Annotated in this window: 49 protein-coding genes and 1 other RNA gene (1 of these 50 running past the window's edge); 12 read left to right on the forward strand and 38 right to left on the reverse strand. The window is 53.8% G+C overall.

The window, feature by feature from the left end; genetic code table 11:
• Window positions 1-600: 600 nt before the first annotated feature.
• From ffs to TU84_RS07770, 5 genes are all read right to left on the reverse strand, one after another.
• Window positions 601-697: signal recognition particle sRNA small type (gene ffs, locus TU84_RS25455), an RNA gene on the reverse strand.
• A 239-nt stretch (window positions 698-936) separates the two neighbouring features.
• Window positions 937-3,294, reverse strand: a complete 2,358-nt coding sequence (gene ligA / locus TU84_RS07755) for an NAD-dependent DNA ligase LigA (RefSeq protein WP_048368480.1) — start codon at window positions 3,292-3,294, stop codon at window positions 937-939.
• Between the two features lie 96 nt (window positions 3,295-3,390).
• Complete coding sequence (gene zipA, locus TU84_RS07760; protein ID WP_048368481.1) at window positions 3,391-4,266, reverse strand: cell division protein ZipA; 876 nt, start codon at window positions 4,264-4,266, stop codon at window positions 3,391-3,393.
• A 258-nt stretch (window positions 4,267-4,524) separates the two neighbouring features.
• The gene (smc, locus tag TU84_RS07765) at window positions 4,525-8,013 is read right to left on the reverse strand and encodes a chromosome segregation protein SMC (protein ID WP_048368482.1); all 3,489 of its coding nucleotides are present in this window, start codon (window positions 8,011-8,013) and stop codon (window positions 4,525-4,527) included.
• A gap of 2 nt (window positions 8,014-8,015) precedes the next feature.
• Window positions 8,016-8,675 carry a GntR family transcriptional regulator gene (locus TU84_RS07770; RefSeq protein WP_048368483.1) on the reverse strand — a complete coding sequence of 220 codons (660 nt, stop codon included), beginning with the start codon at window positions 8,673-8,675 and terminating at the stop codon, window positions 8,016-8,018.
• 223 nt (window positions 8,676-8,898) lie between these two features.
• On the opposite strand from TU84_RS07770, the gene xdhA reads away from it, so the two are divergent.
• Genes xdhA through guaD form a run of 4 tightly spaced genes read left to right on the forward strand, consistent with a single transcriptional unit; the run spans window position 8,899 to window position 14,878 of the window.
• Window positions 8,899-10,353, forward strand: a complete 1,455-nt coding sequence (gene xdhA, locus TU84_RS07775; RefSeq protein WP_048368484.1) for a xanthine dehydrogenase small subunit — start codon at window positions 8,899-8,901, stop codon at window positions 10,351-10,353.
• A complete protein-coding gene (gene xdhB / locus TU84_RS07780) occupies window positions 10,346-12,721 on the forward strand; it encodes a xanthine dehydrogenase molybdopterin binding subunit (protein ID WP_048368485.1) in 2,376 nt (791 codons plus the stop codon). The genes xdhA and xdhB overlap by 8 nt, the downstream gene beginning before the upstream one ends.
• Window positions 12,714-13,571: a xanthine dehydrogenase accessory protein XdhC gene (gene xdhC, locus TU84_RS07785; protein ID WP_048368486.1), complete on the forward strand. Its 858-nt coding sequence runs from the start codon at window positions 12,714-12,716 to the stop codon at window positions 13,569-13,571. Before xdhB ends, xdhC begins: the two co-directional genes overlap by 8 nt.
• A gap of 8 nt (window positions 13,572-13,579) precedes the next feature.
• Complete coding sequence (guaD, locus tag TU84_RS07790; RefSeq protein WP_048368487.1) at window positions 13,580-14,878, forward strand: guanine deaminase; 1,299 nt, start codon at window positions 13,580-13,582, stop codon at window positions 14,876-14,878.
• Between the two features lie 123 nt (window positions 14,879-15,001).
• Here the strand turns inward: guaD and TU84_RS07795 are convergent, their stop codons facing one another.
• The gene (locus TU84_RS07795) at window positions 15,002-15,754 is read right to left on the reverse strand and encodes a GntR family transcriptional regulator (protein ID WP_048368488.1); all 753 of its coding nucleotides are present in this window, start codon (window positions 15,752-15,754) and stop codon (window positions 15,002-15,004) included.
• Window positions 15,755-16,012: 258 nt separating this feature from the next.
• On the opposite strand from TU84_RS07795, the gene TU84_RS07800 reads away from it, so the two are divergent.
• The gene (locus TU84_RS07800) at window positions 16,013-17,203 is read left to right on the forward strand and encodes a benzoate/H(+) symporter BenE family transporter (protein ID WP_048368489.1); all 1,191 of its coding nucleotides are present in this window, start codon (window positions 16,013-16,015) and stop codon (window positions 17,201-17,203) included.
• A gap of 65 nt (window positions 17,204-17,268) precedes the next feature.
• Here the strand turns inward: TU84_RS07800 and TU84_RS07805 are convergent, their stop codons facing one another.
• Complete coding sequence (locus TU84_RS07805) at window positions 17,269-18,030, reverse strand: SDR family oxidoreductase (protein WP_048368490.1); 762 nt, start codon at window positions 18,028-18,030, stop codon at window positions 17,269-17,271.
• A gap of 192 nt (window positions 18,031-18,222) precedes the next feature.
• Between TU84_RS07805 and TU84_RS07810 the strand changes: the two genes are divergently transcribed.
• Window positions 18,223-19,227, forward strand: a complete 1,005-nt coding sequence (locus tag TU84_RS07810; protein ID WP_048368491.1) for an NADP-dependent oxidoreductase — start codon at window positions 18,223-18,225, stop codon at window positions 19,225-19,227.
• Window positions 19,228-19,273: 46 nt separating this feature from the next.
• Here TU84_RS07810 and pyrF read toward each other — a convergent pair whose 3' ends face one another.
• Complete coding sequence (gene pyrF, locus TU84_RS07815; RefSeq protein ID WP_162207679.1) at window positions 19,274-19,972, reverse strand: orotidine-5'-phosphate decarboxylase; 699 nt, start codon at window positions 19,970-19,972, stop codon at window positions 19,274-19,276.
• Window positions 19,973-20,203: 231 nt separating this feature from the next.
• Here pyrF and TU84_RS25460 point away from each other — a divergent pair, with 231 nt between their 5' ends.
• Window positions 20,204-20,371 carry a DUF2897 family protein gene (locus TU84_RS25460; RefSeq protein WP_082148642.1) on the forward strand — a complete coding sequence of 56 codons (168 nt, stop codon included), beginning with the start codon at window positions 20,204-20,206 and terminating at the stop codon, window positions 20,369-20,371.
• Window positions 20,372-20,505: 134 nt separating this feature from the next.
• Entirely contained in the window at window positions 20,506-21,063 is a 558-nt protein-coding gene (locus TU84_RS07820) for a TetR/AcrR family transcriptional regulator (RefSeq protein WP_048368493.1), read from the forward strand.
• A gap of 60 nt (window positions 21,064-21,123) precedes the next feature.
• On the opposite strand, the gene TU84_RS07825 is transcribed toward TU84_RS07820, so the two are convergent.
• The 28 genes from TU84_RS07825 to mtnA form a co-directional block, all read right to left on the reverse strand.
• Window positions 21,124-21,453 carry a ComEA family DNA-binding protein gene (locus tag TU84_RS07825; RefSeq protein ID WP_048368494.1) on the reverse strand — a complete coding sequence of 110 codons (330 nt, stop codon included), beginning with the start codon at window positions 21,451-21,453 and terminating at the stop codon, window positions 21,124-21,126.
• A 112-nt stretch (window positions 21,454-21,565) separates the two neighbouring features.
• Complete coding sequence (locus tag TU84_RS07830) at window positions 21,566-23,560, reverse strand: polysaccharide biosynthesis protein (protein WP_048368790.1); 1,995 nt, start codon at window positions 23,558-23,560, stop codon at window positions 21,566-21,568.
• An 86-nt stretch (window positions 23,561-23,646) separates the two neighbouring features.
• A complete protein-coding gene (locus TU84_RS07835) occupies window positions 23,647-24,822 on the reverse strand; it encodes a DegT/DnrJ/EryC1/StrS family aminotransferase (RefSeq protein ID WP_048368495.1) in 1,176 nt (391 codons plus the stop codon).
• A gap of 49 nt (window positions 24,823-24,871) precedes the next feature.
• Window positions 24,872-25,888, reverse strand: a complete 1,017-nt coding sequence (locus tag TU84_RS07840; RefSeq protein WP_048368496.1) for a ketoacyl-ACP synthase III — start codon at window positions 25,886-25,888, stop codon at window positions 24,872-24,874.
• Between the two features lie 4 nt (window positions 25,889-25,892).
• Window positions 25,893-26,555 (reverse strand): NeuD/PglB/VioB family sugar acetyltransferase, encoded by a 663-nt coding sequence (locus tag TU84_RS25465; RefSeq protein ID WP_162207682.1) that lies wholly within the window; start codon window positions 26,553-26,555, stop codon window positions 25,893-25,895.
• The gene (locus TU84_RS07845) at window positions 26,555-27,292 is read right to left on the reverse strand and encodes an SDR family NAD(P)-dependent oxidoreductase (RefSeq protein ID WP_048368497.1); all 738 of its coding nucleotides are present in this window, start codon (window positions 27,290-27,292) and stop codon (window positions 26,555-26,557) included. The genes TU84_RS25465 and TU84_RS07845 overlap by 1 nt, the downstream gene beginning before the upstream one ends.
• A gap of 20 nt (window positions 27,293-27,312) precedes the next feature.
• A complete protein-coding gene (locus TU84_RS25470) occupies window positions 27,313-28,395 on the reverse strand; it encodes a ketoacyl-ACP synthase III (RefSeq protein ID WP_082148644.1) in 1,083 nt (360 codons plus the stop codon).
• Between the two features lie 51 nt (window positions 28,396-28,446).
• Window positions 28,447-29,484: an aromatic ring-hydroxylating oxygenase subunit alpha gene (locus TU84_RS25475; RefSeq protein WP_082148645.1), complete on the reverse strand. Its 1,038-nt coding sequence runs from the start codon at window positions 29,482-29,484 to the stop codon at window positions 28,447-28,449.
• Between the two features lie 157 nt (window positions 29,485-29,641).
• Complete coding sequence (locus tag TU84_RS07855; protein WP_048368499.1) at window positions 29,642-29,857, reverse strand: acyl carrier protein; 216 nt, start codon at window positions 29,855-29,857, stop codon at window positions 29,642-29,644.
• Between the two features lie 10 nt (window positions 29,858-29,867).
• Window positions 29,868-30,485, reverse strand: a complete 618-nt coding sequence (locus TU84_RS07860; RefSeq protein WP_048368500.1) for a sugar transferase — start codon at window positions 30,483-30,485, stop codon at window positions 29,868-29,870.
• A gap of 22 nt (window positions 30,486-30,507) precedes the next feature.
• Complete coding sequence (locus TU84_RS07865) at window positions 30,508-31,407, reverse strand: glycosyltransferase (protein WP_048368501.1); 900 nt, start codon at window positions 31,405-31,407, stop codon at window positions 30,508-30,510.
• Between the two features lie 45 nt (window positions 31,408-31,452).
• Entirely contained in the window at window positions 31,453-32,436 is a 984-nt protein-coding gene (locus TU84_RS26025) for a hypothetical protein (RefSeq protein WP_157403790.1), read from the reverse strand.
• A gap of 54 nt (window positions 32,437-32,490) precedes the next feature.
• Window positions 32,491-33,189: a hypothetical protein gene (locus TU84_RS07875; RefSeq protein WP_048368503.1), complete on the reverse strand. Its 699-nt coding sequence runs from the start codon at window positions 33,187-33,189 to the stop codon at window positions 32,491-32,493.
• Between the two features lie 50 nt (window positions 33,190-33,239).
• On the reverse strand, window positions 33,240-33,800 hold the full coding sequence (rfbC, locus tag TU84_RS07880; protein ID WP_048368504.1) for a dTDP-4-dehydrorhamnose 3,5-epimerase: 561 nt from the start codon (window positions 33,798-33,800) through the stop codon (window positions 33,240-33,242).
• The gene (rfbA, locus tag TU84_RS07885; RefSeq protein WP_048368505.1) at window positions 33,800-34,690 is read right to left on the reverse strand and encodes a glucose-1-phosphate thymidylyltransferase RfbA; all 891 of its coding nucleotides are present in this window, start codon (window positions 34,688-34,690) and stop codon (window positions 33,800-33,802) included. The genes rfbC and rfbA overlap by 1 nt, the downstream gene beginning before the upstream one ends.
• 160 nt (window positions 34,691-34,850) lie before the next feature.
• Entirely contained in the window at window positions 34,851-35,378 is a 528-nt protein-coding gene (gene rfaH, locus TU84_RS07890) for a transcription/translation regulatory transformer protein RfaH (RefSeq protein ID WP_082148651.1), read from the reverse strand.
• An 88-nt stretch (window positions 35,379-35,466) separates the two neighbouring features.
• On the reverse strand, window positions 35,467-36,945 hold the full coding sequence (locus TU84_RS07895; RefSeq protein WP_048368506.1) for an MBL fold metallo-hydrolase: 1,479 nt from the start codon (window positions 36,943-36,945) through the stop codon (window positions 35,467-35,469).
• A 30-nt stretch (window positions 36,946-36,975) separates the two neighbouring features.
• Window positions 36,976-38,268 (reverse strand): chain-length determining protein, encoded by a 1,293-nt coding sequence (locus TU84_RS07900; protein WP_174479319.1) that lies wholly within the window; start codon window positions 38,266-38,268, stop codon window positions 36,976-36,978.
• 254 nt (window positions 38,269-38,522) lie between these two features.
• Window positions 38,523-38,771, reverse strand: coding sequence for a lipopolysaccharide assembly protein LapA domain-containing protein (locus tag TU84_RS07905; RefSeq protein ID WP_048368507.1), 249 nt, complete (start codon window positions 38,769-38,771; stop codon window positions 38,523-38,525).
• Window positions 38,772-38,795: 24 nt separating this feature from the next.
• Window positions 38,796-39,092 (reverse strand): integration host factor subunit beta, encoded by a 297-nt coding sequence (gene ihfB, locus TU84_RS07910; protein ID WP_003447108.1) that lies wholly within the window; start codon window positions 39,090-39,092, stop codon window positions 38,796-38,798.
• A 364-nt stretch (window positions 39,093-39,456) separates the two neighbouring features.
• Window positions 39,457-41,151, reverse strand: coding sequence for a 30S ribosomal protein S1 (gene rpsA / locus TU84_RS07915; protein ID WP_019826775.1), 1,695 nt, complete (start codon window positions 41,149-41,151; stop codon window positions 39,457-39,459).
• A 123-nt stretch (window positions 41,152-41,274) separates the two neighbouring features.
• Window positions 41,275-41,961, reverse strand: a complete 687-nt coding sequence (cmk, locus tag TU84_RS07920; protein ID WP_162207680.1) for a (d)CMP kinase — start codon at window positions 41,959-41,961, stop codon at window positions 41,275-41,277.
• On the reverse strand, window positions 41,961-44,168 hold the full coding sequence (locus TU84_RS07925) for a bifunctional prephenate dehydrogenase/3-phosphoshikimate 1-carboxyvinyltransferase (RefSeq protein WP_048368793.1): 2,208 nt from the start codon (window positions 44,166-44,168) through the stop codon (window positions 41,961-41,963). Before TU84_RS07925 ends, cmk begins: the two co-directional genes overlap by 1 nt.
• 28 nt (window positions 44,169-44,196) lie before the next feature.
• Window positions 44,197-45,309, reverse strand: coding sequence for a histidinol-phosphate transaminase (gene hisC, locus TU84_RS07930; RefSeq protein ID WP_048368509.1), 1,113 nt, complete (start codon window positions 45,307-45,309; stop codon window positions 44,197-44,199).
• A 10-nt stretch (window positions 45,310-45,319) separates the two neighbouring features.
• A complete protein-coding gene (gene pheA / locus TU84_RS07935; RefSeq protein WP_048368510.1) occupies window positions 45,320-46,414 on the reverse strand; it encodes a prephenate dehydratase in 1,095 nt (364 codons plus the stop codon).
• Complete coding sequence (gene serC / locus TU84_RS07940) at window positions 46,414-47,499, reverse strand: 3-phosphoserine/phosphohydroxythreonine transaminase (RefSeq protein ID WP_048368794.1); 1,086 nt, start codon at window positions 47,497-47,499, stop codon at window positions 46,414-46,416. Before serC ends, pheA begins: the two co-directional genes overlap by 1 nt.
• A 185-nt stretch (window positions 47,500-47,684) precedes the next feature.
• Complete coding sequence (gene gyrA / locus TU84_RS07945) at window positions 47,685-50,336, reverse strand: DNA gyrase subunit A (RefSeq protein WP_048368511.1); 2,652 nt, start codon at window positions 50,334-50,336, stop codon at window positions 47,685-47,687.
• 307 nt (window positions 50,337-50,643) lie between these two features.
• Window positions 50,644-51,720 (reverse strand): S-methyl-5-thioribose-1-phosphate isomerase, encoded by a 1,077-nt coding sequence (gene mtnA, locus TU84_RS07950; RefSeq protein ID WP_048368512.1) that lies wholly within the window; start codon window positions 51,718-51,720, stop codon window positions 50,644-50,646.
• A 108-nt stretch (window positions 51,721-51,828) separates the two neighbouring features.
• Here mtnA and TU84_RS07955 point away from each other — a divergent pair, with 108 nt between their 5' ends.
• The 4 genes from TU84_RS07955 to TU84_RS07970 all read left to right on the forward strand — a co-directional run bounded on the left by TU84_RS07955 (window position 51,829) and on the right by TU84_RS07970 (window position 55,383).
• Entirely contained in the window at window positions 51,829-53,160 is a 1,332-nt protein-coding gene (locus TU84_RS07955; RefSeq protein WP_048368513.1) for a TRZ/ATZ family hydrolase, read from the forward strand.
• Between the two features lie 63 nt (window positions 53,161-53,223).
• Window positions 53,224-53,922, forward strand: a complete 699-nt coding sequence (ubiG, locus tag TU84_RS07960) for a bifunctional 2-polyprenyl-6-hydroxyphenol methylase/3-demethylubiquinol 3-O-methyltransferase UbiG (RefSeq protein ID WP_048368514.1) — start codon at window positions 53,224-53,226, stop codon at window positions 53,920-53,922.
• 3 nt (window positions 53,923-53,925) lie between these two features.
• Window positions 53,926-54,597: an N-acetylmuramic acid 6-phosphate phosphatase MupP gene (mupP, locus tag TU84_RS07965; protein ID WP_048368515.1), complete on the forward strand. Its 672-nt coding sequence runs from the start codon at window positions 53,926-53,928 to the stop codon at window positions 54,595-54,597.
• Between the two features lie 45 nt (window positions 54,598-54,642).
• Window positions 54,643-55,383 (forward strand): YciK family oxidoreductase, encoded by a 741-nt coding sequence (locus TU84_RS07970; protein WP_048368516.1) that lies wholly within the window; start codon window positions 54,643-54,645, stop codon window positions 55,381-55,383.
• 76 nt (window positions 55,384-55,459) lie between these two features.
• Here the strand turns inward: TU84_RS07970 and TU84_RS07975 are convergent, their stop codons facing one another.
• Together TU84_RS07975 and TU84_RS07980 are read right to left on the reverse strand one after the other, a co-directional pair.
• The gene (locus TU84_RS07975) at window positions 55,460-56,245 is read right to left on the reverse strand and encodes a TenA family transcriptional regulator (protein ID WP_048368517.1); all 786 of its coding nucleotides are present in this window, start codon (window positions 56,243-56,245) and stop codon (window positions 55,460-55,462) included.
• A 45-nt stretch (window positions 56,246-56,290) separates the two neighbouring features.
• Window positions 56,291-57,671, reverse strand: the 3' portion of a protein-coding gene (locus TU84_RS07980) for an EAL domain-containing protein (RefSeq protein WP_048368518.1). The gene runs 1,079 nt beyond the window's last position; 1,381 of the gene's 2,460 nt are visible here — the last part of the coding sequence; its start codon lies beyond the right edge, outside the window — the gene reads right to left on this strand; it ends in the stop codon at window positions 56,291-56,293.

Below are 57,671 nucleotides of genomic sequence, written 5' to 3' on the forward strand. Positions count from 1 at the left end.
TTCTTTTCGGTCACTTGTTTGACCGCCTGGATTTTGAATTCTTCGGGATATCGCTGGTTGCTCATGGCACCTCCTAATGGGCCTCATTTTAAGGCTTGGAGGTGTCTACGAAACTAGGGGCGATTCAGATCATCCATGTGGGGCTTAGCATAATGAAGGCAATATGATGGCATTTCAATAGCCCTCATTTACTGGAAGCGGATCGAGTTACGCGCCACTCCACAACCAGTGGATGGATAAGCTTGAACAGCTACCCTACAGCACAAGAGATCCGCTTTGACCCAAATTGATGGTGCACCGAGTGGTGGCGTGGTCGGATTTTAGATTAATGTAGCACGCCAGTAGCACGAGCATCAGGGACAGGCTTAACCCTATGACCGCCACGCGGGATTCTCAGCACACAGAGCCGCAAATTGATCGGAAAGTGCCAGTTGGTAAATCTGAAAATTGAGCTGGGGTGCTAAAACTGCGGCGCTTTTAATACACGCACGATAATATGCCGCTCATGATGCACCATCAGGTGTCATTAAACGCTGTAACACTTCAAGATTTTTGACTTGAAAATCCTTGTAGATTCAAGGACTTATAAAATGGAGGCAACCCCACCAGCCACACCCCGGCACACAATGTTCCCGCTGTGGCTGCTGCCTTCCGGCTCTGACCAGGTTCACGGGTAATCGTTGCGGAGGGACCGATAGGGTCACCATAACAACATCCGCCTAGCAGCGAACGGCGCCATTGTACCTATCTGACGAAAACTTACAACCGCTGCTTCAACAATAAAAAAATGAATGGGTTCAAGTACTTGGATTCGGGCATGTATTTGGCTCCGTAGTCGCTGCCGAAGGCTGCGATGAAGCTCGCGCAGGCTACGAGGCAACGGATTGCTTCGCAACCCTTCGCAGCCTGCGGCAGCGACTACAGGTTTTGCAGCCGTTACAGGCCGATACCCTGCTCTTTGAGGAACGCCACGAACGCTTCTTCATCCAGCACCTTAAGGCCCAGCTCGTTGGCTTTGGTCAATTTGGACCCTGCTCCCGGCCCGGCCACGACGCAGTGGGTTTTGCCGGACACGGAGCCCGAGACTTTGGCGCCGAGGCTTTCCAGCTTTTCTTTGGCGACGTCGCGGCTCATCAATTCCAGCGAGCCGGTCAGCACCCAGGTCTGCCCGGCCAGCGGCAAGCCTTCTACGGTTTTTTTCTCGCTCTGCCAGTGCATGCCGAAGTCGCGCAGTTGCGCTTCGACGTCCAGCGCCAGTCGCGCATTGTCCGGGTTGTCGAAGAACTCGCGCACAGCCTTGGCTTGCTTTTCAGGCAAAGCCTGACGCATGTCCAGCCAATCGGCGTTGATCACGCGCTCAAGGGTGTCAAACTTGTCGGCCAGCTTCTGCGCCCCGCCCGGCCCAACAGACGGAATGTGCAGTTTGTCAATCAACCCGCCCAAGGTGGCGCTGGCGGCAAATTCAGCGCCCAGCTCACCCTGATCCTGCAATTCCAGACCGCGCTCCAGCAATTGACCAATCACTTGGCGGTTGTGGTCATCGCTGAAGAAGCTGTGGATCTCGTGAGCCACTTCCAGGCCCACGTCCGGCAAGTACGTGAGCACTTGCGGCAACGCAGGCTGCACGCGCTCCAGAGAGCCCAATGAGCGCGCCAAAACCTTGGCTGTCTCCTCGCCTACATCAGGAATACCCAATGCGTAGATAAATCGCGCCAGTGTCGGACGCTTGCTGTCGGCAATGGCCGCCAACAAGTTGTTGCTCGACAGTTCGGCAAAGCCTTCCAGGTCGACGATTTGCTCAAACGACAGGGTGTACAGGTCGGCCGGCGAACTCACCAGACCTTCATCGACCAACTGCTCGACGCTTTTTTCACCCAGGCCTTCAATGTCCATTGCCCGTCGCGAGACAAAATGGATGATCGCCTGCTTCAATTGCGCACCACAGGCTAGTCGCCCGACGCAGCGGTACACCGCACCTTCGCTGACGGTTTCGCGGCCCTTGCTGCGCTTGATCAATTGCGTGCGTTCAACATGGGAGCCGCACACCGGGCAGTTTTGCGGGATGTGCACCGGGCGCGCGTTCTCAGGGCGCCGGTCGAGCACCACTTGCACCACCTGCGGGATCACATCTCCGGCACGGCGAATGATCACGGTGTCGTGAATCATCAGACCCAAGCGTGCCACTTCGTCCATGTTGTGCAACGTGGCATTAGACACGGTCACGCCCGCCACCTTGACTGGCTTCAGGCGCGCAACCGGAGTGACCGCCCCCGTTCGCCCGACCTGAAATTCAACATCCAGCAGTTCGGTCAGCTCTTCCATTGCCGGGAATTTATGGGCGATTGCCCAGCGCGGTTCACGGGCGCGAAAGCCCAGTTCGCGTTGCGAGGCCAGGCTGTTGACCTTGAACACCACGCCGTCGATTTCATACGCCAACGAGGCACGACGCTCACCAATATCACGGTAGTAGCCCAGGCACTCGGCAATGCCTTTGGCCAGTTTCAACTCGTGACTGATGGGCATGCCCCACTGCTGCAACTGCTTGAGATTGCCAATGTGCGTATCGGCAAACTCTTCAGAAACTTGCCCCAACCCATAGCAGCAAAACTCCAGCGGACGGCTGGCGGTGATTTTCGAATCCAACTGGCGCAGGCTGCCAGCCGCTGCGTTACGCGGGTTGGCAAAGGTCTTGCCACCCGCCGCCAGCTGGGCTTCATTGAGGCGGTCAAAACCCGCCTTGGACATAAACACCTCACCGCGCACTTCAAGCACCGCAGGCCAGCCGCTGCCCTGCAACTTGAGCGGGATGTTGCGCACGGTGCGCACGTTGATGCTGATGTCTTCACCGGTGGTGCCATCACCGCGGGTGGCACCGCGCACCAGAACACCGTCCTGATACAGCAGGCTGACCGCCAGACCGTCGAGCTTGGGCTCGCAGCTGTATTCAACTTCTGCACCGCCGCCAAACAGGTCGCCAGCCGGCAAATCGAGCCCCTCGCTGACACGCCGATCAAATTCGCGCATGTCGGTTTCATCAAACGCGTTGCCCAGGCTCAGCATGGGCACTTCGTGACGCACTTGAGTAAAGGCCGACAACGCCGCACTGCCTACGCGCTGGGTCGGCGAATCTGCCGTCACCAGTTCCGGGTGCTCCGCTTCCAGGGCTTTAAGCTCACGAAACAGCCGGTCGTACTCAGCGTCCGGGATGCTCGGCTCGTCGAGGACGTGGTAGCGGTAGTTATGCTGATCCAGTTCAGCGCGCAGCTCTAGAATGCGGGTGTTGGCGGCGGTCATGGGGATTTTCTCTCACAAAGCAAATGAGCAGCCGAGGCTGCTCATGTGTTAATTCATAGTGCACTCAGCGGGAGCGATCACACGGCCCCCACGGCTTTAGCGTTTTTGAGTCAGGGCACGACGCTCGAATTCGACGATGCGCTGGCGGTAATGCTCAATAGTCTGAGCCGTCAACACGCTGCGCTGGTCGTCTTTGAGTTCGCCGTTGAGCTCCTGGGACAACTTGCGCGCTGCTGCCACCATCACATCAAACGCCTGCTTGGGATGACGCGGGCCTGGCAAGCCGAGGAAGAAGCTCACTGCTGGTGTGCTGAACAGATCGATGTCGTCCAGATCGAACACGCCCGGTTTCACGGCGTTGGCCATGGAGAACAGGACTTCGCCGTTGCCAGCCATGCTTTCGTGACGGTGGAAAATATCCATTTCACCGAAACGCAAGCCGCTCTCAAGAATGTTTTGCAGCAGCGCCGGGCCTTTGAAACCTGCCGGATCACGGCTGATAACGCTGATGACCAGCACTTCTTCGGTTGCCGGTGCGGGCTCTTTGCTTTCTGCCGCAGCCACTGCTGGCGTCTGACGCCCGCGTGGTTTGGTTTCAACAGGAGCATCATCGTCACGCGCACTGAAGCTTGGACCGTCATCATCAAGATCGAGGTTGAGGTTCAAATCACCCTGGCTCGGCTCACTGGAGCGTTTACCGCGCTTGGAGGACCTCTCACGGGGCGGCATGCTCACCGATGGCAGGTCATGCTCATCGAGCTGCGGCTCTTTGTGATCCGGCGTATCCAGAACCCGTGACGGGCCTAACAGCTCGGCGCTGTTTTCCTCGTCGGGGACATTGGAAAAACTGCGGTCAAGACGAAACTTGAGCTTCCCTTTACCGCCACGCATACGACGCCAGCCGTCAAAAAGAATACCGGCGATGACCACTATGCCGATGACTATCAGCCACTCGCGCAGACCGATTTCCATGTAATCCCGTGCCCCTAAAAAATGATTCTATGAAGAAGAGCCTAAAGCCCTTTAAAACGTGGCGCCAACTCTATGTTCTGAATGACGTTTTTCCACGTACAAAAAAAATTAGACGCTAAATTAACACGACCAAAGATAACTTTACACCGTCTGTCACCTTGAGTTAGGCCCATGTAGCCGCTGACCTACGCATCTCATCGGTCAAATCCGTAGGGATTTTCTTACATGAAGAAAATTTTATCCCTACTTGCTTATAGCTCATGCATCGACCATTGCCATTGCTTCCTCAACATCAACCGCAACAAGACGTGAACAACCGGGCTCATGCATCGTCACCCCCATCAACTGATCGGCCATTTCCATGGCGATTTTGTTGTGGGTGATGTAGATGAACTGCACGGTCTGTGACATCTCTTTAACCAACCGTGCATAGCGCCCCACGTTCGCGTCATCAAGCGGTGCATCAACTTCGTCGAGCATGCAAAACGGCGCCGGATTGAGTTTAAAAATGGCAAAAACCAGTGCCAGAGCCGTCAATGCCTTCTCACCACCGGACAGCAAATGAATCGTGCTGTTCTTTTTGCCCGGCGGCCTCGCCATGATCGTTACCCCTGTATCGAGTAAATCTTCGCCCGTCAGTTCCAAATAAGCGCTGCCGCCACCAAAAACTTTTGGGAAAAGCGCCTGTAATCCACCATTTATCTGATCAAAGGTGTCTTTGAAGCGGCTCCGGGTTTCTTTATCAATCTTGCGAATCACGTTTTCCAGGGTGTCCAGTGCTTCGACCAAATCGGCATCCTGAGCATCCAGATAACGCTTGCGCTCGGACTGCTGCTGGTATTCATCAATGGCCGCGAGGTTAATCGCACCCAAACGCTGAATACGCGCAGCAATCCGCTCAAGTTCCTCTTCGGCCTGCTGCTCATTGAGTTCGTTACTCAATGTTGCCAGCACCCCGTGCAAGTCATAACCGTCCGCCAGCAACTGATCTTGTAACGCAGTACGTCGGACTGTTAGCGCCTGCCATTCCATACGTTGATGTTCAAGCTGGCCGCGAATCAGTTGGGACTGCTGCTCTGCCTGGTTGCGGCGCTTTTCAGCGTCGCGCAGTTCACGGTCCGCATCCTCAAGAGCCAATTGCGCAACTTTAAGTTCCTCGTCAACGCTCAGGCGTTTATCCAGCAACTCTTCAAGTTTAAGGCGCAGCTCTTCAAGGGGAGCTTCGCCCTCCTCCAGATTGAGGGTGAGCTGCTCACGCTTTTCAGCGAGCCGCTCAGATTGCAGCTCCAGCCGCTCCAGCGCCTGACGGGTCGAGTCGTGCTGTGCCCTGAGTGAGCCCAAACGCACCGCCAATTGGTGGGCGTGATCCTTGTGCTGACGGGCTTCTTGACGCACCCGGTCAAGGCGTTCGCGTAAGCTGTCGCGCTGGGCCAGCAGCAGTTCGCGCTGCTCGGTGTCAGTGGCCATGGCATCCAGCGCTTGCTGCAAGTTCAGGCGCGCCTCACCAACGTGTTCATGCTCCAGCGCACGCTGCTCGCTGAGCTCGGCCAGCTCTTCGTCAAGCCGCCGACGGCGCAAGGTCAACTGCTCGACCTTGGCTTTGCTGGCAGACAGCTTGGCTTTGATCTCGCCTTGTTGGCGGGCTTCGTCCTGCAAGCGGCGACGAACTTGCTCACGCGCGTCTTCTTGAGCGACTTGCTGCTCGCGCAAGCGTTGCAACTGCTCCTCAAGAGTCGCCAGGGTGGCTTCACGCTCATCGCGCTCAATCCCCAGACGCTGGATTTCCTGGCCGCGGGCCAGCACGCCGCTTTCGGCTTCACTGGCGCGACGCACACGCAAAAAGTTACGCCCGACCCAATAACCGTCACGGCTGATCAGGCTTTGACCGTCGGCCAGTTGCCCGCGCGCAGCCAGTGCCTGCTCAAGGGTTTCGACCGGTTTGACCTGCCCCAGCCAGGGCGCCAAATCAAAATCGGCTTCGACTTTGTCCAGCAAACTCCCAGCGATGCGGCTTGCAGTGGCGTCGGCGCTGAACAAGCGCAAATCGCCCTGGGCAAAGCCCGCCAGATTCACTTGGGAAAAATCATCCACCAACACAGCCTGGAGGTCGGCACCCAGCACCGTTTCGACCGCAAGCTCCCAACCGACTTCAACCCGCAGGCCTTCGGCCAGACGTGGACGCTCAGCCAGTTGCTGCTCACGCAGCCATTCGCCTGCACCGGCGCCAGGGTCCAACGCGGCTTGCTGCAGCGCTTCAAGGGAAGCCAGACGACCGTTAAGCCGCTGCAACTCGCCCTGGGCCTGCTGCTGGTTTTGCGTGGCTTGCTGCAAGTCGTGACGCACTTGCTCAAGACGCTCGATCACCTGTTCTTCGCTGACTTGCAGCTCTTCTTGGGTCAGCTCGCTGGTCGCCAGCAACTCACTCAGTTCAAGAATCGCTGCATCTTCCGGGTCTGCGGCGAGCAAGGCACGCTCTTCGGCCAAACGACGCTGGCGTTCAGCCACGCGCTCCATGCTGGTTTCCAACTGCTGAATACGCGCTTGCAGGACTTCGGATTGGCGTTGCGGCTCAGCCGAGCGCAGATTGAAGGCATCCCACTGCTCTTGCCAGGCATGCATGGTGACTTCGGACTCTTCGAGCGCAGCAGCCGATTCTTCAGCGGCAACGCTGGTCAGTTCCTGCTCGGGCACCAACATGTCGAGCTCTTCACCCAGCGTTGCCAGCATCGTGCGGTCATGCCCCAGGTGCGACTCGGTTTCAAGACGCGAGCGCTCGGCTTCGCGCAAGTCGTCTTGTAACTGACGCAAACGTTGCTGGCCGTGCTGGATGCTTTGTTCGACGCGGGCGATGTCGCCACCCACCGAATAGAAGCGCCCTTGCACCAAATTAAAGCGTTCTGACAGGTCGTGATGCCCGTCACGCAGGCGTTCGATGCTGGCATCGGCATTGCGCTGCTCAGCGACCAACGCTTCAAAACTGACTTCTTGATCGCCAATGATCGTTTCGCGCTGCCCCACCTGCTCGTTCAGAGCTTGCCAGCGCAACGCGGACAACTGCGCCTTAAGCTGACGCTCTTCGGCTTTGTATTCCTGGTACTTCTCGGCGGCTTGGGCCTGACGGTGCAGACGCTCAAGCTGGCGACCCAACTCTTCACGCAAGTCGGTCAGGCGCGCGAGGTTTTCGTGGGTGCGACGAATGCGGTTTTCGGTCTCGCGACGCCGCTCCTTGTACTTGGAGATGCCGGCCGCTTCTTCGATAAAGTTGCGCAGGTCTTCGGGCTTGGACTCGATCAGCTTGGAGATCATGCCCTGCTCGATGATCGAGTAGCTGCGCGGCCCCAGGCCGGTGCCGAGGAAAATATCGGTGATGTCACGACGACGGCACTTGGTGCCGTTGAGGTAGTAAGTGGTCTGGCTGTCGCGGGTCACCTTGCGGCGGATGGAGATCTCGGCGTAGGCCGCATATTCGCCCAGCAGCGTGCCGTCGGAGTTATCAAACACCAGTTCAATACTGGCCTGACTCACGGGTTTACGGCTGGTGGAGCCGTTGAAGATGACGTCGGTCATCGACTCGCCGCGCAGGTTTTTAGCCGAGCTTTCGCCCATTACCCAACGCACGGCGTCGATAATGTTCGACTTGCCGCAACCGTTGGGGCCGACCACCGCCGCCATATTGCTCGGAAAGTTAACCGTTGTCGGGTCAACGAAGGATTTGAAGCCCGCCAGTTTGATGCACTTGAGACGCACGTTCAGGCAACCGTCAAGGCGGACAACACCAGGTCACAGCTGCGCTGAGCATATCGGCTCAGTACGACACGAATTTGCGAAAAATCCCGCGCCAGAACCGCCTCAAGCAACTCCGCGAACAGCGCCAGAAACTCGCTCATCTCGGCCTTGCGCTGTTCCAGTGCCAGGTAATAGGCACGGCTCATGGCCGGGTGCAGGTTCTCGACGGTTTCTTGCAGATACGGGTTGTCGGCAAACGGGTAGGCAGCGCGCATTACGTTGAAGCTGTCTTCAACAAAGGCGCTGATGTCCTGGCGCTCGTAGCTGTCAACCAGACGCTGCTGGATTTGCAGGAAAGGCCCCAGGTCAGACGGCGCTGTCCAGCGCTGCGCAACGGCATTGCCGAGCAGGATGTACATCTCGCTCATCAACGTACACAGGCTCTGAACCTTATGTGCAGTGAGCTCGGTGACATGTGCCCCACGCCGTGGAAGGATCGCGATCAAGTGTCGACGCTCCAGGATTAACAACGCTTCGCGCACAGAGCCGCGGCTGACATTGAGCGCCAGCGTTACCTTCTGTTCTTGAATGCGTTCTCCAGGCTTGAGCTCGCCACGAATAATCCGCTCAGCGAGGTGGTGAGCTATTTGCTCGGCGAGGCTATCCGGCGCCTTGAACGTCATGTTGTACCTTCAAAATCTTCGATCAGTGCAGGCGGCGGAGTGTAACGCACTTGCGCGGTGCAAGCAGAGTGTCTCGGGCGCCGAATGTGGCACGAAATAAGCAAATAAAGCGTGTCGTGACCAATCACCGGGATGACTCACTGGCATTTCTTGACCCTGAAGTCAGCAATGACTAGATTCAATTCATCCCGCCCGATAAAAATAGTGCAGTGCGAGGCCGCCCGTGATCCAGTTTTTAGTTAATCAGACGCTACGCACTGAACACGCACTGGACCCCAACCTCACGGTACTCAATTACCTGCGTCAGCACCTGCACAAACCCGGCACCAAGGAAGGCTGTGCCAGCGGTGATTGCGGCGCCTGCACAGTGGTTGTCGGCGAACTGCACACTGACGAGCAAGGCACTGAAGGCCTGCGCTATCGCAGCCTGAATGCCTGCCTGACATTCGTTTCGGCCTTGCATGGCAAACAGTTGATCAGCGTTGAAGACCTCAAGCATCAGGGCCAGCTCCACAGCGTGCAGCAGGCGATGATCGACTGCCACGGCTCGCAATGCGGCTTTTGTACGCCCGGCTTTGTCATGTCGCTGTTTGCCCTGCAAAAGAACAGCCCTGACGCCAATCACCAGCAGGCCCACGAAGCACTGGCCGGCAACCTCTGCCGCTGCACCGGCTATCGACCGATTCTGGCCGCCGCGGCGCAAGCCTGCCACTCAGCGCCTGCGGACCAATTTGATGCGCAACACGGCGCGACCCTGGCCAAACTCAAGGCCATCCGCCCGGTAGGCGCCAGCGAACTGAATAACGGTGAGAACCGTTGCCTGCTGCCCTTTACCCTTGACGAACTGGCACGTGGCTATGCAGCGCATCCCCAGGCGCGCCTGCTGGCGGGCGGGACCGACTTGGCGCTGGAGGTCACGCAACTTCACCGCAGCCTGCCGGTAATGATTGCTCTGGGGCAGATTGCCGAGCTAAAGCGCATCGAACGCTTTGCAGATCGCCTCGAAGTCGGCGCCGCAGTGACCCTCGCAGACATCTACCAAACGCTTAACGCCGAATACCCGGACTTTGGCGAACTATTACAGCGTTTTGCCTCGCTGCAAATTCGCAACCAAGGCACTTTGGGCGGCAACATTGGCAACGCTTCGCCCATTGGTGATTCGCCCCCCCTGCTGATCGCCCTCGGCTCACAACTGGTCTTACGCAAAGGGGCTACACGTCGCACGCTGGCGCTGGAAGATTACTTTCTGGACTACCGGGTGACCGCCCAAGCTGAAGGCGAATTCATCGAGAAAATCGTCATCCCGCGCGCCAAAGCCAGCCATCTGTTTCGCGCCTATAAAATCTCCAAACGTCTGGATGACGACATCAGCGCCGTGTGCGCCGCGTTCAATCTGCACATCGAAAATGGCGTGGTGATGGATGCCCGTGTGGCCTTCGGCGGCATGGCGGCCACGCCCAAACGCGCCAGCGCCTGCGAGGCCGTCTTGCACAAAGCGCCCTGGAACAGCGCAACGGTGGAGCGAGCCTGCAACGCCTTGTCGCAGGATTTCAGCCCGCTCTCGGACTTTCGCGCCAGCAAAGAATATCGCTTGCTGTGCGCGCAAAACCTGTTGCGCAAATACTTTATCGAACAGCAAACCCCGGACCTCCAAACGCGGGTAACGGCTTATGTCTAACCCTCACGCGATCGAACTGTCTCAGGCTGAACTGAGCACCCTGTTTGCCCAGGATTTGAAAACCGGTGTGGGCCGCAGCGTCAAACACGACAGCGCAGATAAACATGTGTCGGGCGAGGCACAGTACATCGATGACCGGCTGGAATTCCCCAACCAGTTGCACGTGTACGCGCGTTTGTCTGACCGGGCCCACGCACGCATCATCCGCATCGATACCGCGCCCTGCTACGCCTTTGCCGGTGTGCGACGGGTGATCACCCACGAGGACATCCCCGGCCTTAAGGATATCGGCCCGCTGCTGCCGGGCGATCCGTTATTGGCCATCGATACCGTGGAGTTTGTAGGGCAGCCGGTACTGGCGGTGGCCGCCAGCGACCTGGACACCGCCCGCAAGGCCGCAATGGCGGCCGTAATCGAGTACGAAGACCTGGAGCCAGTGCTCGATGTAGTCGAGGCGCTACGCAAAAAAAACTTTGTGCTCGACAGCCACACTCACCGGCGCGGCGACGCCAGCAGCGCGCTGAGCCAGGCCACCCATCGGCTGCAAGGTCAACTGCACATCGGCGGGCAAGAGCACTTTTACCTTGAAACGCAGATCTCTTCAGTCATGCCCACTGAAGACGGCGGCATGATCGTGTACTGCTCAACCCAGCACCCGACCGAGATCCAGAAGCTGGTGTCCGAAGTGCTAGGCGTGCCGATGAATAAAGTCGCAGTCGACATGCGCCGCATGGGCGGCGGCTTTGGTGGCAAAGAGACCCAGGCCGCCAGCCCCGCATGCTTGTGTGCGGTGATTGCACACCTGACCGGGCAACCGACCAAGATGCGCCTGCCGCGCACCGAAGACATGCAGATGACCGGCAAGCGCCATCCGTTTTATATCGAGTACGACGTCGGTTTCGATGACAACGGGCAGTTGCAGGGCATCCAACTGGATCTGGCGGCTAACTGCGGCTACTCGCCCGACTTGTCGGGGTCCATTGTTGACCGCGCCATGTTTCACGCTGACAACGCGTATTACCTGGGCGATGCCACAATCCATGGGCACCGCTGCAAGATCAACACCGCCTCGAACACGGCGTACCGCGGCTTCGGCGGCCCGCAAGGCATGGTCGCCATTGAGGAGGTCATGGACCGGATTGCCCGGCATTTGCACCTGGACCCGCTGGCGGTGCGCAAGGTCAATTACTACGGCAAAACCGAGCGCAACGTGACTCACTATTACCAAACCGTGGAGCACAACTTGCTCCATGAAATGACCGCCGATCTCGAAGCCAGCAGCCAATACGCGCAGCGCCGTGCAGCGCTCAAAACTTTCAACGCCAGCAGCCCGATCTTGAAAAAGGGCCTGGCCCTCACCCCGGTCAAATTCGGCATTTCGTTCACTGCCAGCTTTCTCAACCAGGCCGGAGCGCTGATCCACATTTACACCGATGGCAGCATTCACTTGAACCACGGCGGCACAGAAATGGGCCAGGGCCTGAATATCAAGGTCGCGCAAGTGGTGGCCGAGGTGTTTCAGGTGGAGGTCGACCGCGTGCACATCACCGCCACGCATACCGAGAAAGTGCCCAACACCTCACCCACGGCAGCCTCCAGCGGTGCAGACCTGAATGGCAAGGCAGCGCAAAATGCGGCGCAAACCATCAAGCAACGCTTAATTGAGTTTGCCGCAGAAAAGTACCAGGTCAGCGCCCAGGACGTGGTGTTCCATAACGGATTGGTGCGCATCGGTGAACAGATTCTGAGTTTTGCAGCACTGATCCAGCAGGCCTACTTCGGCCAAGTCTCGCTCTCCAGTACCGGCTATTACAAAACCCCAAAGATCTTTTACGACCGCAGCCAGGCCCGTGGGCGACCGTTTTACTACTACGCTTTTGGGGTTGCCTGCGCAGAGGTGATCGTCGACACCCTGACCGGCGAATACAAAATGTTGCGCACCGACATCCTGCATGACGTGGGCGCCTCGCTGAACCCGGCTATTGATGTGGGCCAGGTTGAAGGTGGCTATGTGCAGGGCGTGGGCTGGCTGACCAGCGAAGAACTGGTGTGGAACGCCAAGGGCAAGCTGCTGACCAGCGGCCCGGCCAGCTACAAGATCCCGGCGGTTTCCGACATGCCGATGGATCTGCGGGTGAAATTGGTCGAAAACCGCAAAAACCCGGAAGACACGGTGTTCCATTCCAAAGCCGTGGGCGAGCCGCCGTTTATGCTCGGCATTGCCGCGTGGTGCGCGATAAAAGATGCGGTCGCGAGCCTCGCCGATTACCGCGTGCAGCCTGATATTGATACGCCTGCCACGCCGGAACGGGTGTTGTGGGGCTGTGAGCAGATGCGTCGACATATCGCGGGAGGTAAGCATGAATGACTGGATCCGCGCACTGGCCGATTTGCAGCAACAGGGCGAACCGAGCGTACTGGTCACGCTTATCGAAGAACAAGGCTCAACGCCCCGGAATGCGGGGGCAAAGATGCTGATCAGCGCCAGCCAGATCTACGACACCATCGGTGGTGGCCATCTTGAATTTAAAGCCATGCACATCGCCCGCGAGATGCTCGCTGCCCACTCACAAGGGCCGCAAGTGCAACGCTTCAGCCTCGGCGCCAGTCTTGGCCAATGCTGTGGCGGCGTGGCCGTCCTGCTGTTTGAACCCATGAGTCAGGTTCAAGCACACATAGCGGTGTTCGGCGCCGGGCATGTCGCCCGAGCACTGGTGCCCCTGCTGGCCAGCTTGCCCTGCCGGGTGCGCTGGATTGATTCGCGGGAGCAAGAATTCCCGGCATTGATACCGGCCGGAGTACGCAAAATAGTCTGCGAAGACCCGATTGATGAAATCAATACGCTGCCTGCGGGTTGCTACTGCATCGTCATGACGCATAATCACGCCCTGGATCTGGAACTCAGCGCCGCCCTGCTCAAACGCAACGACTTTGCCTACTTCGGCTTAATTGGCTCAAAAACCAAGCGCATGAAGTTTGAACATCGCCTGCGTGAGCGCGGCATCAGCGCCGCCCCTTTGCAGCGTATGCGCTGCCCGATGGGCTTAAATGAGGTGAAGGGCAAGTTACCGATTGAAATCGCGATCTCCATCGCCGGCGAAATTATCGCCACTTATAACGCCCACTTCGGCCAGCACACTGCCTGCGCCGAACCGATTGGCGCTGAACCCCTTACACAATTGCTGGCGTCTTCGCGACGCAGCCATGCCACGCACTGAGAGTTGTTATGACCTGTAAAGCCTATCGCGCCGCCATTCTGCACAGCATCGCCGACCCCGCCGAAGTCGGGATCGAGGCCTCCTACGAGTATTTTGAAGATGGCCTGCTGGTGGTCGAGGACGGCAAAATTACCGCGCTGGGCAATGCCGCAGACCTGCTCGCCTCACTGCCTGCCGACACTGACATTACCTTCTACAGCGATGCGCTGATTACTCCGGGCTTTATCGACACCCATATCCATTTCCCACAGACCGGGATGATTGGCGCCTACGGCGAACAGTTGCTCGACTGGTTGAACACCTACACGTTCCCGTGCGAAAACCAGTTCGCCGACAAGGCACATGCCGAGAAGGTCGCGGATATTTTCCTGAAAGAGCTGCTACGCAACGGCACAACCACAGCCCTGGTCTTCGGCAGTGTGCACCCGCAATCGGTGGATGCCCTGTTCGAAGCCGCACAACGTCTGGACCTGCGCCTGATCGCAGGCAAAGTCATGATGGACCGCAATGCGCCGGACTATCTGACAGATACTGCCGAATCTGGCTACAACGATAGCAAGGCGCTGATTGAGCGCTGGCATGGTCAAGGTCGCTTGCACTACGCCGTGACCCCGCGTTTCGCGCCGACCAGCACGCCAGAGCAACTAACCCTGGCGGGCAAGTTGTTGAGCGAATACCCGGACGTGTATTTGCACACCCATATCAGCGAAAACCTTCAGGAAATCGAGTGGGTAAAATCGCTGTTCCCGGAGCGCAAGGGCTATCTGGACGTGTACGACCATTACCAACTCTTGGGCGAACGTTCGGTCTTTGCCCACGGCGTACACCTGTGCGACGAAGAATGCGCACGCCTGGCTGAAACCGGCTCCGCCGTGGCCTTCTGCCCGACGTCCAACCTGTTTCTGGGCAGTGGCCTGTTCAACTTGCCGATGGCCGAAAAGCACAAGCTCAATGTTGGCCTGGGCACCGACGTAGGCGCCGGGACAAGCTTCTCGCTGCTTAACACCCTGAACGAAGCCTACAAGGTCATGCAATTGCAAGGCGCACGCCTCAACCCGTTCAAGTCGCTGTATTTGGCTACCCTGGGTGGGGCGCGGGCGCTGCGCCTGGAAGACAAGATCGGCACGCTGAAACCGGGTACCGACGCAGACTTTGTGGTACTGGACTACAACGCTACGCCGCTGATGAGCTATCGCCTGCAGCAATCCAAAGACATCGCCGACACGTTGTTTGTGTTGATGACCTTGGGGGATGACCGCACGGTTGAGCAGACGTACGCGGCAGGGAACCTGGTGCATCAGCGTTAAGGGACTGGCAAAAACACTTGTAGTCGCTGACGAGGGACGAGGCTGCGATGCGCGGGCGCAGGACCGCCTTATGGGGCCGCTTCGCAACCCATCGCAGCCTCGTGCCTCGTCAGCGACTACAGGTTAGCGATGGCTTTTGCCTTTGGTTTGCAGCAGGTGCGAGAACACTGCATGCAGATCGTCCGAGGCGCCTTCTTCGTCGAGGTTGAGTTTGCTGTCGATGTGGTCCATGTGATGCATCATCAGGTCCACTGCCAGCGCACCGTCACGGGCTTCGATGGCATCGATCAGTTGCATGTGCTCGTCGTAGGAACAGTGTGAGCGGTTGCCGCTTTCGTACTGGGCAATAATCAACGATGTTTGCGACACCAGGCTGCGCTGGAAGCTGATCAGCGGCGCATTTTTAGCGGCTTCAGCCAGCTTCAAGTGAAACTCGCCCGACAACCGAATACCTGCACCACGATCGCCCCGCGAGAAACTGTCGCGCTCGTCCTCGACCATTTTGCGCAACTCAGCCAGATCGTCCGCCGTGGCATGAACCACGGCCAATTCCGTAATGGCTTTTTCCACCAGACGGCGGGCAAGAAAAACCTGGCGCGCTTCTTCAACACTCGGGCTGGCTACCACTGCGCCACGATTGGGGCGCAGCAACACAACCCCTTCATGGGCCAGGCGCGAGAGTGCTCGACGGATAATGGTCCGACTCACGCCAAAGATTTCGCCCAGCGCCTCTTCGCTCAATTTTGTGCCCGGTGCCAGACGCTGTTCGAGAATGGCCTCGAAGATATGCGCGTAGACAATATCGTCCTGGGTTCCGCTGCGACCGGCCTTGCCGGCGCGGGTGGGTTTCTTGAGAGGCTGCAACTGTTCGTTCATGGGCACTCGAATGGGAAAAGCGGCGGCAAATTGAGCGTTACGTTTATACGTAAACGGGCCTCGCTGACAATGAATTAATGCAAGAAAACAGGCCGCATTGTACACAAGCCCGAGTGTATGCACGACTGTATGGCCGTTTGATATCCCGGCTGTATTGCAATGAAATGTTACTTTTGCGTTTAGGCTTGCGCTCTGTTCACTGTCTTATCAAGAACAGCTTTTGCAGAGCACTCTGCCCAGTACAAGGAATTGCGTTTTATGACCGACGCCACTCAGCCACGCTTGCACCCGTTGGCCGACACCTCACCTTCTGCGGTGGTCGCGGGTTTCATTGCAATGATGACCGGCTATACCAGCTCATTGGTGCTGATGTTTCAAGCAGGCCAGGCAGCAGGTTTGACCAGCGGACAAATCTCTTCATGGATTTGGGCGCTGTCCATTGGTATGGCCATTTGCAGCATAGGCTTATCCCTGCGTTATCGCACCCCCATTACCATCGCCTGGTCAACGCCCGGTGCGGCCTTGCTGATCACAAGTTTAGGTGGCGTCAGTTACCACGAGGCCATAGGTGCGTACATCACATGTGCCGTGCTGGTGATTATCTGTGGGGTGACCGGGAGTTTTGAGCGCTTGGTCAAACGCATTCCGGCGTCCCTGGCTGCGGCCTTGCTGGCCGGTATCTTGTTCAAGATCGGTAGCGAGATATTTGTCGCTGCGCAGCATCAGACCGGCCTGGTCATCGGCATGTTTTTCACCTACCTGATCGTCAAACGCCTGTCGCCGCGCTACGCGGTATTGGCAGCGCTGGTGATTGGCATCGTGATTTCGGGGTTGCTCGGGCTGCTGGATTTCAATGGTTTCGCCCTGGAAGTGGCCGTGCCGGTGTGGACCACGCCTTCCTTTTCGCTGGCAGCCACCATCAGCATCGGCATCCCGTTGTTTGTGGTCGCCATGACCTCGCAGAACATGCCGGGCATCGCCGTGCTGCGCGCCGACGGTTACACCGTGCCCGCTTCGCCGCTGATTACCACCACGGGTGTGGCCTCGCTGCTGCTCGCGCCTTTTGGTTCGCACGGGATCAACCTGGCGGCCATCAGCGCGGCCATCTGCACCGGGCCACATGCCCATGAAGACCCCAAAAAGCGTTACACCGCGGCCATGTGGTGCGGGATTTTCTATGGCATTGCAGGCATTTTTGGCGCCACATTGGCCGCCTTGTTTGCCGCCTTCCCTAAGGAGTTGGTGCTGTCGATTGCGGCCTTGGCGCTGTTTGGCTCGATCATCAACGGCCTGACTATTGCCATGACGGAGTCCAAAGAGCGAGAAGCTGCGCTGGTAACGTTTATGGTCACCGCATCAGGGATGAGCCTGTTCTCGGTCGGCTCAGCGTTCTGGGGCATCGTGGCAGGCGTGTTGACGCTGATGATTTTGAACTGGAAAACCCGCTGAATCATGGCTCAATGTGGGCTGCGATCTTTTTCAACATCAAAAGATCGCAGCCTTCAGCGGTTTCATTAAATCGCTAAAGCCCCGCCATCAATTGCCAAGGCATGGCCCGTGGTAAATGCTGCACCGTCCGAACACAGGTACAGCACAGCACTCGCGACCTCTTCTACTGTGCCCACTCGCCCGACCGGATGCATCGCCGCAGCAAACTCCGCCTTTCTCGGATCTGCCTCGTATGCGCGGCGGAACATATCTGTGTCAATCACGCCAGGGCACACCGCATTGACGCGGATCTTTTTCTTCGCGTATTCAATGGCCGCCGACTTTGTCAGACCAATCACCGCGTGTTTTGACGCCGAGTAGATACTCATCTTCGGTGCGGCGCCAAGGCCTGCCACAGACGCGGTATTGACGATCGCTCCACCGCCCTGGCTGAGCATCAGAGGCAACTGATATTTCATGCACAACCACACACCTTTAACGTTCACGCCCATGATTGCGTCGAATTCATCCTCTGTACCGTCCGCCAAGCGGCCGTGCTCGATTTCGATGCCAGCATTGTTGAAGGCGTAATCCAGACGGCCATAAGTGCTGAGGGTCTGCTCCATCAAATGCCTGACGTCCGCCTCAAGGGCGACATTGCAACGTACAAATGCTGCGCTGCCACCGGCGGCCTTGATCAGCTCGACAGTGCCCTCCCCGCTCGCGGCATCCAGATCGGCCACAACGACATTCAAGCCCTCGGCCGCGAAGGCCAGTGCCGCGGCCCGCCCGATACCTGCACCGGCCCCGGTCACCACAGCCACTCGCCCGGAAAACGTCATGCTCATTATTCTTATCCTCAAAGGGGAAAATCTGTTTTCAGTGTAGGCACACCCAAACAACTTATTTATCGAAGTGATATAACTCCGCCTACCAACATCACCCCAATTGATGAAAAAGCATTCGTAAGATCATGTTCGCTTGCCGACACGGCCCAGAACGTCTATCAACCTCCTTTGCCTTAATGATGAGTGCCTACGATGACCGCCGAGACTAACCGCCAATTCCTTCTCGCCAAACGCCCCGTCGGCGCAGTAACCCGCGACATTTTCACCTACCAACAGGTGCCTGTGGCTGAGCCCGGCGATGGGCAAATCGTGGTTAAAAATGAATACCTGTCCCTCGACCCCGCAATGCGCGGGTGGATGAATGAAGGCAAGTCCTACATCCCCCCTGTGGCTCTTGGGGACGTGATGCGCGCTTTGGGCGTCGGCAAAGTCGTTGCCTCGAAGCATCCGGACTTTAGCGTCGGTGATTACGTGAACGGCGCGCTGGGTGTGCAGGATTACTTCGTTGGGGAAACCCGCGGTTTCTACAAAGTTGATCCCAAACTGGTGCCTTTGCCGGTGTACTTGTCAGCGCTGGGCATGACCGGCATGACCGCCTACTTCGCATTGCTCGACATTGGAGCACCGAAAGCCGGAGACACTGTGGTGATTTCTGGTGCTGCGGGCGCCGTTGGCAGCATTGCCGGGCAAATCGCCAAGCTCAAGGGCTGTCATGTGGTCGGTATAGCAGGCGGGAAAGACAAATGCGCCTACCTGATTGACGAACTGGGTTTTGACGGCGTGATTGACTACAAGAACGAAGACGTTCTCGCCGGCCTGAAACGTGAATGCCCTAAAGGGGTCGACGTGTATTTCGACAACGTGGGCGGCGATATTCTGGACGCGGTGCTCAGTCGCTTGCGCTCCAAGGCGCGCGTAATCATCTGCGGTGCGATCAGTCAGTACAACAATAAGGAATCCGTCAAAGGGCCGGCCAACTATCTGTCATTGCTGGTCAATCGTGCGCGTATGGAAGGGTTTGTGGTGATGGACTATGCCGACCGTTACGCTGCGGCCGCACAAGAAATGGCTGTTTGGCTGAGCAAAGGGCAATTGAAAAGCAAGGAGCACATTGTTGAAGGGCTGGAGACCTTCCCTGAAAACCTGCTCAAGCTGTTCAGCGGGGAAAACTTCGGCAAGTTGGTACTGAAGGTTTAAACCCCATGTCGCCGCAGCCCGGGCTGCGGCGACATCACTGGCGAGCTTAAGCTATTTCGGCAACCACGGCAGCCAATGCTTTGCCCGGATCAGCCGCTTGGCTGATCGGGCGACCAATAACCAGGTAATCAGAACCCGCATCCAACGCCTGACGTGGAGTCAAAATGCGACGCTGGTCATCCTGAGCACTGCCAGCAGGACGAATCCCTGGCGTTACCAATTGCAGCGACGGGTGTGCGGCCTTCAGCGCTTGCGCTTCCAGAGCCGAGCACACCAGCCCATCCATACCGGCCTTTTGTGCCAAAGCAGCCAAACGCAACACTTGCTCTTGTGGCTCGATGTCCAGGCCGATGGCAGCGAGGTCCTCACGCTCCATGCTGGTCAATACCGTGACACCAATCAACAACGGTTGCGGGCCGGTACGCTTGTCCAGCTCTTCACGGCAGGCAGCCATCATGCGCAAGCCGCCCGAACAGTGAACGTTAACCATCCACACGCCCATCTCGGCAGCAGCCTTTACGGCCATCGCGGTGGTGTTGGGGATGTCATGGAATTTTAGGTCCAGAAAGACCTCAAAGCCTTTGTCACGCAACGTACCGACAATCTCAGCAGCGCAACTGGTGAACAGCTCTTTGCCCACTTTTACGCGGCACAGTTTCGGGTCCAACTGATCAGCCAATTTCAGTGCGGCGTCACGCGTTGGGTAATCCAGGGCGACGATGATAGGAGTCTGGCAGTCGGACATTAGCGGGTTCTCAGGCTGGTCGAAATCGGCGCGCATTGTAGCGGAAGCCGCCGCCTACCGGCACCCGATGATCGTATTTTCATGACTTTAATCATCTTGAGGTGATCACACGCGCACGAAAAAATAACCGGCCTACAATGAAATCACTGATTACTCACACACTTAACGGGATAGACAGCACAACGCTTCGCAAATTTTTTGCTCAGCCACGTGCCCTTCAAGGAGAACACAATGCCCTGGTATGGTTGGATAATACTCATCGTAGTCATCGGCGCTATAGTTGGCGGCCTGATGACCCTGCGTGACACCGCCGACAAAGTGGAACTGACCGATGAGCAGCGCAAACGCGTTGCTGAACGCAATGCTGAAATGGACGCAAAAGAATCAAAGGACCGGTAAAACGTGGGCAGTCCTCAGCGCTCGTTCAAGGATGAGCTCTGAGGACAAATGCCTATACACAAATGCACGAAGTGTCTGTGCAATGGCTCGAAACTCAGGGCTATGATGCGTCATTGCATTAAGAGGCTGCAGCCATGCGTTACTCACCCGACCACAAAGCCCTGACGCATCAACGCATTATTAAAGAAGCCGCCTGCCTGTTTCGACGTGACGGGATTGGAGCAACCGGCCTGCAGCCCCTGATGAAATCACTGGGCCTGACCCACGGTGGCTTTTACGCTCACTTCGCCTCAAAAAACGAACTGGTTGAAAAAGCCCTGCAACAGGCAGCATATGAAGTCGATGGCCTGTGTGCCGATATATTCAGCCAGCCGCAGCCGCTGCATGTGTTTATTGATGCCTACCTGTCGCAATGGCACGTGACCTCGCCCCATGAAGGCTGCCCATTGCCAACCATGTCTGCAGAAATGGCACAGCAAGGACATGCCAGCCCGACGACCGACAGCGTTATCAACGCAAGGCTCAAACAAATCGAAAGCACGCTGCCGGGCACAGAGGCGCAAGATCAGAGCATCATGATATTCGCCAGCTTGGTGGGCGCATTGGTGCTTGCCCGAAGCGCTGAAAGTGACGCATTAAGAGAAAAAATCCTGGATGTAACACGTAAAACACTGAAGCAATCAGTCGAGTAAAAGCGGCTGCAAACAAAAAAGGCCAGTCATTGACTGGCCTTCTGCATTCCCGCGCTTTACTTAGTTAACGGCAACCCGATCCCGGTTCTTGTCGAAAATGGCTTTGCCTATGCCTTTGACTTCCAACAACTCATCGGCCGAAGCAAAAGCGCCATTTGCCTCACGGTAAGCAACGATTGCTTTAGCCTTGGCGGCACCCACACCGGACAGTTCGCGCTGAAGTGTCGCCTCATCTGCCGTATTGAGGTTGATTGTCATCACTTGAACATCGGGTGAAGCCGCCGCAGCCACGACCGGTACACCTGTTTCGGCCACAGGAGCAGCATTAGTCGCGCTGGAAACACCGACCATCAAAGCCAAAAACATCGAAGAGAGCAAGGCAATACGCATAAGTGACACTCCAATACATCGTTAAGTGGAAACAGCTTTCCTGAGCTGTACTCCAAACTTAGGCGATGGTTGGAGGGTGTCAAAAATGTGTCAGTTGCAGGGTGTGTATAGACTAGGGCTCAATCCGATGTTGCAGGTGAATCCAGTCCACAATTTCACCCTCAGGTGAATATCCACTGACTGTTTCACGTAACAATTGTCGAACTCGTGGATAGTCGTCCTGATCTACTGCGTCAAGCAATTGATCAAGTTTTTGCTTGAGTTCACTCCAAGACAACATGTCCTCATTGGCACACATGATCATTGGATGCTGCGTAGCGATTACGTTGTCGCCAATCAGCAATTCTTCGTAAAGCTTTTCTCCAGGACGAAGCCCTGTGAATTCGATTTCAATGTCGCCATGCAAGTTCTTATCGGAGCGCACGCTTAGACCTGAAAGATGGATCATCTTCTCAGCCAGTTCGACAATGCGTACCGGTTCACCCATATCAAGAACAAAGACATCACCACCCTGCCCCATGGAGCCGGCCTGGATAACCAATTGGGCCGCCTCAGGAATGGTCATGAAGTATCGGGTAATCTTAGGATGAGTGACCGTCAGTGGGCCACCGGCTTTGATCTGCTTATGGAATAGAGGAATCACTGAACCCGATGAGCCCAACACATTGCCGAAACGAACCATAGTGAAACGAGTTTTATTGACCCTGACTACGTTTGACTTATCGCCCAGCAAGACAGGGGCTACCTCATGGCTGAGAGCCTGAAGCGTCATCTCAGCTAATCGCTTGGTACTCCCCATCACATTGGTCGGGCGTACGGCCTTGTCTGTGGAGATCAAGACAAAGTTCTCCACCCCTGCCTGAAGGGCTGCCTGAGCAGTGTTGAGTGTGCCAATAACGTTATTAAGGACCCCTTCCGCGATATTGTGCTCAACCATGGGCACATGCTTATAAGCCGCGGCGTGATAAACCGTATCAACCTTCCAGGTTTTCATCAGATCGAGCAGCTTCTGAGAATTTCGAACCGACCCCAAAATCGGTAGCACTTTCACCGAGAGCGATTCGCGACTCACCTGTTGCTCAAGCTCAGAAAGGATGCTGTAAAGATTGAACTCACTGTGTTCGAACAGTAATAACGTTGTTGGGTTCAGGGACAGAATCTGACGACATAGCTCAGAGCCAATTGAGCCTCCCGCGCCTGTGACTAAAACACATTGACCTTTAATGCAATGCTCTAACAAATCCGCCTGCGCGGGCACTGCATCACGACCCAGTAAATCAGCGATATCCACTTCCTGGATATCGTCAACCTTGACCCGGCCACTTGCCAAGTCCATGAAGCCGGGAACACTGCGTACATGCAGCGCAAAGCCCTCTAGCAATCCCAATATCTCGCGACGACGTGCACGTGATGACGAAGGGATGGCCAAAAGTAGTTCTTGAGCGCCAGTTCGATCGATCATCTGCTGCATATTTTCAGGCTTGAAAACCTGCAAGCCTGAAATAACCCGATCAGCAATGCTTTCATCATCATCAACGAAAGCCACAGGGCGCATCAGCCGGCCCATGCGCAATGCAGCAACCAACTGGTTACCCGCAGCACCCGCACCGTAAATAGCGACTCGCGGCAGGCCATCATCGCGACTGGTAAAAGGCACGTGCTGGGCAGCGGAAAACCAATCCCCCAAGAAGTACTGACGCATGGCCAAGCGTAAACCGCCCAACATGATCAAGCTCAGCCACCAATAGTTGAAAATGATTGAGCGTGGAACGACGTTGTCGTGATTGCTATACCAGTACACCACTACCGCCAGGATCAGCGCAGACAAGCTGACTGCTTTAATGATAGCGATGAGGGCATCATTGCCGAAATAGCGCATGACTGCGCGGTACATGCCAAAACGGATAAACAGGGGAATGGCTACTAAAGGCGCGGTGACAAATAGCCAGACATGCGTTTTGACTGGGTTAGTCATATCGTCTATACCCAGCCGAACAACGAACGCCAACCACAAGGCTAGCCAAACGAGCATGATGTCTGAGGCTACCTGAATAGCGCGCTTTTGCCGTCGAGACAAATTTAGTAAAAAAGATCTAATTATAGCCATAACCTCTTTGAACACCTGTGCAGTTCCAAAACCAATACGCAGCCTGCTGCTGTGTGCAAACCTAGTACTTATAAAGTAGCACCTGCTTACAAAGATGCTTCCTTTACAACACTACTCAATATCTCACAGGTCAGAGCTATCTCTTGGTCTGTCAGCGTAGGGTGAACCAAAAACATCATGCTTGTTTCACCTAGTTCTTTGGCGTGTTCAAGACGTTGAGCAGGCCTCCATCCAGTATTGTCAAAGGCCTTTTCAAGATAAACCTCTGAGCACGAGCCTGAAAAGGCAGGTACCCCTTGGGCAACAATTTCATTAAGAATGCGATCACGGGACCAATCTGCTTTAAGGCACTCAGGGCGCACAAACACGTAGCACTTATAGGCGGCATGAACGTCACTTGCTGGCAGGTCAGGTACTCGAAGAGCAGGTGACTGCTTCGCAGCGTTCCAAATCTGAAGGGCATTATTCAAACGAGTAGCTTGCCAGTCATGCATACGTCGCAACTGAATACGACCTATGACAGCTTGCACCTCCAGCATCCGCCAGTTCGTACCAAAGCTCTCGTGCAGCCAACGAAATCCGGGGGCATGCTCACGCTCATAGACAGCTTCCCAACTCTTGCCGTGATCTTTGTGTGCCCACATATCCAACCAGAGTTGGCGATCATTAGTCGTAACCATGCCCCCCTCACCACCTGTTGTCATGATCTTGTCCTGGCAAAAGGACCAGGCACCGACATGGCCAATAGAACCAACCGGACGGCCTTTGTAATGAGCTCCGTGAGCTTGAGCACAATCCTCAATAATCTTGAGGCCAAACTCATCTGCCAATGCCATGATTGGATCCATATCACATGACCAGCCTGCCAAATGGACACAAATCACCGCTTTAGTGCGAGGAGTCAAAACCTGGCGGATGGTTTCTGCAGTAATATTCTGCGAATTCAAATCCACATCGGCAAAAACTGGTATCGCTCCGGCATTTACAATACTTGAAACTGAAGCCAGGAAAGTGCGAGAGGTTACTATCACCTCATCACCAGTGCCAATACGAAGGGCTTTTAATGCCAAATCCAGGGCGACAGTCCCATTTGCCAAAGCCACGGCATATTCAGTCCCAGACCACGTAGCAAATTCTTTTTCAAAAAAACGAGTTTCCTGACCAGTCCAATAATTAACTTTATTCGACAAAATCACGGCACGGACTGCATCAGCTTCTTCATCAGAAAAAGAAGGCCATGGAGAAAAATTAGTATTTAGCACAATTAACCTCTGCGTAGACGCTGACCATCAATTATAAGTTTCATGAAGCTTACCATTTAATAATGCAGCCAGCCCAAGAATACCCTACACCAAAACCAACACCTGCAACTGTTTTGCCCTCAACTAAAACACCTTTATTTAACGACTCTTTAAGCGCGATAGGAATACTGCTTGAAACAGTATTACCACAGTGTGCAAACTCTGCAATAAACTTTTCAGAGGGCAGTTTAATTCTGCGCCGCAAAGAATCGAGCATAAATTTATTAGCTTGATGAAACGCAAACAAGTCAACCTGATCAATCGTAAATTCATCATCAAACAACGATGCAAATAGTTCAGGTACACGACGCATGGAAAATTCAAAAATAGCAGAGCCATTCATGTACAAATTGGCATCAGTACGAGAATTTCCACTGTCATCCGTATAAAGTTCGGGCTCTAAATTGAGTGCCGCGGGATGGCGAGCACCTCCAATAGGTACAATTAGATTTTTAGCACCCGCACCATCGGTGCCATAACGAAATCGATCAAGAAACGGGCCACTTGCAGACGCCTGAATCAACGTTGCTGCAGCGGCGTCTCCGAACAAGGTCCTAACACTTTTATCTGCGGGATGAATAAATTTGCTATAGCTTTCCGCCGTCACTAACAGGATATTTTTTGCTTGCCCTGTTTCAATCAATCCTTTGGCTAATCCCAGACCATAAATAAAACCTGAACAGCCCTGATTGTAATCAAAAGCTCCGCACAGTGTTGAAAGTCCAAGACGATCCTGCAAAATGCAAGCAGTGGCAGGTAAAAAGTAATCTGGGCTTTGAGTACACAGAATAATAAAATCTATCTCGGATCGATCGATAGTACCTGTTGCTAATAACTTTTCACACGCGAGAAAGGCTAAATCAGACGCACATTCATCCTGCGCAATAATTCGACGATCGCTAATTCCTGTTTTATTAAATATTTTATCTACGTTCCACTCGGGAAACTCACGCGCCAGTTCATCATTAGTCAGTGAGTTAACAGGAAGGACATATTCAATAGCTGTGACTCGGGCAAATACATTCATTTGATCATCCGGAAATACGTTTGGCTGGAACACCGAATACCGTAACACCTGGCGCAACTTTTCTGATGGCTACGCTCCCGGCACCGACAACTGCGTACTCACCCACTACAACCTTGGGCACAACAACCGCGTGAGAACCTAGAAATGCACCCTCTAACAATTTAACCCCCCCCGTTACATCACAATGACCACTCAGTGTGCAAAAGTCTGACACCAAGGTGTCATGGCCAATGGTGCAACTAGAGTTAATGGTGACAAAGTCACCGACAACTAAATCCGTCGAAAGGACTGTGAACGGGCAAATGACAGATCCCTCGCCAATTTTTACGCGGGGACCGACAATCACAGTAGGGTGAAGCAGAGTGTAAAAATTTGCGCCTTTAACTTTTAATTTATCTGTTAATATTTTTTTGACGCGAGGATTGGCAATTGCACAGACGACATATATGTCGTCTGCAGGGACAAAATTTTCGACAGTTGACAATATAGGCGGAAGATCAGAAAAACCATTTAGGGCATCTCCAGAATCATCAATAAAACCGGAAATTATCCATTCAGCGGTGTTCGTCGAACGAAGAGTTCCCTGGCTAATAAGATCCAAAAGCCAGGCATAAACTTCACGCCCAAAACCACCTGCCCCCAAGATCACAAGTTTATTTGTCTTGATCATGCAAGGTAGCCCCCATCAACAACCATAGCAGTGCCAGTAACCCAACGAGCTGCTGGTGAAAGAAGATAGTTAACTGCATAGGCAACATCGTCTGCCTTGCCAAAACCGAGAGGATGCCGCTGTTCGATCGCAAGCATTGAGTCAGCACCCACTAAAGACTCTAATGTATCGACTAGCTCAGTTTGTACGACCCCAGGAGCAATTGCGTTAACACGAATACCTTCACGTGCCAACTCTACGGCTGCCGCACGCACCATAGCCTCAACAGCCCCCTTGCTTGCGCAGTAACCGAGGAGCGCGGGTTCACCAGCTTGGGCCATTACAGAAGAAATCAGAACAATACTGCCACCAGAAGCACATACCCCCTTCTGACGAAAAGCCTTAATCAGTAAAAAACCTGAAGTTACATTGGTTGCCATGATCTTATCCCAATGCCCGGCACTCATAGCTCGAATTGGCATTGGCATCTGTACACCAGCAGCATGAACCAATCCATCCAGAGGAGATGTCCTTTTAACAACTTCCTTCAACCATTGAGAAACATCAGCACCAGACAAGAAATCAAATAACTCAATTGAATGACCTGCACCTTGTAACTGGCTAAGGGTAGACTCCAGGCGCGTCATGTCACGAGCAACTAATGTTAGACTTGCGCCCTGTTTACTAAGCCAAATAGCAACTGCACGCCCGATCCCTGAAGAAGCACCTGTTACCAGTATATGCTTGCCAGCCATCGAAAAAGGATTCACCTCTGTCACATTTCACCTTCGGTTTCAGAGTTGGAAGTAACGGTAAGCGAGCTAACCCAGACATTATCAAAATCAGCTATACATCCTGCCCAAGAATACCCGACGCCAAACCCAGCTAACATGAAGCGGCCAGATAAATGACTGCCTGCTTTATTCTGATGAAGACTAAGTGCAAGAGGAATTGAAGCGCAACTTGTATTGCCAACATCTTTCACATCCAACACTACCTTTTCAGGTGGTAGTTTCATCCGTTTAACCAGATGCTCCAGCATGAAGCGATTAGCCTGATGGAAAACATAATGATCGATCTCTTTTCCACTTGCTGTATTTGCTTCATGAAGAGCCTTTACGAGTGCCGGTACACGAGCCAGAGTAAATGCAAAAATCTCGGCACCATTCATGTACAGGTCGTAAGGCCCTCGAACTCCTGGTTCTGAGGTTTCAGTCGACTGACCATGGCGGTCTCGGAAACCTCCAGACGGCACGATCAGGTTCTTGGCTCCTCTCCCATCTGTCCCCATGACAAAGGGCATATCAGGAGCAGACGGGTCATGTTCCAATATCGTTGCTGACCCAGCGTCACCAAATAATGCTGCGACCGAACGATCTGCAGGAGAGACAATTTTACTGATGGTATCGCCGACCAATAACAAAGCACGTTGACTTCCACCACCAGACAAAAGTGATCCTGCTACCCAGAGCCCGTATGTATATCCTGAACAACCCAATGCGATGTCAAATGCTGCAGCGTGCATGGGTAGATTTAAGCGTTCTTGTAAGATGCATGCAGTGGCTGGCAAAGTGAAATCATGGGTCTGTGATACAAAAATCAAAGTATCAATAGTTGATCTGTCAATATTCAGATCACTTATCAGGCGTTCAGCTGCTGCGACACATAGATCTGAGGAGCATTCACTAGACACCACATGACGACGTTCTACTCCCGTGCTAGACATGATCTTGTTGAGATTTTCAGCACCAAATGCATCAGTAAGGCTGGTGACCTCGGCAACGTGAGCCGGCACAGCACAAGCTATTCCTTTGACACGAACATTTTTGACCGAACGGATGTGATTATTGCCAACCATCTTAAACTCCTGCTGTTCGAGTTTTGCGGGCTTGTATATTCAAAAGGCTCTTCAAGAAGATTTATTCCACTCTGCACAAGAGCGTCTAAAGTGCAGGAGTTTTTGTTCTAACGTACTCGTGAATTTTGGCGCAGAGGTAGACCATGACTTGGCAGGAATACGTTTGCAAATTTGATGATCCTCATCAAATACTTGACGATTAATTTGAGCACTAGAGGTAACAAAAGAAGATGTAATTTCTTTATATTTGGGCTCACTGTTTTTCACTGGATAAAGCCGACTGGTAAAAAAAGAAGACTGCGAATCTGAAGAGGGAAAAAAACTTTGCATCGAATACGAGTAACCATACGTAGAAGAAATCATTGAAAATGGAAAAATAAAAATACTCATATACCCTTGATAAGGCTCTGTTACCGAATAAAATCGATTCAAGCTTCTAAGACGCTTGGCAACCTTTTCATCTTCAACTGGTGAATACCATATTGAATTCTCGCCGTAAAACTCATTTTGACCAACACCTAAATTTAATGTTGCAAGCGTATTGGTATGTATTAACGGTATATGATAAGGCTCTAGAGCATTTTCTAGAGCAATGGTCCAATCACACTCAAAAGGGTATCTGTTAAAGTCTGCACGACTATCAATATCACCTCCAATCCTAACAAGCAAATCACTGATAACAGGCCCAAGTTGCTCGTTTAGGGTTGTATGCGGCTTTATAGCAAAAAACACAAGCTCACCGATAACTTCCAGTTTAAACTCATTGAGCCGGGCACTGGCAATATCACAGCCTTGAAAAGTCTTAATACCTGCCACATTGACTTTACCGCGAGTGTAACTCCAGCCATGGTAAAGACACTTTACCATTTGATTACCATAGTCTTCCGTAAAAAAACGAGCTCCACGATGAGGGCATAGATTATCGAACGCTACAAGATTTCCTTTGTCGTTAATAACAACCACTTCAAAATCTTGTATCTCAAAAAGTACAAAATCTCTATCATTCGCCAACTCAGACATGTGGGCAATTGGATGCCAATAAGACCGTACTAAATCATCAGCAATTTTAACAGAATCCAACACTGCCATCTTTTACGCTCACATAGCCAATATAAAAAATTTCAGAATATATATCCGCGCAACACACCTTATAAACTAACACTCGTGCTGCACGCAAAAATCAAATACCCGGAAAATTATTTCCGGGCTTGATAACTTAGCGCTCACCTCTTTTTTAAAGTTACAACTATATGGTAATAAGCGCCACAATATCTGACACTTTCACGCACTCATTCAACTTTTCTGCTGAAAGTGTTTTATCCAAACGTTCATCCGCCAACGCCATAAAGGTAACGACAGCAATCGAGTCCCACGCCAGATCTGCGAGTGTATCGTCAAGGCTCACCGTCCCTTCATCTGCTTCCATTGCTTCTTCGATAAGGTTCAGAATTTTTTCTTGCATAGCATTTTCCCTACGATTTATCAGTAGTACGTTTTTGCTCAATGGACCCGGTGAAGGCTTCCATAGTCGCGTTATTTTCCTGCGAAATGCCTTCTTTTATAAGCACTTTTTTTATGGTTAGAAAAAGAATTTTTATATCGAGCCATAGCGTGTGGTTGTCGACATACCAGACATCAAGCTTGAATTTCTCATCCCAACTTAAACTATTACGTCCATTGATCTGAGCCCAACCTGTTACGCCGGGCTTAACCTCATGCCGTCTTCTCTGTTCATCCGAGTAAAGCGGTAGATATTGCATCAGCAAGGGCCTAGGTCCAACTAAACTCATATCCCCCTTCAAAACGTTCCAGAGCTCTGGCAGCTCATCCAGACTGCTCGAGCGTAAAAAACGTCCAAGAGGTGTCATCCGCTCACTGTCTGGGAGAGGCCGACCGTTACTATCGACCGCATCACGCATAGTTCGAAATTTGATCATGTGAAATGATTTCCCGTGCAAACCTGGTCTTTCCTGTTTAAATAACACAGGAGACCCAAGTTTTTTGCGCACCCGCCAAGCAACTATAAGAATTACAGGAAATAGTATTAATAAACCAATTAGCGAAAAAACAACATCGAACAGCCTTTTCATAAATACCACCTAGAAAAGCATACTAAAATAAAAAAAACAGGATAAATACGAGAGCCCGGCTTTCTTTTTTATTTCTACGAAACTTGGAAGCCAACTTGGAAAGATATATCTTATCAAAAAATGAGTTTCTTTTTATGCGATCAACAATAGTAGCGCACTTTATATCCGCGCCTGATTTCTCAGCGATCCAAAGGATGTTTTCGCGATACCAACCACTCCGTAAAATTTTAAGTCTAGCCAGAACTCCCGAGAATGCACCCATTGCACCGTAAACATTATTAGCATGTTGCCGATAAAAAATATGAGCCTCTTTGTCGAAGACCCAATGAATATCATTGGTTCTGCACAGCGCATATATCAACCAATCATGAGAGCGCCCCCTGTATGATTCTATCGCTGCTATTTTTTCCTGAACTAACAAGCAAACATCGCGAGTTAAAACATAAGTACACCCAGCAGAGGCCCCTTGAAAGAGATAATCAAACTCTTTCTGAGATTGACTCTTATCAATATAACCAGCTTTTTTCATGGCATTATCATATGAAACAAGATTTGACGAATATCCACCCGCCTCCTCCAACTGCATAGTCTTTAAAGCAGCCTTTAACTTTCCAGGGGCCCAAACATCATCTTGATCTGCAAGGCTAACGTGGGTAAAACCCTGATAGTCTGAAAAACTAATAAGCTTAAAAAAATTGCCCGCAGCCGAACCCGTAAAATCACCAAAATTATCCACAACAGTTACATTTTTATACTTAGACGCAAATAAATTCAGTATATCTACTGTATCATCCGTTGAACCGTCATCACGCGCGAACAAATGCCAATCTTTATGCGTTTGAGCAATAAAAGATTCCAACTGCTCCTCGATATATAGCGAACCGTTGTAGGTAGCAAGCAAAATAGCAACTTTACAATCCATAGTATTAACACCAAAAATAAAAATACATTTTATTCACTAATAACATCAAGGTTTAACATTTCTGAAAATATCATAAAACATCAGACCAAAAAAAACCAAACCTAACAACAGGTCCACTTGACTATATTTACTATCAGGATTACCACTAAACATAAACGCGCCTTTAGAAACTACGGCCGCGCCTAGAACATAAGCAGAAAACCTGATACCAGCGACCTCACTTACGGAAAAAGCAAATGCCATTAGAAGCACAGCAGCGGTAAGAAAAACTTTAGTTCTTATATCTGATTGCTCATTAAACAAAGCCGTCCAAGAAACAAACCAAATAAGCAATATAAATATTTTCTTAAGAATAGACGCATTCTCTCCTCCTTGAAAATACACAGACCTTATCCCAAAATCATAGTGAGACATAAAGCTGATCAACAAATATGATATCTGCTGAGAAAACACAATAAGGACCAACGCACCTATCATCACCCAACGAAGAAGCCCTGCTTGTACTGTTGGAAACAATCCACAGAACATGCAGACCATAGCGTACAACATTATCATCACAACAGCTGAGTCATGAAAAGCTATCGAAACCAATGACAAAATAAATACCCGTGGTGTTAATAACTTACCATGCGAGGCAAGATAGGCTATAACAATATACGCGGGAGCCGCTCTTAAAGCTGTTGTCAGCAATAGCGGTGAAAGTGCCAATGTAAAAAACAACCAACCACGTTGCTGCTGTTCATTTGCATCTCGCATTAAGACGTAAACAAAAGCAAAATAAAAAAGTTGGACTATTAATGCCAGACAATCGACAACGTGCTCTGCACTGTCAAAAAAACCAAAAGGATTCTTTAAAATATAACGTGAAACCCACTCTGCGGCATATTCATCAGGCGACCTGAGATATCCGCCATTTTTCACTAACGTCACATAATTACTATAATCCGGAAATCCAGACCCACCAATATAATAATAAACACCCAAAACAAAAAAGATCACCAATAAAAACATAGATCTATTTGTATTCACTATGTACTGCACCGCCCCCTCCCCACCAAAACGCACAATTATTTCAACATATACTTACGCTTGGAAACTATAAAAAACAACCACCACACCAAGCACCAATACTAACTGACCAATCAACTTACCCGTTATAATGCTTGCCGCACACTTTATTTCATTACCAGCATCAAGCGCTTTAAAAAATACTCTATCAACATAGGTAAACATTATGATTGAAGCGCAAAAATTCAAAAGCTGTCCTGTATAGGCAAGAGTCATTCTTATCTCAGGATACTTCATACTCAAAACAAACGGCATAACAATTGCCAAATTAATTAGAAGACTAACCAACACTGAAAAAAAAGTAACTTTTGAAAGATAGTCAAAGTCTATACGCCACCAGTATTCTTTTTTCCCCAAAGCCCCAAACACCCCTGTAAAACCAAGAATTTGTATGTACTTCAGTGGTTTGGATGCATATTGAGATTTACACACAAATATTATTAACAACAACCCTACGCACATAGAATAGCCAAACATGGCAGGCACACCAATAGTGGTAACTTTTTTCTCTAACAATAAAGATATACCAAAAACAGACACCATGTTCATGATTCGAGCAAGGTATTGAACCCAATTTGCAATTGCTAGTACCTGCGTAGTGCCATCCACGTTTACTCTGGCTCTAACCATTACGGCATATACATCAAAAACTTGCGCACCCACCAACGTCAAAATGACTAACAACTCGAACACAAATACAATATTAATATTCATCACTAACTCTTTTTTTATTCATCACCAACCTGCTTTTTATGTCATAATTTTTATTTAAACAGACTATCCAACGATACTTCTGCCACTCTATCTTTTTCACTCACAATAACGTTCTCCATCGCCGGCCACTCAATACCTATACGGCTGTCGCTCCAGAGTAAAGAGCGCTCAGAGGATTTATTATAATAATTAGTCGTCTTGTAAAGGAATTGTGTATTATCCTCAAGAGATAAAAACCCGTGCGCAAAGCCCTCAGGGACCCACAACATCTTTTTATTGAAGTTACTAAGTTCAACGCCTACCCATTTCAAAAAATATGGTGACTCAGGGCGAATATCAACTACCACATCGAACGCAGCACCCTCCACAACTCTAACAAGCTTACCTTGAGAATACGGTGCTTCTTGATAATGTAAACCTCGTAGAACACCTCGCTTTGAACTCGAGTGATTATCTTGTACAAAAGGCCCGGCCGCCGGTAACCCTAGAGCTTCTAAATTATTGGCAAACACCTCTTCGTTAAAACTCTCCATAAACCAACCACGGTCATCACTGTACACTGCAGGTTCAATAATCAACACATCAGGAATATCTGTACGGAGAATTTTCATTATTTATCAGTCTCGGATAACAACTTTTGCAGATACTGCCCATACCCGGTTTTTTTCAATTTCTCAGCCTGCTCACCCAATTTTTCAGGCGTTATCCAGCCGCTGTTAAACGCAATTTCTTCCAGGCAGGCAACTTTCAAGCCCTGACGGTGCTCGATGGTGTGCACAAAGTGACTGGCCTCAAGCAATGACTCATGCGTTCCAGTATCCAGCCATGCAAAACCGCGCCCCAACATTTCTACTTTCAAGCCGCCTTGCTCAAGGTAGGTACGGTTGACATCTGTAATCTCTAGCTCGCCTCGTGAAGACGGCTTAATGCTTTTTGCGATTTTCACGACGTCGTTGTCATAAAAATACAGCCCTGTGACTGCATAGTTCGATTTGGGTTTGGCGGGCTTTTCTTCAATACTCAGCGCTCGACCATTGCTGTCGAACTCCACCACACCAAAGCGTTCTGGATCTGAAACATGATAGCCAAATACAGTTGCACCCGATGTCTGAGACATGGCTGAACGCAGGTTGTCCGAGAAATGTTGACCGTAAAAAATATTGTCGCCAAGGATCAAACAAACTGAATCATTCCCGATGAACTCATCGCCTATGATGAATGCTTGAGCCAATCCATCGGGGCTAGGCTGCTCTGCATAACTCAGCTCGATACCGTACTGACTACCATCGCCTAACAACTTCTTGAAGCATGGCAAATCCTCTGGCGTGGAGATGATCAAAATCTCGCGCATTCCTGCCAGCATCAACACCGACAGAGGGTAGAAAATCATTGGCTTGTCGTAGATAGGCAACATTTGCTTAGACACGCCCAAGGTGAGCGGATGCAATCGGGTGCCTGAACCGCCAGCGAGGATGATGCCTTTACGTTTAATAGTGGTCATGTCGCGAGCACTTCCTTAACTTTTTGTTCGCCCCCTCCCCCTACATCTACATGTTATGGGTTGGACTAATCTGAATAAACACGCTACCGCCCCAGGATTAATCGTTGATCTCCTGAGAACGGTTTTCATTAACGATATAGTGGGCTCAGCCCTGATTTACCTACAGAGTAGAAATACTCGTGACAGGCAAACTGATCTGCTGCTGACGATTCATTAAGTTGATGAGCAGAATGACCCGCTCCTCGCCGTCCATAGACATGAATATGGACTCAATACCCGCGAAGCCTTGGTCAAGAATGGTGACTTTGTCGCCAGCATTAAATTTGGAGATGACGTGCGTGTCTGCACGTGATTGTAGTTGAAGGATCAACTCGTGACTGACGGCCAAAGGTCGCCCGCCAAATGCAACAACCCGCGCGACTCCGCGGGTTGAGCGTAATGGTGCCCAGTTGGCGCCTTCCGGCATGTTGATAAACAGATAGCCAGGGAACAAAGACTCTTTAACGCAGCTCAGCTGACCACGTAGCAACTTTTCACGTCGGCAAACTGGGCGTGAACATTCGTAGCCTTGGCGCTGGAGATTTTCCTCTGCACGTTCGTCTTGTTTGGGCTTGCATTGCACCAGGTACCAGTCATCAGATTTCGGCGTGCTGGGATCAGGCGGTACAGGGGTGTTTGTTATTTGCATGGGGACTTCATTAATGGGTTCATCCGTGTTTACCATTTTGCTCTGCATCTGCGCATGGTAAGCCACTGGGTTCTTATCATGACTGCAATCAGCTTCGCACAAGCGGCTCAGCGCCTGTCGGGACAAGGACATCGACAACTCTGTTTTGAGCGTGATACAGGCTCAACAGTTCCCTTGCCAATGCTTTCCTTGCCCGCTCATCACCGTGTACCAAACGTATCTCTTCAGGCCACTCAGTCATGCCTGATACAAAGTTGAGCAAGTCTACCTGGTCGGCATGGGCGGAATATCCACCCAATGTGCTGACGCCAGCATGGATCATACAGCGCTCACCTTCCAATTCAACAAAACCGCCTGACTGAGCGTATTTTTGTATAGCCGCCCCAGGTGTTCCCTTCGCCTGATACCCCGTAAAAAGCACATTATGCCGTTGGTCAGCCAACATCCTTTTCAGGTAATTGACTATTCGACCGCTGGAGCACATCCCTCCTCCGGCGATGACGATTGCCGGCCGACCCGTGCTGGCCAGATAGTTAACGGTCTGCAAGTGCCGGGCATGGCTGTCGATAGTGATCAACTGCTCAAAATGCAAAGGGTTGCGTCCATGACCCAAACGCACTTGCGCCTCTTCATTCCAATAGTCCTGCAGTTCACGATAGACCTTGGTTAGACGACTTGCTAACGGTGAATCAAGAATAACCGGCACTTGTGGCCAATTAATGGGAAGAAATTGATCGTCATCACATACTGCTTGCGCCGGCCCCAGCAACGCTTTGCGATGCAGGATATCTTCGATTTCGTAGAGTAGCTCTTGAGTACGGCCCATGCTGAATGCCGGTATCAGTAACGTTCCATGATCAGCCAAAGCCCTGTCGATAGCGATTTCCAGGCGTTCTTGGCGGTCCAGACGATTTTCGTGTAAACGGTCGCCGTAAGTGCTCTCAAGAACCAGCACATCTGCCCTCTTGGGTGACACAGGCGCAAGCAGAAATGGTGAATGCGGAGCGCCCAAATCACCCGAAAAGACGATGCGTCGCGTCAACGCTGCCTGAGGATAATCTAGATCGCACTCCACATAGGCTGATCCCAGTATGTGGCCTGCTCTCTGCAGCCTGATTTGAGCGCGCAGGTTATCTGTTTGCTCGATGTTGAACCAATGGCCAAAAGGCAGCGCAATCACTTGTTGGTGCACACGCTGTAAATATCGCTCGATGATCTTCGGCTCACGACTCACCTCAAGCTTGAATGCATCCTCAAGTATCAATGGCAGCAATTTGGCTGATGGTTCACTGCACAGGATTGGCCCCTTGAATCCTGCAGCAAGCAAATGAGGAAGACGCCCCACATGGTCGGCATGGATATGGGTGATGACCAAGGCTTTTATGCCTTCAAGCGAAAAGTCGATTTGCGGGTACAGTGGGTTCCTGTCTAAAGCGATACGTTCGTCACTGCCTTGAAAAAGCCCGCAGTCGATCAGAATACTGCTCTGGCTTGTCATCTGTAATTGATGACACGAGCCTGTGACGCCGTTGATGGCACCGTGATGTTTTACAATCGGATATGCCATGTACTTGCTCTCGCCAATCAGAATTTAGGGCTATCCCCCACCCAGGCTCTCGACTCGTCGCGCAGCCATTGAATTTCGAATCAAAACAATCACGGCACCTGCCGCAGTGCCAAAAACCACCCCTAGCAGTACAAGCAAATTCTTTTTGGGCTTGATTGGGCCCAGTGGCTCAAGCGCCTTGCGGTCAACTGACACTAACTGAATACTACTGAATTCAAGGCTACCCGCCTTCCCCAAACGGACTATCTCAGCTCGAATTGGCTGAACCTCACTCAGAAAAACCTCTTCATTTTCACGCCGCTCAAGCACTTCAACTTCACGATTATTTTGCAGCATCCACATTTCACGCTCGATTTGTGCAATACGGGCCTCCGTGAAGTCATCACTGTTGCGTTTGAGCAATGCAGAGCGTTCCGCTTCGAGGATCTCGACCCCCATAAAATAAAGTGGGATCTGCTGATTATTGATCTCGGTGTACATGGTAGGTCCTTCACCCGCGCGAAAATTCTCAGACAAACCCGATGGCATTGTTGGCTTTTGAATCCCCAGCGATTGAGCAATATCGATGGCCTCCTTTAATTGAGCTATTCGATCCATTCGCCCAACCCTGAGCTGCTTTCGTAGCGCGACAAGCTCGTCCTGCAATTGCGAACGCTGAACGGCATCGTTCTCCAGCAGTATTGCAATGCGGGCTTGCTTGCTGACGTCATACTCGGTGCGAGCCGCATCGATGCTGTCTCCAAGCTCCGCAAGACGGTTCTCAATGATGATATTGAGATCGGCTTCTATCTTTTTACGCTCCACTTCAATTGCATACTCAACGAAGCTATTGAGAATTCGAGCACCGTCAACACCCTCGGGATAGCTCAACTCCAAATGAATTAGAGCACTTGAAAACCCAACCTTGTCGGGCGCAGATGTGATGACCTTCAATGAGGATCTAATGAGGGACTCAAAGCTCTGTTCCATCGTAACGCCTGGACGCTGCACGTTACTGAACAGTGCCTGATTCGCTCTAATAAAACCTGACCGCACACCATACGACTCAAGAGCCGAGCCCACTCTTGTCAGAGCCTTATCGGGAGGAAGTGTGTAGACACCTGAACGGTTAAGCGCATCCAGCGCATTAAGCGCAACCGGACGAAGCACACTGGTAACCTGGTACTCAGATGTGATGAACCTGGTACAGGCATAAGCAGACAAACCAAAGAGTGTGCCCAGTAGCAGAATCAGACGCCTGCCCTGCCAAATCAGTTTGGAAATACCAAAAATATTGATGTCATGCCTTGCGACGGCACTGGAAACAGAGGAAGTATTGCTCACCAACAAAGCCTGCTTTCAATGAAACATGGCGGGCTCGGCTGCAGGGATATTCATTGCTGAACAGCAGGTGCTTAAATCAGAGCACCTGAATACGCAGGGAAATAGCTGGCAATCGAGGATTGGCCGTATTCTGCATGCATTACCAAGGCGTACATAGAATACGAAGCCTGACTTTCTGTAGGACTTTTCCTATGAAGGTGACTGCTGCGGGACCAAGGAGGCGCTCCTTGCCCCGATGCGCCAAGCTCTTTGTATTAAGGCTGCAACACGCTGCGCTTCAATCGTGTAGCTTTTCGCTTGTATGCAATAAAGCCCATTGCAGGCCCAATCAGCATGCCAAGCAGCAATGCACCGATAAAAAACAGTGAAGCTGGCAGCTCAGGTGTACTCCACCCAAGAAAAACCAAAGACGTGGGCTGCTGGTTTTCGAGAATAAAAATCATCGTCCCGAAAATAACTACCAGCGCAAAAGCCACCAGAACTGCACGCTTAACGCTACTCATCTGTAACTCCCATGTCCCTAAGGATTAAATATCGTCTTCCTCATCTTCATTCACTCGATCCCGTAGCTCTTTACCCGGCTTGAAATGAGGAACAAATTTACCGTCGAGACTTACAGACTGGCCGGTTTTTGGGTTACGGCCGACCCGTGGTGCGCGGTAATGCAGTGAAAAACTACCAAAGCCACGGATTTCAATTCGATCTCCGGTCGCCAGGCACTGTGACATTTGTTCAAGCATGGTCTTGATAGCCAGCTCAACATCTTTGGATGAGAGCAGCCCTTGATGGGTGACAATTCGTTCGATCAACTCCGACTTCGTCATATTTTTCCCTTCTTTTTCAAGCAGCTAGATCAGCGCTTCAAAGGTTTTAGCATGATCAATTGAATTTGAACAGCCCAGATCTTGACTTATCTTTGCAGACCTCTGCGTAATTGCTCAGGTATGCCTGACATACCTGTCAACCATCACTTCAGGTAAAGCACACCATCAACCTGCCCGACATGCGCGCAGAGAGTTCCTGACCGGCAATTGAGATAGATACCGTGTACTGGAGCCGAGGGCCACAAGGACCTCCAGAATCGCGTCGTACTGGCTCTGTATGCTTTATGTCTAAGAAAACAATACTCAAATCACAGGCACAAAAAAGGGCGACCTAAGTCGCCCTTTTTCTATGGTCAATCAGAACTTAGTTCTGTTTTTCCATTTGTGCACGCAGCAGGTCGCCCAGAGTGGTCGGACCAGCAGCGATCTCAGAGGTAGCTGGCTTGTCGCGCAGGCTCTGGATTGCTTCCTTCTCGTCTTCAACGTCTTTCGACTTGATGGACAGTTGGATTACGCGGCTCTTGCGATCAACGCTGATGATCTTGGCTTCTACTTCTTCGCCTTCTTTCAGAACGTTACGCGCGTCTTCGATGCGGTCACGGCTGATTTCGGAGGCTTTCAGAGTTGCTTCGATATCGTTGGCCAGAGTGATGATGGCGCCTTTAGCGTCAACTTCTTTCACGATGCCCTTAACGATTGCGCCTTTGTCGTTCTCTTGTACGTACTCGGAGAACGGATCGCTTTCCAGCTGCTTGATACCCAGGGAGATGCGCTCACGCTCTGGATCAACAGACAGGATAACGGTGTCAAGCTCGTCGCCCTTCTTGAAACGACGTACGGCTTCTTCGCCCACTTCGTTCCAGGAGATGTCGGACAGGTGAACCAGGCCGTCGATGCCGCCGTCCAGACCAATGAAGATACCGAAATCGGTGATCGACTTGATGGTGCCGGAGATTTTATCGCCCTTGTTGAACTGGCCAGAGAAATCTTCCCATGGGTTAGATTTGCACTGCTTGATGCCCAAGGAGATACGACGACGCTCTTCGTCGATGTCCAGAACCATAACTTCCACTTCGTCGCCGACTTGTACGACTTTCGAAGGGTGGATGTTTTTGTTGGTCCAGTCCATTTCAGAAACGTGTACCAGACCTTCAACGCCTTCTTCCAGCTCAGCGAAGCAGCCGTAGTCGGTCAGGTTGGTTACACGAGCGGTAACGCGAGTGCTTTCTGGGTAACGGGCTTTGATAGCAACCCATGGATCTTCGCCCAGTTGCTTCAGGCCCAGGGAAACACGATTGCGTTCGCGATCGTACTTCAGAACCTTGACATCGATCTCGTCGCCAACGTTGACAATTTCGGAAGGATGCTTGATGCGCTTCCAGGCCATGTCAGTGATGTGCAGCAGGCCATCAACGCCACCCAGGTCGACGAATGCGCCGTAGTCGGTGAGGTTTTTGACGATACCTTTAACTTGCTGACCTTCTTGCAGGGATTCCAGCAGAGCTTCACGCTCAGCCGAGTTCTCTGCTTCAAGTACGCTGCGACGCGAAACAACAACGTTGTTGCGCTTCTGGTCAAGCTTGATGACCTTGAATTCCAGCTCTTTGCCTTCCAGGTGCGTGGTGTCGCGCACTGGACGAACGTCAACCAGAGAACCTGGCAGGAACGCACGGATGCCGTTAACGTCGACAGTGAAGCCGCCTTTAACCTTACCGTTGATAACGCCCTTGACCACTTCTTCAGCTGCGAAGGCTGCTTCCAGAACGATCCAGCATTCAGCGCGCTTGGCTTTTTCACGGGACAGCTTGGTTTCGCCAAAGCCGTCTTCGACCGCGTCCAGCGCAACGTGAACTTCATCACCGATGTTGATGTTCAGTTCGCCAGCGTCGTTGTGGAACTGCTCCAGCGGGATGAGGCCTTCAGACTTCAAACCAGCGTGAACGGTAACCCAACCAGCTTGGTAATCGATATCAACGATGATAGCGGTGATGATCGAGCCAGCCTGAAGATTCAGGGTTTTTAGGCTTTCTTCAAACAGTTCTGCAAAGCTTTCGCTCATTTTAATTCCTGTTGATCAAGGGCGAAGGAATACGCCCATCTGCCACATTCCAGACAATGTGGGTTACGTTCATATAAAAGAAGGCATGCAGGACTATTTCTGGTCTCCTGCACGCGTTCTTGGTCATCCGGCGAGATCGCGAAGGGCGATTTCACTCTTGATGCGTTCTAACACCTGCTCGATGGATAACTCCGTAGAGTCAAGCTGTATGGCATCAGCCGCCGGCTTTAGCGGGGCTATTGCACGCTGCGTGTCACGCTCATCACGGGCACGTATCTCATCCAACAGACGCGGGAGACTAACATCATCCCCCTTGGCCTTCAACTGCAAGTAACGGCGACGGGCCCTCTCCTCGGCACTGGCCGTCAGGAAAACCTTCAGCGGAGCCTCAGGAAAAACCACTGTTCCCATATCGCGACCATCGGCAACCAGCCCCGGAAACTCCCTGAATGCACGCTGACGCTGCAGCAAAGCCTCGCGAACAGCGGGTAGCGCCGCCACTTGCGATGCACCCTTTGCAACCGTCTCATTACGAATAGCCAGCGTGACGTCTTCACCTTCAAGCACGATACGCGCCGACTTACCTTCCGTCGCCCCGACGAACTGCACATCAAGGTGAGCCGCCAACTGACTTAACAAAGCTTCGTTATCGAGCGCGACACCATGGTTAACAGCGGCAAACGCCAGCAAACGGTACAAGGCGCCAGAGTCCAGCAATGCCCAGCCCAAATGCTCGGCCAGGCGACCTGCAACGGTGCCCTTGCCCGAACCACTAGGTCCGTCGATGGTGATGACTGGCGCCACCGACATCACGACTGCGCCTCTTGCGCCACACGAATACCGACCTGCTTGCACAGCGCCAGGAAGTTCGGGAAAGACGTCGCGACGTTAGCACAATCGTGAATACGGATTGGCGCCGTAGCACGCAGCGAAGCAATGCTGAATGCCATCGCAATACGGTGGTCGCCATGACCATGAACTTCACCGCCAACGATGGAGCCGCCATCAATAATGATGCCGTCAGGGGTCGGTTCGCATTTGACGCCCAAGGTCAGCAAGCCGTCAGCCATCACCTGGATACGGTCCGACTCCTTGACTCGCAGCTCTTCGGCGCCGCGCAGAACAGTACGACCTTCTGCCACCGCCGCAGCTACAAACAGTACCGGGAACTCATCAATTGCCAATGGCACCAGCGCTTCCGGAATGTCGATACCTTTAAGCTTGGCAGCCCGTACACGCAGGTCCGCCACTGGCTCGCCGCCTACTTCGCGCTGGTTTTCGAGGGTGATGTCAGCACCCATCAAACGCAAGATGTCGATCACGCCTGTGCGAGTAGGGTTGATGCCTACGTGCTCCAGCAACAGGTCCGAACCTTCAGCAATAGAAGCCGCTACCAGGAAGAACGCCGACGACGAGATATCGCCCGGCACCTCGATGTGCGTTGCCGTGAGCTTGTGGCCCGACTCGACCGACGCCGTAGGTCCGTTGACGCTGACCGGGTAACCAAAACCACGCAACATGCGTTCGGTGTGATCGCGGGTTGGCGCAGGCTCAGTGACAGAGGTAGTGCCTTCGGCATACAAACCCGCCAGCAACAGGCAGGATTTCACTTGGGCACTGGCCATTGGCAATGTGTAATTCACACCTTTAAGGGCGTGACCGCCACGAATGGTCATGGGCGGGCGACCCTCAGCCGCCGTTTCAATCACAGCACCCATTTCACGCAGCGGGTTGGCCACACGGTTCATTGGGCGCTTGGTCAGCGATGCATCACCGGTCAGCGTCGTGTCAAAGCTCTGTGCGGCCAAAAGACCCGACAACAAGCGCATCGACGTACCCGAGTTACCCAGATATATGGGCCCGGGCGGCGCTTTCAAGCCATGCAGGCCAACGCCGTGAATGGTCACACGACCCTGGTGCGGTCCTTCAATAACAACGCCCATGTCACGGAACGCTTGCAGCGTTGCCAGAGCGTCTTCGCCCTCAAGAAAACCTTCAACCTGCGTCGTGCCCTCAGCCAACGAGCCGAGCATGATCGAGCGGTGAGAAATGGACTTGTCGCCTGGCACACGGATTTGGCCAGTTACAGTGCCACCTGGTTCAGCCAGGAAAATCAGATCATTTGAATTCATAGGGTCCACATATGCCCGGCGGGCCAGGATTTTACTGAAATGCTCTCGAGCAACTCGGGCGCGGGTAAAAACGCCCAGCAATTGATGCCCGTCCCCTGCATCGACCGCGTCGCGCAAGGCGTCGAGGTCGCTACGAAATGTATCCAATGTGCGCAGCACCGCCTCGCGGTTAGCGAGGAAGATGTCATGCCACATTACCGGGTCGCTCCCGGCGATTCTTGTGAAATCGCGGAAGCCCCCCGCAGCGTACCGAAAGATCTCCAGATTCTCATTGCGCTTGGCAAGAGAATCGACCAACCCAAACGCCAGCAGGTGTGGCAGATGACTGGTTGCAGCGAGGACTTCGTCGTGGCGTTCGACCTGCATGTGTTCAACATCTGCACCCAGTGCGCGCCATAGCACATCGACCAGGGCCAGCGCAGCAGGATCGGTTTCAGCCACAGGCGTCAAAATGACTTTGTGCCGCTCGAACAGGCTGGCATTTGAAGCCTCTACACCGCTTTGCTCAGACCCGGCAATAGGATGCCCCGGCACGAAACGCGGCGGCATGGCACCAAACGCCTGAGCTGCAGCGCGTACCACGTTACCCTTGGCACTGCCGACATCGGTCAATACCGCGTGGCCCAGATCAATGCCCGCCAACAAGCCGAGCATTTTCTCCATGGCCAGAATTGGCACGGCCAACTGAATAACGTCGGCGCCACGGCAAGCCACCGCCAGATCAGCTTCACAGCGATCAACCACACCCAGCTCGACTGCCAGGGCTCGCGACTTCGGGTTCAGATCAACACCGACCACCTCGGCGCACAAGCCACTTTCACGCATACCTTTAGCGAAAGAGCCACCAATCAGGCCCAATCCTACAACCACCAGCCGACCTACAATAGGCGCAACAGGTTTCAGCGATATAACATCAACCACGAGCAAGAACCTTGGCCAGCGCCTCAAGCAAACGGGTGTTTTCCGCTGGCAGACCAATGGTGACTCGCAAGTGATTCGGCATGCCGTAGTTGGCCACCGGACGCACAATGACGCCTTCACGCAACAAGCCTTGATAAACCGGCGCTGCGACCTGCCCCAGATCCACCGCAATAAAATTGCCCTTGGAGGGAATCCACTGCAAGCCCAACTCACGGAAGCCGTCTTGCAACTGCTCCATGCCCGCCTCGTTGAGGCGGCGGCTTTCGGCCAGATAGTCGGCATCTTGCAGCGCAGCGCAGGCTGCGGCCAGCGCCAGGCTGTTGACGTTGAATGGCTGTCGAACACGGTTCAACACGTCGGCCACCACTGCGCTCGACAGACCGTATCCTACCCGCAAGGCGGCCAGGCCATAGGCCTTGGAGAAGGTTCGCGAGACCAGCAAGTTCGGGTAAGCCGACAGGAACTCCACGCCATCCGGCAATTCACTGCCTTCTGCGTACTCGATATACGCCTCGTCCAGAACCACCAGCACACGCTCAGGCACATCTTGCAAAAACTCGTTGAGCGCCTCGGCGCTGAACCAGGTGCCGGTCGGGTTGTTCGGGTTGGCGAGGAACACCACACGGGTGTTCTCGTCTATCGCCCCCAGCATGGCCGGCAAGTCATGGCCCCAGTCTTTGGCCGGAACGACATGCGCCGTCGCACCAATGGCCTGAGTCACGATCGGGTACACCGCGAACGCATGCTCACTGAACACGGCATTCAGGCCTGGCGCCAGGTACGCACGCGCAACCAGCTCCAGGATATCGTTAGAACCATTGCCCAGCGTCACTTGATTCAGTTGCACGCCAGTTTGCTCGGCCAGCAAGGTTTTCAGGGCGAAACCGTTACCGTCTGGATAACGCGTCAGCTCAGCCAGTTCTTCACGAATGGCCGCCAGCGCCTTGGGGCTTGCACCCAAAGGATTTTCGTTACTGGCCAGTTTGACGATGGTTGCCGGATCAATATCCAGCTCACGCGCCAGCTCGTCCACAGGCTTGCCCGGGACGTATGGCGAAAGTTGCTGCACGCCCGGCTGTGCCAGGGCGAGGAAATCACCGCTCATGTAAACCGCCTCAGAGAACCGCTTTCGGATAGGAGCCCAGCACTTTGAGCGCTACGGCTTCCTGACTGATCTGCTCCAACACACTTTTGACCAACGGGTCGCGGTGGTGGCCAGCAAAGTCAATGAAGAACACATAGGTCCACTTGCCGCTACGCGATGGACGCGTCTCAATGCGCGTGAGGTCGATGCCATTTTCATGGAATGGCACCAACAACTCATGCAGCGCACCCGGACGGTTGCTCATCGACACGATAATCGAGGTTTTGTCATCCCCGGTCGGCGGCACTTCCTGGTTGCCAATCATCAAGAAACGCGTGGAGTTATCCGGGCGATCTTCGATTTTTTCAGCCAGACGGGTCAGACCGTACAGGCCTGCTGCCATGTCGCCAGCAATCGCTGCGGAGTTCCACTCGCCTTTAACCCGCTTGGCCGCTTCGGCATTGCTCGACACGGCAATCCGCTCAACGTTCGGGTAGTGCGCGTCCAGCCACTTGCGGCACTGGGCCAACGACTGGGCATGCGAATAGATACGGCTAATGCTGTCGGTTTTGGTATTTTCGCCCACCAGCAGGTGGTGGTGGATACGCAGCTCAACTTCGCCGCAGATCACCATGTCGTGTTCAAGGAAGCTGTCCAGCGTGTGGTTAACAGCGCCTTCGGTGGAGTTCTCTACCGGCACCACTCCAAAGTTCACCGCACCCGCCGCCACTTCACGGAACACTTCATCAATCGCAGCCATCGGCTTGCTGATGACCGCGTGACCAAAGTGCTTCATGGCCGCAGCTTGGGTAAAGGTGCCTTCAGGGCCCAGATAAGCCACTTTCAGCGGCTGCTCCAACGCCAGGCATGAAGACATGATTTCGCGGAACAACCGCGCCATCTCTTCGTTGCCCAGCGGCCCCTTGTTGCGTTCCATCACACGCTTAAGCACCTGAGCTTCACGCTCAGGCCGGTAAAAGACCGGCACTTCGCCTTCAGCCAGCGACGCCATCTTGACCCGCGCCACTTCCTGAGCGCAGCGGGCACGCTCACTGATCAACTCCAGAACCTTTTCGTCCAGGCTGTCGATACGCAGGCGCAAGGCCTTGAGTTCTTGCTCGGACATTAGCCGTGTTCCTTCTCGAACTCTGCCATGTAAGCCACCAGCGCATTCACTGCGTTGATGTCCACGGCGTTATAGATCGACGCGCGCATGCCGCCTACCGAGCGGTGGCCTTTGAGGTTCAACAGGCCGCGAGCCTCAGCACCCGCCAGGAATGGCTTGTCTAGACGGTCATCAGCCAGACGGAACGGCACGTTCATCCACGAGCGGTCAGTCTTGTTGATCGGGTTGCTGTACAAGCCACTGGCATCGATGAAGTCGTACAAGGTGCGCTTTTTAACTTCATTGAGCTTGCCGATTGCTTCAACGCCACCCTGCTCTTTCAGCCACTCAAACACCAGGCCAGACAAGTACCAGGCCAGCGTTGGCGGGGTGTTGTACATCGAGCCATTATCGGCGGCGACCTTGTAATCCAGCATGGTCGGGCAGAACGAGCGTGCACGCCCCAGCAGGTCTTCGCGAACGATGTTCACCACGATACCGCTTGGGCCGATGTTCTTCTGCGCGCCAGCGTAGATCATGCCGAAACGGGAAACGTCGACTGGACGCGACAGGATGTCCGAAGACATATCGGCAACCAGCGGAACGTCGCCGGTTTGCGGAATCCAGTCAAACTCCAGACCGCCAATGGTTTCGTTCGGCGCATAGTGAACATAGGCCGCGTCTTTGGACAGGTTCCACTCGTTCTGGCCAGGAATCGCAAAGTAATCGTAGTTCTTGGCGCTGGCAGCCACGTTGATGTGGCCATAGCGTGCAGCTTCTTCGATGGCTTTTTGCGACCAGATACCGGTATCGATGTAATCCGCCGAGCCATTTTCAGGCAGCAGATTCAACGGGATCTGGGCAAATTGCTGGCTTGCGCCGCCTTGCAGAAACAGGACTTTGTAGTTCGAGGGAATAGACAGCAGATCGCGCAGATCCTGCTCAGCCTTGGTTGCAATGGACACGAACTCATCGCTGCGATGGCTCATTTCCATAACCGAGAGGCCCTTGCCATGCCAGTCGAGCAACTCAGACTGGGCACGCAACAGGACGGCTTCAGGAAGCGCAGCAGGACCTGCGCAGAAGTTATAGGCTCGTTTGCTCACATCCACTCTCGCTCTGATTTGGTGGGTCATGCAATAAATCAACAAGAGCTGCACCGCATGGCAAAGCGCCAATCTGTTCTGTGCACACCGGCCTGGCGGCTCAAAAAATCAGTGCTTCGCTACACGTTGCAGCCCCAACACATACAACAAGGGGGCGAATCTTCATCCGCCCCCTGTGTGTCCGCTTATTCCTGCGGTTCTTCTTCGTCAGCGCCACCCTCTAGCGGCTGCTCGTCGTCAACGCCATCCTGGATGGCCTCGCCCTCGAGTTCAACGTCATCGTCGAGTTCTTCGCCTTCCACTTCCGAAGGCTCCTGTACCCGCTCAAGCCCGACCAGCGTTTCATCGCTGGCCAGTTTGATCAAGGTCACGCCCTGGGTGTTACGACCCAGGCTCGACACTTCGTCAACACGCGTACGCACCAACGTACCCTGGTCAGAAATCAGCATGATTTCTTCGCCATCCTGAACCTGGACAGCGCCAACCAGGCGACCGTTACGCTCGTTGCTGACCATGGCAATTACGCCCTGACCGCCACGCTTGTACTCAGGGAACTCGCTAATCGCCGTACGTTTGCCGTAGCCACGCTCGGACGCGGTGAGGATCTGGCTGCCTTCTTCCGGGATCAACATCGAGATCAGCTTTTGACCTTCTGGCAGACGCATGCCGCGAACACCACGGGCCGTACGACCCATCGCACGGACGTCAGACTCTTTAAAGCGAGTCACTTTGCCACCGTCGGAGAACAGCATGACTTCGCGCTCGCCATCAGTGATAGCAGCGCTGATCAGTACGTCGCCTTCGTCCAGCTCCAGGGCGATGAGGCCCACGCTGCGTTGACGGCTGAAAGATTCCAGCGGAGTCTTCTTCACGGTGCCGTTAGCGGTCGCCATGAAGATGAAATGACCTTCGGTGTATTCCTCGACCGGCAACATGGTGGTGATGTATTCACCCTCATCCAGCGGCAGCAGGTTGACCAGCGGACGACCGCGCGCGGCACGGGACGCTTCTGGAATTTCGTAAGTCTTGAGCCAGTACACCTTGCCCTTGCTGGAGAACAGCAACAGCGTGGTGTGGCTGTTGGCTACCAGCAGGTGAGCGATGTAGTCCTCATCCTTCACGCCAGTGGCCGACTTGCCTTTACCGCCACGACGCTGAGCCTGGTACGCAGCCAATGGCTGGGTCTTGGCATAGCCACTGTGGGAAATGGTCACAACGCGCTCTTCTTCCGGAATCATGTCGCCCAGTGTCAGGTCGAGACGATGATCCAGAATTTCGGTACGGCGCACGTCGCCGTAATCCGCACGAATGACTTCCAGCTCTTCGCGGATCACTTCCATCAAGCGCACAGCGCTGTTGAGGATGCGGATCAGCTCGCCGATCTGGTTCAGAATCTCTTGGTACTCAGCCAGCAGCTTCTCGTGCTCAAGACCGGTCAGGCGGTGCAGGCGCAATTCAAGAATGGCCTGAGCCTGCTCTGGCGACAGGAAGTATTTGCCGTCGCGCAGACCATATTGCGGATCCAGGTTTTCGGGGCGGCACGAATCGGCACCGGCACGTTCAACCATCGCCACTACCGCCGTCGACTCCCAAGGGGTGCTGATCAGCGCTTCTTTGGCTTCAGATGGCGTTGGAGACGCTTTGATCAGCGCAATCACCGGGTCGATGTTGGACAGGGCAACGGCCTGACCTTCAAGGATGTGGCCACGTTCACGGGCTTTACGCAGCTCGAAGACGGTACGACGGGTCACCACTTCACGGCGGTGACGCACGAACGCTTCAAGCAGGTCCTTGAGGTTCAGGATGCGCGGACGACCGTCGATCAGGGCAACAATGTTGATCCCGAACACGCTTTGCAGCTGGGTCTGTGCATACAGGTTATTGAGAATAACCTCCGGCACTTCACCGCGACGCAGCTCGATCACAACGCGCATGCCGTCCTTGTCGGACTCGTCACGCAGCTCGGTGATGCCTTCGAGTTTCTTCTCTTTAACCAGTTCAGCGATCTTCTCGATCAGACGCGCTTTGTTCAACTGGTAAGGCAGCTCGGTGATCACGATCTGCTGACGGCCGCCGACCTTGTCGATGTCTTCGATAACCGAACGGGCACGCATGTAAATGCGGCCACGGCCAGTACGATAGGCTTCGATGATGCCGGCACGGCCGTTAATGATTGCCGCCGTCGGGAAGTCCGGGCCCGGGATGAACTGCATCAGTTCGTCGACGCTCAACTCCGGGTTGTCGATCAACGCCAGGCAGCCATCAATGACTTCGCCCAGGTTGTGCGGCGGGATGTTGGTGGCCATGCCCACAGCAATACCGCTGGAGCCGTTGACCAACAAGTTGGGAATACGCGTTGGCATGACCGCCGGGATCAGTTCAGTGCCGTCATAGTTCGGCACCCAATCCACGGTTTCTTTGTGCAAGTCGGCCAGCAGTTCGTGAGCCAACTTGGTCATGCGCACTTCGGTGTATCGCATGGCAGCGGCGTTGTCGCCGTCAACCGAACCGAAGTTACCCTGACCGTCTACCAGCAGGTAGCGCAGGGAGAATGGCTGAGCCATTCGAACGATGGTGTCGTAAACGGCCGTATCACCATGCGGGTGATACTTACCGATAACGTCACCGACCACACGGGCAGATTTCTTGTACGGCTTGTTCCAGTCGTTACTCAGTTCGCTCATCGCAAACAGCACACGCCGGTGCACGGGCTTCAAGCCATCGCGCGCATCAGGCAGTGCCCGGCCGACAATTACGCTCATTGCGTAGTCGAGGTAGGACTGTTTCAGCTCGTCTTCGATATTGACCGGGAGGATTTCTTTGGCCAGTTCGCCCATGAGAAGCCTGATTCCTTTTTCGGGTGAAACTTCGCCACATCCATTCGGGACGAACGAAGCTCGCCGCCGCTGGCCACGTGCCACGCAACGACTTACGACAAATCAACGAGTTAACCTACGGATTTGCGCAGTAAGGGCAACCCTTGCAGGGCACCCCGGAAACCGCCGGATGTTATCACAATTGACGTGCTTCGCAGCTACAAGCTTCAAGCAACAAGCTGCAAGTTCGCAGCCCATAACCCGATTAACGGGATACGCAGCCTTGACTTCAAGCTTGCCGCTTGCAACTTGCCGCTTAACTGCTGCCTTAGTGCAACCGCTTGCGGCACATCAATTGCGCCATTTTGGCAGCGTCCGGGCGCTCAACAATGCCCTTCTCGGTCACGATCACGTCAATCAGGTCTGCCGGGGTCACGTCAAACACCGGATTGAACGCCTGAACATCCGCGCCGACACGCTTGCCGCCCACTTCCAGCAATTCACTGCCGTTACGCTCTTCAATCGGGATGTCTTCGCCGCTGGCCAGGTCCATGTCGATGGTTGAACTCGGCGCAACCACCATAAAGCGCACACCGTGGTGCATGGCATTGACCGCCAACTGGTAGGTGCCGATCTTGTTTGCCACGTCACCATTGGCGGTAATGCGATCAGCGCCGACAATCACCCAGGTCACGCCCTTGGTTTTCATGATGTGGGCTGCAGCCGAGTCCACGTTCAAAATCACCGGGATCCCCTCGTTGGCCAGCTCCCAGGCAGTCAGGCGCGAGCCTTGCAACCACGGCCGGGTTTCATCGGCATACACCTGTTCGATCATGCCCTCGATCCATGCGCCGCGAATGACCCCCAGTGCCGTGCCAAAGCCGCCGGTTGCCAGCGCTCCAGTGTTGCAGTGGGTCAATACGGTCTGGGCATTGCCCTGATGGCGACGGATCACATCGACACCCAACTGCGCCATGGTCAGATTGGCCTCGCGATCGCTCTCATGGATCGCGACGGCTTCGTCTTCAAGCGCCTGCAGCGCATCGGTGTTGTCTTTGCAGCGCTCCAGACGGTCGCGCATACGGTTAAGCGCCCAAAACAGGTTCACCGCGGTCGGTCGCGAGTTCGCCAACAGGGAGAAATCCTGCTCCAGCGCCGCCACCCAGTCACCGCCTGCCGCCTTGCGATCACGCGCCGCCAGCACTACGCCATAGGCCGCCGCAATACCAATCGCCGGGGCGCCACGCACCACCATGTCACGAATGGCCTGAGCAACTCCCTCAGCGTCGGTATAGGCCAGCCAGTTCTCTTCAAAAGGCAAAATGCGCTGATCCAGCAGATGCAGGGCTTCACCCTGCCAATCAATGGCCTTTACCTTTTCAGCGGCCAACAGTCGATCGCGCATGACTTCCCCTATCACCCTGATACAAAACCGCCGATTATAGCGAGCCCGCCCCCAAGACGCTCGGGTATACTTCGCGTCCTTTTTATAATGCACCGGAAGTCATTTTTGATGCCAACCCAGCCCTTGACCTTCGACTTATTGCTGCTCCCCACCTGGCTCGTACCTGTTGAACCCGCCGGGGTCGTACTCAAGGACCATGCTGTGGGCATCCAGGACGGACGCATTGTATTTATGGGACCGCGCCACCTCGCCGAAAAACACACCGCCCTTGAAACCCGCGAACTCCCCGAGATGCTGCTCAGTCCGGGGCTGATCAATGCCCACGGTCACGCGGCAATGACGTTGTTCCGCGGCATGGCCGATGACCTGCCCCTGATGACCTGGCTGGAAAACCATATCTGGCCGGCCGAGGCCAAGTGGGTCGATGAGGCGTTCGTTCGCGACGGTACCGACCTGGCCATAGCCGAGCAGATCAAAGGCGGCATTACCTGCTTCAGTGACATGTATTTTTTCCCCAAGGTCGCCAGCGAGCGCGTGCACAACAGCGGCATCCGCGCACAAATTGCCTTCCCCATTCTGGACTTCCCGATTCCGGGCGCCAGCACCGCAGACGAATCCCTGCGCCAGGCGGTAGAACTGTTTGGCGACTTGAAATACCACCCGCGCATCAAAATCGCGTTCGGCCCGCACGCGCCGTATACCGTCGGTGACGAAAACCTCGAGAAAGTCCGGGTGATTGCCGACGAACTCGATGCTGCCGTGCAAATGCACGTGCACGAGACCGCCTTCGAAGTGCAACAGGCCGTCGAGCACAATGCCGAGCGCCCGGTAGCCCGCCTTGCCCGCCTGGGTTTGCTGGGCCCGCGCTTCCAGGCCGTGCACATGACTCAAATCAACGATGAAGATCTGAGCCTTCTGGTAGAAAGCAACTCCAGCGTGATCCATTGCCCTGAATCCAACCTCAAATTGGCCAGCGGTTTCTGCCCGGTCGAGCGTTTGTGGCAAGCCGGCGTTAATGTCGCGGTTGGCACCGACGGGGCCGCCAGCAATAATGACCTCGATTTGCTCGGTGAAACCCGCACTGCTGCCTTGCTGGCCAAAGCCGTATCCGGCTCGGCCACGGCACTGGACGCTCACCGCGCACTGCGTATGGCAACGCTCAACGGCGCTCGCGCCCTGGGCCAGGAGAGCGAAATCGGCTCGATCGAAGTCGGCAAAGCGGCTGACCTGGTGGCATTCGATTTGAGCGGTCTTGCCCAGCAGCCGGTCTATGACCCCGTCTCACAGCTGATCTACGCCACTGGCCGCGATTGCGTGAAGCACGTATGGGTCGCCGGCAAGCAACTGCTGGATAACGGCCAATTGACGCGCCTGGACGAGCAACAACTGTGCGCCACCGCCAAAGCCTGGGGCGAGCGTATTAACAGCCATACTCATTGATTCCAAGCCTCAGGGCCCCAGCCCTGAGTTTTACCCGGTTTTTTAGCTTTAGAGGATTTACCCATGAGCAACGTCGACCACGCCGAGATCGCCAAATTCGAGGCGCTTGCCCATCGCTGGTGGGACCGCGAAAGCGAGTTCAAGCCGCTGCACGACATCAACCCGCTGCGGGTCAACTGGATTGATGAGCGCGTTCATCTGGCCGGTAAAAAAGTCCTCGATGTGGGCTGCGGCGGCGGCATCCTCAGTGAGTCCATGGCTCAGCGCGGGGCGACTGTTACCGGTATCGACATGGGCGAAGCCCCCCTCGCTGTCGCGCAACTGCACCAGCTCGAGTCCGGCGTCAACGTTGAGTACCGCCAGATCACTGCCGAAGAACTGGCGCTCGAAATGCCGGGCCAGTTCGACGTCGTCACCTGCCTTGAAATGCTCGAACACGTGCCGGATCCAGCGTCTGTCATCCGCGCCTGCTACCAGATGGTTAAACCGGGCGGCCAAGTGTTCTTCTCGACCATCAACCGCAACCCCAAGTCCTACCTGTTCGCGATTATCGGCGCCGAATACGTCCTCAAGCTGATGCCGCGCGGTACCCACGACTTCAAGAAGTTCATTCGCCCTTCCGAGCTGGGCGCCTGGAGCCGCCAGGCAGGCCTGAGCGTCAAGGACATCATCGGCCTGACCTACAACCCGCTGACCAAGCACTACAAACTGGCCAACGATGTAGACGTCAACTACATGATCCAGACCCTTCGCGAGGAGTAATACATGCGTTTAAGAGCAGTTCTTTTTGACATGGACGGCACCCTGCTCGACACCGCGCCGGACTTCATCGCCATCTGCCAGGCCATGCGCGCAGACCGTGACCTGCCGCCCGTTGCCGACAAACTGATTCGCGATGAAATTTCCGGCGGTGCCAAGGCGATGGTTGCCGCGACGTTTGGCATTAGCCCTGAAGCAGACAACTTCGAGGCGCTGCGCCTTGAGTTCCTTGAGCGTTATCAGCGTGACTGTGCAGTCCACAGCAAGCTGTTTGACGGCATGGCCGAGTTGCTGGCCGATATTGAAAAAGCGCATTTGGTGTGGGGCGTTGTCACCAACAAGCCCGTACGCTTCGCCGAGCCGATCATGCAACAGCTTGGGCTGGCCGAGCGCTCCGCCCTGCTGATCTGCCCCGATCACGTGACCAAGAGCAAGCCCGACCCCGAGCCGTTGATTCTGGCCTGCAAGATGCTTGACCTGGACCCGGCCAGCGTACTGTTTGTCGGCGACGACCTGCGTGACATCGAGTCAGGCCGCGATGCCGGGACCAAAACAGCCGCCGTGCGTTATGGCTACATCCACCCCAACGACAACCCTGACCATTGGGGCGCTGACGTGGTGGTCGACCATCCGGCCGAATTGCGCAAAGTCCTGGATAACGCGATGTGCAGTTGCTGAAGCGCGGGCGCTGCACATGTTTCCTGCTTTTTGTTGAGGTGCTTTATGTTTGATTACACCGCCCGCCCCGACCTGCTTCAGGGCCGGATCATCCTGGTCACGGGGGCCGGTCGTGGTATTGGCGCAGCCGCCGCCAAAACCTATGCAGCCCACGGAGCGACCGTGTTGCTGCTCGGCAAGACAGAAGCCAACCTGAGCCAGATCTACGACGACATTGAAGCCGCCGGTTACGCCAAACCGGCGGTCATCCCGTTCAACCTCGAAACCGCCCTGCCGCATCAGTACGACGAACTGGCGGCCATGATTGAAAGCGAGTTCGGGCGCCTGGACGGGCTGCTGCACAACGCTTCGATCATCGGCCCGCGCACGCCGCTGGAGCAACTGAGTGGCGAGAACTTCATGCGCGTGATGCACATCAACGTAAACGCCATGTTTATGCTGACCAGCACGCTGCTGCCGCTGCTCAAACTGTCGCAAGACGCCTCGGTGATCTTCACCTCCAGCAGTGTTGGCCGCAAAGGCCGCGCCTACTGGGGCGCCTATGGCGTGTCCAAGTTCGCCACCGAAGGCCTGATGCAAACCCTGGCCGACGAAGTTGAAAACGTCTCGACGGTACGCTCCAACAGCATCAACCCGGGCGCAACCCGCACCAGCATGCGCGCGCAGGCCTACCCCGCAGAAAACCCGCAGAACAACCCTGAGCCGCAAGACATCATGCCGGTTTACCTGTACCTGATGGGCCCGGACAGCACCGGGATCAATGGGCAGGCGTTCAACGCACAGTAAAAACCCATAAAAAAACCGGAGCCTGCCCAAGCAGCCTCCGGTTTTTTTAGCCCTTCAGGTCGTCATCTACCTACAATCAGGACTCGACCAGCTCGCGCCGCGCACGCACTACCGGCGCCCCCTCAAACTGCAAGCAGCTTTGCAAAAACAGATACTTGTAGTCATAGCTCTTGCAGATCGCTTTACGCAACTCGGTTTTCAGCTCTTCTGAAGGGTTCAACCCCGCCAGCGTGCAAATGATCTCCAGCGCTTCCCACGGGTGCTCATCGTCATACTGCGCGTGCATCTTCAGCCATTTCATGGAGCGCTTGCGCCCTTCTTGCGGAAACGACTCTTCGTAGATGCTTTTTGAGCACACCACAGCGGCCCACTCACCGACTGCGCCTTCGATGGCATAGTTGGTGGCGGCCATCGCCACGGCCAACGAGTCGGTTGCGCAGCTGTGCCAGCACCAGTCGTTGAGCGCCTGAAACTCTGCCGGTATGTCCTGCGCGTTCATGTCTTCAAGGCTTACACCGTGTGCACGCGCCCAATGCACCCAATAGTCGGCATGGTTAAGCTCGACACGAATGTTGCGGATAAGCCAGCGCCGCGCCATGTCCTCACCCGGATGGCGCCCATAACGGGTTTTGCCCAGGTTATGGCCCATGTACAACGAAAACTGCTCGACCACTGGCCAGCCACCGATCAGGAAAACACGCATAGTCTTTTCGCTGAGGGTGTTGTCGCGCATACGTCGGTAAATTTCGTGTTCAACAACCCGGCGTTTGCTCTCGCTACAGTCGCGGATCAATTGCTGAGCCCACTCGGGGTAGCTGGTCGCCTCCATCAGAGGGCCAGTTCGGTTATAGGTCTCGGTCACTATCAGGCTCCTTATGACACGCTGGTTTTGCAAATCCGGAAATGCTTAACGCAACGTGCCCGGCGACTTCAAGGCCAACGGCGCGGGGCGTTTGGGCCGGCACCACAAACTGTCACACGTCAGCACGTGAGGACGTTCAACTGCATATCCCTGCGCATAATCGACACCGATCTCGACCAAAGCCTGCTCAATGTGCGAAGACTCGACGAACTCTGCAATCGTACGCTTACCCATCACGTGCCCAATGTGATTAATCACTTCTACCATAGCCCGATTAATCGGATCATCCAGCATGTCTCTGACGAAACTGCCATCAATCTTCAAAAAGTCCACCGGCAGGTGCTTTAGATAAGCAAACGAAGACATACCCGCGCAGAAGTCATCCAGCGAGAAACGACACCCCAGCGCCTTCAGGTCATTGATAAAGCGAATGGCGCTGCCCAGATTGGCGATGGCGCTGGTTTCAGTGATCTCAAAGCAGATTTGCCCGGGCGAAACGCCATAGCATTCAAACTGTTCGTGCAAGAACGCCAGAAACTCATCATCACCAATGGTTGTGCCCGACAAGTTAATCGCACACATTTCCATTGGGCGCCCGGGGTGCTGAGCCGTGCATTCGGAAATGATCTTGAAGACATTCTCGACCACCCAGCGGTCAATCAACGGCATCAAGCCATAACGTTCGGCGGCCGGGATGAAATGATCAGGCATGATCATGCGTTCATTTTCATCATGCAGACGCAAAAGAATCTCAATGTGACCGCTGTGCTCCTCCACATGCCCCAACGGAACGATTGCCTGGGAGTAGAGGCAAAAGCGGTTTTCTTCCAGCGCCACGTGCAGGCGCTGCACCCAGTTCATTTCACCAAAGCGCAGGGACAGTTCGGAGTCGTCCTCGTGATACACCTGCACCCGGTTCCGGCCTTTCTCCTTGGCCATGTAACAGGCCATGTCGGCAGCCCGCATACAGCCTTCCAGCGTGATCGGGAGTTCGTGAATATGCACCAGGCCAATACTGATGGTGTTGAGGAACGGACGCCCCTTCCAGGCGAAGTGCAGGCTCTGCACTGCATGGCGCAACCCCTCGGCAATTTTCTCAGCCACATCGGCCGGGCAGTTTTCCAGCAAGATGCCGAACTCATCTCCGCCCAGCCGCGCCAGGGTATCGCCTTCACGCAGACCGGATTGCAGCAGCGCACAAATATGGCGCAGAAGCTCGTCACCCGCCGCATGACCGCAGGTGTCATTCACCAGCTTGAATTGGTCCAGATCCAAAAACATCAGCGCGTGCCGACCTTGTTGCCGCGCCAGGTTTTGCAGCACCAGTTCCAGGCGGTATTCAAACTCACGGCGGTTGGCCAGCCCGGTTAGCGCATCATGGGTGGCCTGCCAGGACAGATTGGCGATGTACTGCCGCTCCTGGGTC

Source organism: Pseudomonas helleri (assembly GCF_001043025.1).
Lineage (GTDB): Bacteria > Pseudomonadota > Gammaproteobacteria > Pseudomonadales > Pseudomonadaceae > Aquipseudomonas > Aquipseudomonas helleri.

Excerpts from the sequence above, each read along its gene's own strand:
- ligA (WP_048368480.1), bottom strand. The coding sequence starts at position 3,294 with ATGACCGCCGCCAACACCCGCATTCTAGAGCTGCGCGCTGAACTGGAT.
- zipA (WP_048368481.1), bottom strand. The coding sequence starts at position 4,266 with ATGGAAATCGGTCTGCGCGAGTGGCTGATAGTCATCGGCATAGTGGTC.
- TU84_RS07770 (WP_048368483.1), bottom strand. The coding sequence starts at position 8,675 with ATGACGTTCAAGGCGCCGGATAGCCTCGCCGAGCAAATAGCTCACCAC.
- xdhB (WP_048368485.1), top strand. The coding sequence starts at position 10,346 with ATGTCTAACCCTCACGCGATCGAACTGTCTCAGGCTGAACTGAGCACC.
- xdhC (WP_048368486.1), top strand. The coding sequence starts at position 12,714 with ATGAATGACTGGATCCGCGCACTGGCCGATTTGCAGCAACAGGGCGAA.
- guaD (WP_048368487.1), top strand. The coding sequence starts at position 13,580 with ATGACCTGTAAAGCCTATCGCGCCGCCATTCTGCACAGCATCGCCGAC.
- TU84_RS07795 (WP_048368488.1), bottom strand. The coding sequence starts at position 15,754 with ATGAACGAACAGTTGCAGCCTCTCAAGAAACCCACCCGCGCCGGCAAG.
- TU84_RS07800 (WP_048368489.1), top strand. The coding sequence starts at position 16,013 with ATGACCGACGCCACTCAGCCACGCTTGCACCCGTTGGCCGACACCTCA.
- TU84_RS07805 (WP_048368490.1), bottom strand. The coding sequence starts at position 18,030 with ATGAGCATGACGTTTTCCGGGCGAGTGGCTGTGGTGACCGGGGCCGGT.
- TU84_RS07810 (WP_048368491.1), top strand. The coding sequence starts at position 18,223 with ATGACCGCCGAGACTAACCGCCAATTCCTTCTCGCCAAACGCCCCGTC.
- pyrF (WP_162207679.1), bottom strand. The coding sequence starts at position 19,972 with ATGTCCGACTGCCAGACTCCTATCATCGTCGCCCTGGATTACCCAACG.
- TU84_RS25460 (WP_082148642.1), top strand. The coding sequence starts at position 20,204 with ATGCCCTGGTATGGTTGGATAATACTCATCGTAGTCATCGGCGCTATA.
- TU84_RS07820 (WP_048368493.1), top strand. The coding sequence starts at position 20,506 with ATGCGTTACTCACCCGACCACAAAGCCCTGACGCATCAACGCATTATT.
- TU84_RS07825 (WP_048368494.1), bottom strand. The coding sequence starts at position 21,453 with ATGCGTATTGCCTTGCTCTCTTCGATGTTTTTGGCTTTGATGGTCGGT.
- TU84_RS07830 (WP_048368790.1), bottom strand. The coding sequence starts at position 23,560 with ATGGCTATAATTAGATCTTTTTTACTAAATTTGTCTCGACGGCAAAAG.
- TU84_RS07840 (WP_048368496.1), bottom strand. The coding sequence starts at position 25,888 with ATGAATGTATTTGCCCGAGTCACAGCTATTGAATATGTCCTTCCTGTT.
- TU84_RS07845 (WP_048368497.1), bottom strand. The coding sequence starts at position 27,292 with ATGGCTGGCAAGCATATACTGGTAACAGGTGCTTCTTCAGGGATCGGG.
- TU84_RS25470 (WP_082148644.1), bottom strand. The coding sequence starts at position 28,395 with ATGGTTGGCAATAATCACATCCGTTCGGTCAAAAATGTTCGTGTCAAA.
- TU84_RS25475 (WP_082148645.1), bottom strand. The coding sequence starts at position 29,484 with ATGGCAGTGTTGGATTCTGTTAAAATTGCTGATGATTTAGTACGGTCT.
- TU84_RS07855 (WP_048368499.1), bottom strand. The coding sequence starts at position 29,857 with ATGCAAGAAAAAATTCTGAACCTTATCGAAGAAGCAATGGAAGCAGAT.
- TU84_RS07860 (WP_048368500.1), bottom strand. The coding sequence starts at position 30,485 with ATGAAAAGGCTGTTCGATGTTGTTTTTTCGCTAATTGGTTTATTAATA.
- TU84_RS07865 (WP_048368501.1), bottom strand. The coding sequence starts at position 31,407 with ATGGATTGTAAAGTTGCTATTTTGCTTGCTACCTACAACGGTTCGCTA.
- TU84_RS07875 (WP_048368503.1), bottom strand. The coding sequence starts at position 33,189 with ATGAATATTAATATTGTATTTGTGTTCGAGTTGTTAGTCATTTTGACG.
- rfbC (WP_048368504.1), bottom strand. The coding sequence starts at position 33,800 with ATGAAAATTCTCCGTACAGATATTCCTGATGTGTTGATTATTGAACCT.
- rfbA (WP_048368505.1), bottom strand. The coding sequence starts at position 34,690 with ATGACCACTATTAAACGTAAAGGCATCATCCTCGCTGGCGGTTCAGGC.
- rfaH (WP_082148651.1), bottom strand. The coding sequence starts at position 35,378 with ATGCAAATAACAAACACCCCTGTACCGCCTGATCCCAGCACGCCGAAA.
- TU84_RS07895 (WP_048368506.1), bottom strand. The coding sequence starts at position 36,945 with ATGGCATATCCGATTGTAAAACATCACGGTGCCATCAACGGCGTCACA.
- TU84_RS07905 (WP_048368507.1), bottom strand. The coding sequence starts at position 38,771 with ATGAGTAGCGTTAAGCGTGCAGTTCTGGTGGCTTTTGCGCTGGTAGTT.
- ihfB (WP_003447108.1), bottom strand. The coding sequence starts at position 39,092 with ATGACGAAGTCGGAGTTGATCGAACGAATTGTCACCCATCAAGGGCTG.
- rpsA (WP_019826775.1), bottom strand. The coding sequence starts at position 41,151 with ATGAGCGAAAGCTTTGCAGAACTGTTTGAAGAAAGCCTAAAAACCCTG.
- cmk (WP_162207680.1), bottom strand. The coding sequence starts at position 41,961 with ATGTCGGTGGCGCCAGTCATCACCATCGACGGACCTAGTGGTTCGGGC.
- hisC (WP_048368509.1), bottom strand. The coding sequence starts at position 45,309 with ATGAGCGGTGATTTCCTCGCCCTGGCACAGCCGGGCGTGCAGCAACTT.
- pheA (WP_048368510.1), bottom strand. The coding sequence starts at position 46,414 with ATGTCCGAGCAAGAACTCAAGGCCTTGCGCCTGCGTATCGACAGCCTG.
- gyrA (WP_048368511.1), bottom strand. The coding sequence starts at position 50,336 with ATGGGCGAACTGGCCAAAGAAATCCTCCCGGTCAATATCGAAGACGAG.
- mtnA (WP_048368512.1), bottom strand. The coding sequence starts at position 51,720 with ATGCGCGATCGACTGTTGGCCGCTGAAAAGGTAAAGGCCATTGATTGG.
- TU84_RS07955 (WP_048368513.1), top strand. The coding sequence starts at position 51,829 with ATGCCAACCCAGCCCTTGACCTTCGACTTATTGCTGCTCCCCACCTGG.
- ubiG (WP_048368514.1), top strand. The coding sequence starts at position 53,224 with ATGAGCAACGTCGACCACGCCGAGATCGCCAAATTCGAGGCGCTTGCC.
- mupP (WP_048368515.1), top strand. The coding sequence starts at position 53,926 with ATGCGTTTAAGAGCAGTTCTTTTTGACATGGACGGCACCCTGCTCGAC.
- TU84_RS07970 (WP_048368516.1), top strand. The coding sequence starts at position 54,643 with ATGTTTGATTACACCGCCCGCCCCGACCTGCTTCAGGGCCGGATCATC.